Annotated in this window: 51 protein-coding genes; 32 read left to right on the top strand and 19 right to left on the bottom strand. The window is 65.4% G+C overall.

Annotated elements, in window-relative coordinates:
- Positions 1-97: 97 nt before the first annotated feature.
- Together ubiM and B7449_RS08655 are read right to left on the bottom strand one after the other, a co-directional pair.
- Positions 98-1,279 (bottom strand): 5-demethoxyubiquinol-8 5-hydroxylase UbiM, encoded by a 1,182-nt coding sequence (ubiM, locus tag B7449_RS08650; RefSeq protein WP_039732353.1) that lies wholly within the window; start codon positions 1,277-1,279, stop codon positions 98-100.
- Between the two features lie 40 nt (positions 1,280-1,319).
- Complete coding sequence (locus B7449_RS08655) at positions 1,320-1,907, bottom strand: nitroreductase family protein (protein ID WP_039732354.1); 588 nt, start codon at positions 1,905-1,907, stop codon at positions 1,320-1,322.
- Between the two features lie 176 nt (positions 1,908-2,083).
- Here B7449_RS08655 and hisB point away from each other — a divergent pair, with 176 nt between their 5' ends.
- The 7 genes from hisB to B7449_RS08690 are packed head-to-tail and all read left to right on the top strand — an operon-like array spanning position 2,084 to position 6,699.
- Positions 2,084-2,680 (top strand): imidazoleglycerol-phosphate dehydratase HisB, encoded by a 597-nt coding sequence (hisB, locus tag B7449_RS08660; protein WP_010514858.1) that lies wholly within the window; start codon positions 2,084-2,086, stop codon positions 2,678-2,680.
- Positions 2,677-3,057, top strand: a complete 381-nt coding sequence (locus tag B7449_RS08665) for a hypothetical protein (RefSeq protein WP_039732356.1) — start codon at positions 2,677-2,679, stop codon at positions 3,055-3,057. The genes hisB and B7449_RS08665 overlap by 4 nt, the downstream gene beginning before the upstream one ends.
- Before the next feature lie 8 nt (positions 3,058-3,065).
- Positions 3,066-3,740 (top strand): imidazole glycerol phosphate synthase subunit HisH, encoded by a 675-nt coding sequence (gene hisH, locus B7449_RS08670; protein ID WP_039732357.1) that lies wholly within the window; start codon positions 3,066-3,068, stop codon positions 3,738-3,740.
- Complete coding sequence (gene hisA / locus B7449_RS08675; RefSeq protein WP_039732358.1) at positions 3,737-5,089, top strand: 1-(5-phosphoribosyl)-5-[(5-phosphoribosylamino)methylideneamino]imidazole-4-carboxamide isomerase; 1,353 nt, start codon at positions 3,737-3,739, stop codon at positions 5,087-5,089. The genes hisH and hisA overlap by 4 nt, the downstream gene beginning before the upstream one ends.
- Positions 5,089-5,850, top strand: a complete 762-nt coding sequence (gene hisF / locus B7449_RS08680) for an imidazole glycerol phosphate synthase subunit HisF (protein ID WP_010508180.1) — start codon at positions 5,089-5,091, stop codon at positions 5,848-5,850. Before hisA ends, hisF begins: the two co-directional genes overlap by 1 nt.
- A gap of 33 nt (positions 5,851-5,883) precedes the next feature.
- Positions 5,884-6,294 (top strand): phosphoribosyl-ATP diphosphatase, encoded by a 411-nt coding sequence (locus B7449_RS08685; protein WP_039732359.1) that lies wholly within the window; start codon positions 5,884-5,886, stop codon positions 6,292-6,294.
- A gap of 27 nt (positions 6,295-6,321) precedes the next feature.
- A complete protein-coding gene (locus tag B7449_RS08690) occupies positions 6,322-6,699 on the top strand; it encodes a histidine triad nucleotide-binding protein (RefSeq protein ID WP_039732360.1) in 378 nt (125 codons plus the stop codon).
- 3 nt (positions 6,700-6,702) lie between these two features.
- Here the strand turns inward: B7449_RS08690 and B7449_RS08695 are convergent, their stop codons facing one another.
- On the bottom strand, positions 6,703-8,487 hold the full coding sequence (locus B7449_RS08695) for an ABC transporter ATP-binding protein (protein WP_039732361.1): 1,785 nt from the start codon (positions 8,485-8,487) through the stop codon (positions 6,703-6,705).
- Positions 8,488-8,678: 191 nt separating this feature from the next.
- On the opposite strand from B7449_RS08695, the gene nth reads away from it, so the two are divergent.
- Positions 8,679-9,398 carry an endonuclease III gene (gene nth / locus B7449_RS08700; protein WP_039732363.1) on the top strand — a complete coding sequence of 240 codons (720 nt, stop codon included), beginning with the start codon at positions 8,679-8,681 and terminating at the stop codon, positions 9,396-9,398.
- A gap of 40 nt (positions 9,399-9,438) precedes the next feature.
- On the opposite strand, the gene B7449_RS08705 is transcribed toward nth, so the two are convergent.
- Entirely contained in the window at positions 9,439-11,625 is a 2,187-nt protein-coding gene (locus B7449_RS08705; protein ID WP_039732409.1) for a ComEC/Rec2 family competence protein, read from the bottom strand.
- A 113-nt stretch (positions 11,626-11,738) separates the two neighbouring features.
- Here B7449_RS08705 and gltX point away from each other — a divergent pair, with 113 nt between their 5' ends.
- The 10 genes from gltX (at position 11,739) to B7449_RS08755 (ending at position 25,723) form a co-directional block, all read left to right on the top strand.
- Positions 11,739-13,145, top strand: a complete 1,407-nt coding sequence (gene gltX / locus B7449_RS08710; RefSeq protein ID WP_039732364.1) for a glutamate--tRNA ligase — start codon at positions 11,739-11,741, stop codon at positions 13,143-13,145.
- The gene (locus B7449_RS08715; RefSeq protein WP_039732410.1) at positions 13,138-14,103 is read left to right on the top strand and encodes an aspartate carbamoyltransferase catalytic subunit; all 966 of its coding nucleotides are present in this window, start codon (positions 13,138-13,140) and stop codon (positions 14,101-14,103) included. Before gltX ends, B7449_RS08715 begins: the two co-directional genes overlap by 8 nt.
- A complete protein-coding gene (locus tag B7449_RS08720) occupies positions 14,100-15,395 on the top strand; it encodes a dihydroorotase (protein WP_039732365.1) in 1,296 nt (431 codons plus the stop codon). Before B7449_RS08715 ends, B7449_RS08720 begins: the two co-directional genes overlap by 4 nt.
- Positions 15,392-16,030 carry a glycerol-3-phosphate 1-O-acyltransferase PlsY gene (plsY, locus tag B7449_RS08725; protein ID WP_039732411.1) on the top strand — a complete coding sequence of 213 codons (639 nt, stop codon included), beginning with the start codon at positions 15,392-15,394 and terminating at the stop codon, positions 16,028-16,030. Before B7449_RS08720 ends, plsY begins: the two co-directional genes overlap by 4 nt.
- Complete coding sequence (dprA, locus tag B7449_RS08730) at positions 16,027-17,214, top strand: DNA-processing protein DprA (RefSeq protein WP_039732366.1); 1,188 nt, start codon at positions 16,027-16,029, stop codon at positions 17,212-17,214. Before plsY ends, dprA begins: the two co-directional genes overlap by 4 nt.
- A 20-nt stretch (positions 17,215-17,234) precedes the next feature.
- A complete protein-coding gene (topA, locus tag B7449_RS08735; protein WP_039732367.1) occupies positions 17,235-19,961 on the top strand; it encodes a type I DNA topoisomerase in 2,727 nt (908 codons plus the stop codon).
- A gap of 32 nt (positions 19,962-19,993) precedes the next feature.
- Positions 19,994-22,210, top strand: a complete 2,217-nt coding sequence (locus B7449_RS08740) for a ribonuclease R family protein (protein ID WP_039732368.1) — start codon at positions 19,994-19,996, stop codon at positions 22,208-22,210.
- Positions 22,207-23,913, top strand: coding sequence for a S41 family peptidase (locus B7449_RS08745; RefSeq protein ID WP_039732369.1), 1,707 nt, complete (start codon positions 22,207-22,209; stop codon positions 23,911-23,913). The genes B7449_RS08740 and B7449_RS08745 overlap by 4 nt, the downstream gene beginning before the upstream one ends.
- 78 nt (positions 23,914-23,991) lie before the next feature.
- A complete protein-coding gene (locus tag B7449_RS08750) occupies positions 23,992-24,330 on the top strand; it encodes a DUF1491 family protein (RefSeq protein WP_039732370.1) in 339 nt (112 codons plus the stop codon).
- Positions 24,331-24,577: 247 nt separating this feature from the next.
- Positions 24,578-25,723, top strand: a complete 1,146-nt coding sequence (locus B7449_RS08755) for an OmpA family protein (protein WP_029329527.1) — start codon at positions 24,578-24,580, stop codon at positions 25,721-25,723.
- A gap of 101 nt (positions 25,724-25,824) precedes the next feature.
- Here the strand turns inward: B7449_RS08755 and cysK are convergent, their stop codons facing one another.
- Entirely contained in the window at positions 25,825-26,814 is a 990-nt protein-coding gene (gene cysK, locus B7449_RS08760) for a cysteine synthase A (RefSeq protein ID WP_039732371.1), read from the bottom strand.
- A 154-nt stretch (positions 26,815-26,968) separates the two neighbouring features.
- On the opposite strand from cysK, the gene B7449_RS08765 reads away from it, so the two are divergent.
- Positions 26,969-27,415 carry an RrF2 family transcriptional regulator gene (locus B7449_RS08765; RefSeq protein ID WP_026018474.1) on the top strand — a complete coding sequence of 149 codons (447 nt, stop codon included), beginning with the start codon at positions 26,969-26,971 and terminating at the stop codon, positions 27,413-27,415.
- Between the two features lie 63 nt (positions 27,416-27,478).
- Here the strand turns inward: B7449_RS08765 and B7449_RS08770 are convergent, their stop codons facing one another.
- Positions 27,479-27,913: a hypothetical protein gene (locus B7449_RS08770; RefSeq protein ID WP_039732372.1), complete on the bottom strand. Its 435-nt coding sequence runs from the start codon at positions 27,911-27,913 to the stop codon at positions 27,479-27,481.
- A 400-nt stretch (positions 27,914-28,313) separates the two neighbouring features.
- Between B7449_RS08770 and B7449_RS08775 the strand changes: the two genes are divergently transcribed.
- Together B7449_RS08775 and parE are read left to right on the top strand one after the other, a co-directional pair.
- Entirely contained in the window at positions 28,314-28,847 is a 534-nt protein-coding gene (locus B7449_RS08775; protein WP_082084812.1) for a hypothetical protein, read from the top strand.
- A 148-nt stretch (positions 28,848-28,995) separates the two neighbouring features.
- Positions 28,996-31,035, top strand: coding sequence for a DNA topoisomerase IV subunit B (parE, locus tag B7449_RS08780; RefSeq protein ID WP_039732375.1), 2,040 nt, complete (start codon positions 28,996-28,998; stop codon positions 31,033-31,035).
- 137 nt (positions 31,036-31,172) lie between these two features.
- Here parE and B7449_RS08785 read toward each other — a convergent pair whose 3' ends face one another.
- The 12 genes from B7449_RS08785 to B7449_RS08840 form a co-directional block, all read right to left on the bottom strand.
- Complete coding sequence (locus tag B7449_RS08785) at positions 31,173-32,714, bottom strand: NADH-quinone oxidoreductase subunit M (RefSeq protein ID WP_039732376.1); 1,542 nt, start codon at positions 32,712-32,714, stop codon at positions 31,173-31,175.
- A 134-nt stretch (positions 32,715-32,848) separates the two neighbouring features.
- Positions 32,849-34,711 carry a DNA mismatch repair endonuclease MutL gene (mutL, locus tag B7449_RS08790; protein WP_235721326.1) on the bottom strand — a complete coding sequence of 621 codons (1,863 nt, stop codon included), beginning with the start codon at positions 34,709-34,711 and terminating at the stop codon, positions 32,849-32,851.
- Positions 34,712-34,783: 72 nt separating this feature from the next.
- Entirely contained in the window at positions 34,784-35,272 is a 489-nt protein-coding gene (locus tag B7449_RS08795) for a DUF3035 domain-containing protein (protein WP_039732377.1), read from the bottom strand.
- A gap of 94 nt (positions 35,273-35,366) precedes the next feature.
- Positions 35,367-35,840: a signal peptidase II gene (gene lspA, locus B7449_RS08800; RefSeq protein WP_039732378.1), complete on the bottom strand. Its 474-nt coding sequence runs from the start codon at positions 35,838-35,840 to the stop codon at positions 35,367-35,369.
- A 5-nt stretch (positions 35,841-35,845) separates the two neighbouring features.
- Positions 35,846-38,719 carry an isoleucine--tRNA ligase gene (gene ileS / locus B7449_RS08805; protein ID WP_039732379.1) on the bottom strand — a complete coding sequence of 958 codons (2,874 nt, stop codon included), beginning with the start codon at positions 38,717-38,719 and terminating at the stop codon, positions 35,846-35,848.
- Positions 38,720-38,809: 90 nt separating this feature from the next.
- Positions 38,810-39,769: a bifunctional riboflavin kinase/FAD synthetase gene (locus B7449_RS08810; RefSeq protein WP_039732380.1), complete on the bottom strand. Its 960-nt coding sequence runs from the start codon at positions 39,767-39,769 to the stop codon at positions 38,810-38,812.
- Positions 39,766-40,482, bottom strand: coding sequence for an acireductone synthase (mtnC, locus tag B7449_RS08815; protein WP_039732381.1), 717 nt, complete (start codon positions 40,480-40,482; stop codon positions 39,766-39,768). The genes B7449_RS08810 and mtnC overlap by 4 nt, the downstream gene beginning before the upstream one ends.
- Before the next feature lie 23 nt (positions 40,483-40,505).
- Positions 40,506-41,048 carry a 1,2-dihydroxy-3-keto-5-methylthiopentene dioxygenase gene (locus tag B7449_RS08820; protein WP_039732382.1) on the bottom strand — a complete coding sequence of 181 codons (543 nt, stop codon included), beginning with the start codon at positions 41,046-41,048 and terminating at the stop codon, positions 40,506-40,508.
- Positions 41,045-41,668, bottom strand: coding sequence for a methylthioribulose 1-phosphate dehydratase (locus tag B7449_RS08825; RefSeq protein ID WP_199858304.1), 624 nt, complete (start codon positions 41,666-41,668; stop codon positions 41,045-41,047). The genes B7449_RS08820 and B7449_RS08825 overlap by 4 nt, the downstream gene beginning before the upstream one ends.
- A 40-nt stretch (positions 41,669-41,708) precedes the next feature.
- Complete coding sequence (gene tatA / locus B7449_RS08830; protein WP_039732384.1) at positions 41,709-41,954, bottom strand: twin-arginine translocase TatA/TatE family subunit; 246 nt, start codon at positions 41,952-41,954, stop codon at positions 41,709-41,711.
- Positions 41,955-42,088: 134 nt separating this feature from the next.
- Positions 42,089-42,529: a CHAP domain-containing protein gene (locus B7449_RS08835; protein WP_048883573.1), complete on the bottom strand. Its 441-nt coding sequence runs from the start codon at positions 42,527-42,529 to the stop codon at positions 42,089-42,091.
- A 50-nt stretch (positions 42,530-42,579) separates the two neighbouring features.
- Positions 42,580-43,221, bottom strand: a complete 642-nt coding sequence (locus B7449_RS08840; RefSeq protein ID WP_039732385.1) for a regulatory protein RecX — start codon at positions 43,219-43,221, stop codon at positions 42,580-42,582.
- Between the two features lie 297 nt (positions 43,222-43,518).
- Here B7449_RS08840 and B7449_RS08845 point away from each other — a divergent pair, with 297 nt between their 5' ends.
- The 5 genes from B7449_RS08845 to B7449_RS08865 all read left to right on the top strand — a co-directional run bounded on the left by B7449_RS08845 (position 43,519) and on the right by B7449_RS08865 (position 48,065).
- Positions 43,519-44,724, top strand: a complete 1,206-nt coding sequence (locus B7449_RS08845) for an aspartate aminotransferase family protein (protein ID WP_039732386.1) — start codon at positions 43,519-43,521, stop codon at positions 44,722-44,724.
- Positions 44,721-45,707, top strand: a complete 987-nt coding sequence (gene argF, locus B7449_RS08850; protein ID WP_039732387.1) for an ornithine carbamoyltransferase — start codon at positions 44,721-44,723, stop codon at positions 45,705-45,707. Before B7449_RS08845 ends, argF begins: the two co-directional genes overlap by 4 nt.
- Positions 45,704-46,024 (top strand): hypothetical protein, encoded by a 321-nt coding sequence (locus B7449_RS08855; RefSeq protein ID WP_039732388.1) that lies wholly within the window; start codon positions 45,704-45,706, stop codon positions 46,022-46,024. The genes argF and B7449_RS08855 overlap by 4 nt, the downstream gene beginning before the upstream one ends.
- 32 nt (positions 46,025-46,056) lie before the next feature.
- Positions 46,057-47,037 (top strand): Hsp33 family molecular chaperone HslO, encoded by a 981-nt coding sequence (hslO, locus tag B7449_RS08860; protein ID WP_048883571.1) that lies wholly within the window; start codon positions 46,057-46,059, stop codon positions 47,035-47,037.
- Positions 47,038-47,138: 101 nt separating this feature from the next.
- Positions 47,139-48,065: a hypothetical protein gene (locus B7449_RS08865; protein ID WP_039732389.1), complete on the top strand. Its 927-nt coding sequence runs from the start codon at positions 47,139-47,141 to the stop codon at positions 48,063-48,065.
- 117 nt (positions 48,066-48,182) lie between these two features.
- Here the strand turns inward: B7449_RS08865 and B7449_RS08870 are convergent, their stop codons facing one another.
- A complete protein-coding gene (locus B7449_RS08870; RefSeq protein ID WP_039732416.1) occupies positions 48,183-50,297 on the bottom strand; it encodes a protein-disulfide reductase DsbD family protein in 2,115 nt (704 codons plus the stop codon).
- A gap of 91 nt (positions 50,298-50,388) precedes the next feature.
- Here B7449_RS08870 and hrpB point away from each other — a divergent pair, with 91 nt between their 5' ends.
- Genes hrpB through B7449_RS08900 form a run of 6 tightly spaced genes read left to right on the top strand, consistent with a single transcriptional unit; the run spans position 50,389 to position 57,617 of the window.
- Positions 50,389-52,950 (top strand): ATP-dependent helicase HrpB, encoded by a 2,562-nt coding sequence (hrpB, locus tag B7449_RS08875; protein WP_235721327.1) that lies wholly within the window; start codon positions 50,389-50,391, stop codon positions 52,948-52,950.
- Between the two features lie 38 nt (positions 52,951-52,988).
- A complete protein-coding gene (locus B7449_RS08880; RefSeq protein ID WP_039732392.1) occupies positions 52,989-54,212 on the top strand; it encodes a S1C family serine protease in 1,224 nt (407 codons plus the stop codon).
- 30 nt (positions 54,213-54,242) lie between these two features.
- Positions 54,243-54,923, top strand: coding sequence for a response regulator (locus B7449_RS08885; RefSeq protein WP_039732393.1), 681 nt, complete (start codon positions 54,243-54,245; stop codon positions 54,921-54,923).
- Positions 54,924-54,953: 30 nt separating this feature from the next.
- Positions 54,954-56,531: a sensor histidine kinase gene (locus B7449_RS08890; RefSeq protein WP_039732417.1), complete on the top strand. Its 1,578-nt coding sequence runs from the start codon at positions 54,954-54,956 to the stop codon at positions 56,529-56,531.
- A 4-nt stretch (positions 56,532-56,535) separates the two neighbouring features.
- Positions 56,536-56,859 carry a hypothetical protein gene (locus B7449_RS08895; RefSeq protein WP_039732394.1) on the top strand — a complete coding sequence of 108 codons (324 nt, stop codon included), beginning with the start codon at positions 56,536-56,538 and terminating at the stop codon, positions 56,857-56,859.
- On the top strand, positions 56,856-57,617 hold the full coding sequence (locus B7449_RS08900; RefSeq protein ID WP_039732395.1) for an SIMPL domain-containing protein: 762 nt from the start codon (positions 56,856-56,858) through the stop codon (positions 57,615-57,617). The genes B7449_RS08895 and B7449_RS08900 overlap by 4 nt, the downstream gene beginning before the upstream one ends.
- Positions 57,618-57,671: the final 54 nt, after the last annotated feature.

The following is a 57,671-nucleotide window of genomic DNA, read 5'->3' on the forward strand; positions in this document are numbered from 1 at the left end:
GGGATATAGGTCCCACTCACCACACCGTCAATCATAAAAATGCATATGGGCTAAAAAAATCACCGCGCCTTTTCAGCCCAATAGCCAAAAAACCGCACTAGGCCGCGCGATTGCGGTCCATCAGCATATTCGTAACAGCCGATTTGAACGGAGCCAGCGCATCCGCCACACGCAATCCGGCCTGACGCAGAACCCTGAAAGCAGGCTCATCACGGGTATAAAGCGTTGCGATTCCATTGGTGGCGGCAAACAGGGGCGCTGTTGCAAGGCGGTGCCGACGTTCAAACCGCCGTAGCACAGACAGGCTGCCCGGCGATTCACCGCGCGCCAGCCCCGCCTCGACTTCCTGCGCCAGCGCTTCCTGTCCCTTCAGCCCAAGGTTGAAACCATGGGCGGTAATGGGATGCATGCCAACCGCCGCGTCACCGATCAGGGCAAAGCCGGGGGCTGCGAAACGGTGCGCATAGACGCCCCGTAGCGGATAGGCATGCCGGGTGCTGACCAGACGCATGTTCCCCAGCCGTCGCCCCACACGCTGCATGATTTCGGCATTGAAGGCATCGCGTTCCAGCGTGCGCAGGCGGTCGATTTCCTCCACCGGCAGGGTCAGGACAATGGAAGACGCCCCGCCATTGACGGGCAGCAGGGCAATTGTCTGTCCTTCATCGAACCATTGCGTCGCGACATGATGGTGGGGCAGCTCATGCGCCATGCGACAGACCAGCATGGCGCGCCTGAAATCATGCATGACCGCGCCAATGCGCTGCAGGCGGCGGATCTGTGAAAAGCGGCCATCCGCCCCCACGGCCAGGCGGGATGTGATCTCGCCCCCATCATGCACGATCGTCATCTCTTCCCCGATGCGCCGGATATGCCGGGTGGATGTGCCGCCCGGCAGGCGGATGCCGGGACGCTGGCTGGCTGCCAGATACAGCCCGCGCCGGATGCAATGGTTGGACACAAGGTATCCCAGCGCATCCACGCCACGCCCCTGCGTATCAAATGTAAGGGGATGGTTGCTGCGCCCGGTTTCCACCCGCGCTTCACGTAGGGGGGAAATGGCGACCTGCGGGATATGTTCCCACGCGCCCAGTTCCTTCAGCACCGAAACCGAATGATGGGTCAGGGCGATTTCGCGCCCGTCAAACGCAGGTTCGGCCCAGCGCGCCTGCGGCGCACGTTCCAGCACCGCGACGGACAGGCCACGCGCCTCCAGTGACAGGGCCGCGGCCAGCCCAGCCGGACCGCCACCCATTATCGTTACATCATGATATGCCATGGCCTGCCTGCTTCCCTGTCCGTCTGCCGTCTTTTACAGATCATGCATCCGCGCCGAACTGCACCGGCTTCCCGGTCCATTCGGCCACATATCCGTCAACATCGCGGCGCTTCGGCCCCCTGGCGTCCGGCTTTGGCGTGCCGACAAACAGGAAACCCGCCAGCCTGTGTGGAGCACGAAAGCCCAGTTCAGCCGCAAGTTCCGGGTCATAGGCCACGTCACCACTGACCCATACCCCGCCAAAGCCCGTGGCATGCAGGGCGTTGAGAATGTTCATCGCCGCGGCGCCGACCGCCAGTTCCTGTTCGATCAGGGGAATCTTGTGTTCGGGACGCAGGTGCATGCCCAGCACGATGACCAGCGGCATGGTGGAAAAACGGGACTGCCGTTTTTCAATCTTCGCGGGATCAACATCCGGGTCCAGCCGCTTCATGCTGGCCACCACGCGCTGCGCCACTTCGGAACGGGCATCGCCACGCACCAGAACGTAACGCCAGGGGCGCAGCTTGCCATGGTCCGGCGCCCGCATGGCGGTGGACAGGATGGCATGCAGCACGTCGCCCGTGGGCGCGGGTTCCATCAGCGCATCGGTGGAAAAACGGGACAGAAGAAGATCAAGCGATGTCATATGGTCGTTCCCTGATAAACCGGGTGCCCGCTGACAGTCCGTAGCCTGATGGCGGGAGCCGTGACGCGACACCATGCAGCAACTGCCCCGTCCTGCCAATATCCACCCCGCCATGCAGTGCCCGCGTCACGGGATCGGTATGGATTCCGGCCTCGGGCTTCTATAGAAGGGAGTGCATGAATACCCCGCGCACAGCCACGGTCCACCGCGCCACCAGCGAGACCGACATTACCGTCACCATCAACCTTGATGGCACGGGACAGACCCGCATCGACACCGGCATCGGGTTCCTTGACCACATGCTGACCGCCCTCGGCCGCCACAGCATGTGCGATCTGGACATTACCGCCAAGGGTGACCTGCATATCGATTACCACCATACGGTGGAGGATACCGGCATCGCGCTGGGCAAGGCCTTTGCCCGGGCCATAGGCGACAAGCGTGGCATCCGCCGCTATGGCAGCGCCACCGTGCCGCTGGATGAAGCGCTGTGCGAAGCGGTCGTGGATATTTCGGGCCGTCCCTTCCTTGCGTGGTCCGTCACCTTCGGGCGCGACAAGATCGGGGACATGGACACCGAACTGTTTGAGGAATTCTTCCGCGCCTTCGCCATGAGCGCCCTTGTCACGCTGCATGTCATCCAGCGCGCCGGACATAACTGCCACCACATTGCCGAAGCCGCGTTCAAGGCGCTGGCGCGCGCGCTGCGCACCGCAAGCGAGGCCGACCCACGCGCCGGCGGCATCATCCCGTCCACCAAAGGCAGCCTGTGACATTCTATTCCGCCCTGCTGCCCCCTGCCCGCGCTTTGGACCCAGCCCAACGGCCGGTCATGGTGGCGTGGCGCATGTCATGGCTGGTACTGCTGTCGGGATGGGTCGGGCTGGTGCTGCGTGGCTGCTGGATCAGCGGGCTGCTGGCCGGGGGCGCCAGCATCCTGACCAGACAGCTTCTGCCGCTGCCGGTCGCCGTGCCGCTGCTGGGCGGGATGCACCTTCTGCTTGCGCTGAACGCCCCGGACCTGCGGCAGTGGGAACTGCGCCTGCGCGGCTACCGGGCCGCGCGCGGCGTTTACGCGACCAACCCCAAGGCAGCCCTGCTGCGCTGGATGGACCATGACCGGTCCCATCCCCTTTCCCCCGTATCATGAGGCATCCCATGCCCGCGCATCCTTCCGCCCAATCCATCGTGGTGATCGACTATAACGGTGGCAACCTTGCATCCGCCGCCCGCGCGCTGTCCCGCGCGGCGGCTGACAGCGGCATTGACGCCACCGTCACCATTACCGCCGACCCGCAGGCCGTCAGGCAGGCCGACCGGATTGTCCTGCCCGGACAGGGCGCGTTCGCCGACTGTGCTGCGGGCCTTGCGGCGCGGCCCGGCCTGCATGACGCCATACTGGACGCAACCGATAACGGCACGCCCTTCCTTGGCATATGCGTGGGCATGCAGCTTATGGCCGAACGTGGGCGCGAACATGGGGTGACACAGGGGTTTGGCTGGATTGCGGGCGAAATCGCCCTGATGGACGCCCCGGGCCTGCGCCTGCCGCAGATGGGGTGGAACCAGCTTGAATTCACGCCCGGCGCCCACCCGCTGACCGAAGGCCTGCCGGTGGAAGCGCACGGTTATTTCGTTCATTCCTTCGCCCTGCGCGACTATGATGCCGCGGACATGGTGGCGACCACCGATTACGGCGGCACGGTGCCCGCCATTGTCGCGCGCGGCAACCGGGCGGGCACCCAGTTCCATGTAGAAAAAAGCCAGAAGGTCGGCCTGCGCATCCTGTCCAATTTCCTGCGCTGGACACCTGCGCCGGGCAGCACGCCATGACACGGCGGACCGCAACCGCCGGCACCGTCCATGCCGAACGCGTGCAGCAGATGCATGAAGACGACCTGCATGCCCTGTGCGATGCGACCAATGCCGCCATTCTGGACGGCGGCGGCTTCGGCTGGCTGGCCCCGCCCCCGCGTGAGACGCTGGAACGGTATTTCCGTGGCGTCCTGCTGGTGCCCGAACGCCAGATGTTCGTGGCTCGGCTGGATGACATGATCGTGGGGTCGGCACAGCTTGTGCGCCCGCCGCGCAATAACGAAGCGCAGGCCATGAGCGCGACCCTCATGCATTTCTATATCGCCCCCTATGCCCGCGGGCTGGGGCTGGGCCGCCTGCTTCTGACCGAAGTGGAAAGCTGCGCGCGCAGCATGGGATACCAGATCATCAACCTGGACGTGCGCGAAACCCAGACCGATGCCGTCCGCCTGTTCCGCAGCAGCGGCTTCCACCACTGGGGCACCCACCCCAGCTACGCCCGCACGGACGGACGCACCGTGCGCGGCCTGTTTTTCACCAAGCGCCTGCAGGATGACGAGCGGATCGTACCCGCCCACCCGCTGGCGGCTTCAACCCCCATTCCTGCAGCAGGACATGCCCCCGTGACCGGACACAGCCTGACACTCTATCCCGCAATCGACCTCAAGGACGGCACATGCGTGCGCCTGCGCCGGGGGGAAATGGACAACGCCACCGTCTATTCCGATGATCCCGGCGCGCAGGCGCGGGCATGGATCGACGCCGGATGCAGCTGGCTGCACGTGGTGGACCTGAATGGCGCCTTCGCGGGGCGTTCGGCCAATACCGAAGCGATCGAGGCGATCATCGCCAATGCCTCTGTCCCGGTGCAGCTTGGTGGCGGGCTGCGCGATCTGGACAGCATCGGCAAATGGCTCAATGCCGGGATCAGCCGCGTGATCCTGGGGTCCATCGCGGTCAAGAACCCCGAGCTGGTGCGCGAGGCCTGCCGCCTGTTCCCCGGCCGGATCGTGGCCGGGATTGACGCGCGCAGCGGACAGGTCGCAACCGAAGGCTGGGCCGAGACATCAGAAATGAAGGCCGTGGACCTGGGCCAGCGCATGCAGGACGCGGGCGTTGCCGCCGTCATCTTCACCGAAATCAGCCGCGACGGCATGCTGACGGGCATTGATATCGAACAGACCGCCGACATGGCCAACGCCCTGTCCATTCCCGTCATCGCCAGCGGCGGGGTGGGCAATCTTGAACATCTCGAAGCCCTGCGCGCGGCGACCGCGCAGGCGCCGGGCATTGAGGGCGTGATCGTGGGCCGCGCGCTGTATGACGGACGCATCGACCTGGGCGAAGCCCTGCGGGTCCTGTCCTGATGCTGAAACTGCGTGTCATCCCGTGTCTGGATGTCAAGAATGGCCGGGTGGTCAAGGGCGTCAACTTCGTCTCGCTGCGCGACGCGGGCGACCCGGTGGAACAGGCCGCCGTGTACGACGCGGCCGGGGCGGATGAACTGACCTTCCTCGACATCACCGCCAGCAATGAAAACCGCGACACCATCCTTGATGTCGTCAGTCGCACGGCGGAACGCATCTTCCTGCCGCTGACGGTGGGCGGCGGCGTGCGCACCACGGACGACATGCGCCGCCTGCTGCTGGCGGGGGCAGACAAGTGCGCCATGAACTCAGCCGCCGTCTCGCGCCCGGAACTGGTCAGTGAGGCCGCGCAGAAATTCGGCAGCCAGTGCGTGGTCGTCGCCATTGACGCGCGCAGCGATGGCCATGGGTCATGGGAAGTCTATACCCATGGCGGCCGCACCCCCACCGGGCGCAACGTGATCGACTGGTGCCGCGAAGTGGCCGAACGGGGCGCGGGCGAGATCCTGCTGACCAGCATGGACCGCGATGGCACGGGCAAGGGGTTCGACCTTGACCTGCTGCGCGCGGCCAATGCGGCGGTACGCATTCCCATCGTGGCCTCTGGCGGGGTTGGGGAACTGGCGCATTTTGTCGAAGGCGCCCGCGCTGGCGCCACCGGCCTGCTGGCCGCCAGCGTCTTCCATTTCGGCCAGTTCACCATTCCACAGGTCAAGCAGGCGCTGGCGGCAGCGGGCCTGCCGGTCCGCCTGAGTGACTGATCCCCTTAATCCCCTGCCTATCGGAGCACTGTGATGGCCAAGCCAGAAAAATCCCGCAAGAACGCCCCGGCAAAAGCCGCCGCCAGCCTGAAGCTGGAAGCGGTGGGGCCTGCCACCCCTGATGTGCTGGACCGCCTGTTCGATGTTGTGGAATCCCGGCGCGGCACGGACCCGTCCGTCAGCCATTCCGCCCGGCTTCTGGCGCGCGGCCGACGCAAGATCGCGCAGAAATTCGGCGAGGAAGCCGTTGAATGCCTGATCGAGGCCGTGGCGGGCAACCGGGGCGAACTGGTCAGCGAAAGCGCGGATGTGCTGTACCACCTGATCGTGATGTGGGTGGATGCCGGGGTGAAACCGGCTGAAGTCTGGGCGGAACTTCTGCGTCGCGAAGGCACCAGCGGCGTCGCTGAAAAGGCGTCGCGCCCGCGCGACCCGCTGGCCTGATCCCCATTCGCAAACAGGAGATACCTCATGGCCGTCAACGGCACCGGACCCTACGATCCGCAGAACGTATTCGCCCGCATCCTGCGCGGTGAACTGCCATGCAAGAAAGTGTACGAGGACGAATACGCCCTCGCCTTCCATGACATCGCGCCCAAGGCGCCCGTGCATGTGCTGGTCATCCCCAAGGGACCGTTCGTTTCCTTTGCCGATTTCAGCCGCAATGGCACGGAAGCTGAAATAACCGGCTTCACCCGCGCGGTGGGACAGGTCGCGCGCGACCTGAATCTGGAAACGCCCGGCTACCGCCTGCTGTCCAATGTTGGCGTGGAAGGCGGACAGGAAGTGCCGCATTTCCATGTTCACCTGTTTGGCGGCAGGGCGCTGGGCGCCATGCTGCCTGGCTGATGCCTACAGGGACTGGAGTTCAAACAGTCCGCGATAGATTCCCCCCTCGCGCGCCATGAGGGCCGCGTGGGGGCCATCCTCGCACACCTGTCCGTGACGGAACACGATGATGCGGTCCAGCCCCATCACGGTGGACAGCCGGTGGGCGATGACCAGAACCGTGCGTCCGGCCATCAGCCGTTCCATCGCCTGCTGGACCAGCATTTCCGAACGGGAATCAAGGCTGGATGTCGCCTCGTCCATGATGACAATGGGCGCGTGGCTCAGAAACGCGCGGGCGATGGCGATGCGCTGGCGTTCCCCACCCGACAGCTTGACGCCGCGTTCGCCCACCATGGTGGCATAACCACGCGGCAGGCGGGCAATGAAGTCCGCCGCATTGGCCTGCCGGGCCGCATGTGCGATCTCCGCATCCGTGGCGTCCGGACGGCCATAGGCAATGTTTTCCGCCAGCGAACGATGGAACAGCAGCGGCTCCTGCGGCACGATGGCAATCTGCCCGCGCAGGCTGGCCTGCGTGACGGTGGCGATATCCGTCCCGTCAACCGTGATCCGTCCCCCCTGCACGTCATACAGCCGCTGCACCAGCCGTGTCAGCGTGGTCTTGCCCGAACCCGACGGACCGACAAGGGCCACCCTGCTGCCCGGCGCGATATCAAGGCTCAGGTCATCGAACAGCAGCCTGCCATGCTGGCGTTCATAGCCAAAGCGCACATGCTCGAAACGGATATGACCATGCGTCACCCGCAGGGGCACGGCACCGGGGCGATCAGCCACCGCAGGCTGCATATGGAACAGGGTGACCAGTTCCTCCATTTCATTGACCGAACGCTGCACGACCGAAATCTGCTGGCCGATATCGCGCAGATAGCCCTGGATCACGAACATCATGGTCAGCACATAGGCCACATCCCCCGGCCCCGCGCGACCATGCACCCATAGCAGCGCCACTCCCGCGATCAGCACCATGCGCATGACAAGGGCGGCCAGGTTCTGCAGGTTTGCGCTGTCGGTCCCACGCAGCCACGACCGCACCGTGCGCTGCCGCCAGCGGCCCGCCACCCGTGCCAGCCGCGCGTCCTCCCGCGCTTCCGCGCCGCATGCCTTCACCACCGCATTGCATGTCACCGCATCGGACAGGGTTGCCCCCATGCGCGTATCCCATGCATTGGCAAGACGCGCGGATGGCGCGACATACCGCAGCGTCAGCATGACCGACAGCGCCACCAGTGCCGCGGCCCCCACCGCCAGCACCAGTCCCATCAGGGGCCAGTGAAAGGCCAGCACGGCTGTCGTGGCGCACAGCACGATCCCCTCCGGCACCAGCATGAGCAGCAGCGTATCCCCCAGCGTGTCCACCGCCCCCATTCCGCGCGTGATGCGCCGTACGGTTGACCCGGCGAAGTTGGAGGCATGCCATTCGCTGGAAAACCGCTGCACGCGGGCGAACACCTCCGTCACGATGCCGGTCATGACATGCGATGTCAGGTGGGAAATGCCGATATAGGCCGTACGCCGCGCAATGATGCCACCCAGCCCCAGCACGGTCAGGCCGACCACATCCCATATGGCGCGATGGACCGCAGCGTGCCGGGCGGGACCGGACACGTCATTGACCAGCCAGCCCGCCAGCAGCGGCATCATCACATCCGCCACGGTGGCCGATGCGATCCCCGCCAGCGTCCATGCCAGAAAACCGGGATACGCGCGCCACCTGCGCCAGACAAAGCCCAGCACGGCGGAAAATTCATGTCGTCCCGATGCAGGACGGGAAAGAAAGGATACCATTGCCAACACGCCATGATGCAGGAAACCGCACGGCCATGTGCTCAGGCATCCATGCGCCGCCGGGGCCGGAACGACTAGCCCCCACCGCGGCCATGCGCAAGGCCGATGGCCGCCGCCGGATGGCAGGGTGATTTACACCGCCCCCCGCAACGCCGCACAATGGCGTGCGATCCACCGCCTGCGAGTACCAGATGACAACAGCCAGATCCCCGAAGAAACCCGCGCGCCGCGCCATGACACTGGCGGAAGTACGGTCCTTCATCACCCAGTTGGCCGCCGCCAACCCGAATGCCGAAAGCGAACTGGATTTCGTGGACGACTACACCCTGCTGGTTGCCGTGGTACTGTCGGCGCAGGCGACCGATGCCTCGGTCAACAGGGCGACAAAGGCACTGTTCCGTGACGCGCCCACCCCACGGGCCATGGTGGAACTTGGGGAGGAAAAGGTCGGCGCGCATATCCGCACCATCGGGCTGTGGCGGACCAAGGCGCGCAATGTCGTCGCCCTGTCACGGCAGTTGCTGGAACGCTTTGACGGCAAGGTGCCCTATGACCGCGCGGCCCTTGAATCGCTGCCCGGCGTGGGGCGCAAGACCGCGAACGTGGTCATGAACGTGGCCTTTGGCGACAGCACCATGGCGGTCGATACCCATATCTTCCGTATCGGCAACCGCACCGGCCTGGCGCCCGGGGCGACCCCGCGCGCGGTGGAGGACCAGCTTGTCCGCCGCATTCCCGCTGACATGCTGCGCCCCGCACACCACTGGCTGATCCTGCACGGACGCTATGTCTGCAAGGCCCGCAGGCCCGAATGCTGGCGCTGCCCCGCCTTTGACCCGTGCCAGTACCGCATGAAGAACGACCTGCGCGCAGTGGGGGCGCCAGCCACATCTCCATCTTCAAAAGAATAGAAGTTTGCGGGTGCCGCCTTTTTTCATCAAGGGCAGTGCCCTATTCCGTCCTGGCCATAGGCAGGTCAGGCATGCCCGCCCCTCCGGACCGCATGACCCAGGGCCGTGCACCGCGTACCTGCCGGTCAGCCCGGACCATGACACCCCCCGCGCGATCGGGGAACAGGGCATAGGCCCCGTTGCGCCAGATATCGAACCGCCCGATCAGCGCAACGCCCGGACACCCGGCCTGCCCCGACAGGTTCACCACCAGCCGGGCATCACGACAGGACACCCATCCCGGTTGCCGTGGGGAAAGCACGACCACCACATCTCCATCCGGTTCGCGCACGCGGCACACCCTGTCCTGACAGGACAGCACGCCCTGTCTGCCATTATCGGGCAACATGCCCGCACCCAGCCCCGTCACCCGTTGCCATTCGCGCAAAACGAACGGGTCGGGATGCGCACCGGGACCGGTCAGGATCGTATGGCCCACCGTAACGCCCACCATCCGCGCATCGGGCGATATCATGACCCCCGGGCGCGCCGCCCACCATGGCGACAGCAGCGCCAGCGCAACCGGTACGAACCCCAGCAGGCGCACCCGCCCGCCCCACAGGCACAGCCAGCACAACCCGGCAAAAAACAGCGCCAGCCCCCCATTGCCAATGGCGGGCACCCCGATATGCGCCACCGGCAGCCATGCAACCTGCCGCGCGAGCCAGTCCACCACGGCAATGCCCCACCCCATGGGCACCAGCGCCAGCTTTTCCCAACCTGGCAGCATCAGCATGAAGGACAGCAGCCCCCACGGCATGATCCACACCGACATGAGCGGCACGGCCAGCAGGTTGGCCAGCACGAACCACGGCTGCACCGTTCCGAAATGCGCCATGCCCACAGGGATACACGCGCTACCCGCCAGAACACTCGCCAGCAGCGGATGCGCGCACCGAGCGCCGAGCCTGCGCCACCATGTCATGTCATGTTCCCATGCCGTCAGGCCGGGACGCAGCGCGTCGAAACCGGCGATCAGCGCCATCACCGCCGCAGCCGACATCTGCAACGGCAGTTCGGCCACGTTTTCCGCATCAAGGCACAGCAGGATGACCACTGCCACCGCCAGCGCCCGCATCGACACCACCCGCCTGCCCGCCACCAGCGCCACGACCGCAAGCATCGCCATGAACAGGCTGCGCAGTGCCGGCAGGTGCGCACCGGTGACAAGGACATATCCCCCACCCGCCAGCAGCGCGCAGACCGCCGCGATCTGCCGGCACGGCCAGAACAGCGCCGCGCGTTCGGACAGCGCCAGCCCCATGCGCACCCCGCCCATGACCAGCCCCATGACAATGGCAAGATGCAGCCCGGCCACCGCCAGCAGGTGCGCCAGTCCGGCATCGGCAAAGGCGTCACGCACGCGCGCCGGAATCGCGCCATCGGCCCCCACCAGGACAGTGGCGGCTATATCGCCGCGCGTATCGGGCAGGGCGGCACGAATCCGCTGCGCCAATGCCTGCCGCATGCTGGCGATGCGGGCGGATGGGGAATGCCCATGCACGCATGTCACCTTGTCCAGCGCACGCGCAGTCCCCGCACGCCCATCAAACCATGCGCGACGCTGGGCATCATAGCCGCCCGGCAGGGCGGGAAAGGCGGGTGGCGACAGTATTACGCGCGCCAGCACGGTATCACCCGGCACGGGAACGCACGCATCATCGGGCAACAGGCGCAGCACAAGGACGCGGCGCAGCGGCGGCATGCCGGTATTGATACCGTCAAGGAAGCGCACATCCGCCAGCCGCACCCGCCATGCCCGCGCGCCATCGCGCAGGGCCTGTCCGTCGGCATCCAACACCCGGCCCGACAGGTGCACCGCCCGGCGCGGCAGGTCGGGAAACGGGGGCATGCGGTGCGCCTGCCCCCATGCCAGCAGGGCACCTGCCGCACACGCCCCCGCCACCCCGCAGCCCAGACGCACCAGCAGGCCATTCCCCCAGACAAGCCGCGCTGCGACACACCCCACGACCACCATGCCCGTCCCCCATGCCCATGCGGCGGACGGTTCCCATGACAGCGTGAAATACATGGCCATCCCGGCTGCCAGCAGGGCGGGAAGCCACAGCACGAAACGGGTATGCTGCCCCCACAGCCATGCGCTGGCTCCCATGGTCATGCGCGACAGCGTGGCGCGGGCGCGGTCAATATGCTGGCGCGGCAGGACAACCCCCGTAATGATCTGCACCATGTCACGGCCATGCCCATGCGTGGCCGGAATGCACACCCTACCGGCGGAGATGGCACACACGCCAGACTGCCCCCTGTCAGCAGGCGGAAAACATGCTAAGGAACCGGCTCATGACAGTCCGTACGCGTTTTGCACCCAGCCCCACCGGCCTGCTGCATATCGGCAACGCCCGTGCCGCCCTTTTCAATTTCCTCTATGCCCGCCACCATGGTGGCCAGTTCCTGCTCAGGATCGAGGATACCGACCGAGAACGCTCGACCCAGAAGGCGGTCGATGTCCTGTTCGACGGGCTGGCGTGGATGGATATCCACTCAGACGAAAAACCGGTGTTCCAGTCCACCCGGCAGGCACGCCATACCGAAGTGGCGCATGAACTGCTGGAAAAGGGGCTGGCCTACCGCTGCTACTGCACGGCGGATGAACTGAAGGAAATGCGCGAAAAGGCGATGGCCGAGGGCCGTCCCCCCCGTTACAATGGCATGTGGCGCGACCGCGACCCCTCGGAAGCCCCCGCCAACACCCCCTACACCATCCGCATCAAGGCCCCGCGTGAGGGCGAGACGACCATTCACGACCTGGTGCAGGGCGACGTGCGCGTAGCCAATTCGGAACTGGATGACATGATCATCCTGCGCGCCGATGGCACCCCGGTCTACCAGCTTGCCGTGGTGGTGGATGACCATGACATGGACATCACCCACGTCATCCGTGGCGATGACCACCTGACCAACACCTTCCGCCAGGCCATGATCTACCGCGCCATGGGCTGGGACCTGCCGCATTTCGCGCACCTGCCGCTGATCCACGGCCCCGATGGCGCCAAGCTGTCCAAGCGGCACGGGGCGCAGTCGGTCGTCGAATTCCGCGAAATGGGCTACCTGCCCGAAGCACTGAACAATTACCTGCTGCGTCTTGGCTGGGGCCATGGCGATGCCGAGATCCTGTCGCGGGAGGAACAGATCAGGCTGTTCGACCTCGACGGCGTCGGTCGCTCGCCGTCGCGCATGGATTACGCCAAGCTGCTGCACATCAACGGCGTGTGGCTGCGTCAGGCCGATGACACGCGGCTGACCAATGACGTGATGGAACGTCTGGGCAAGATGGAAGGGGTCGATACCTCCGACGCCATCCGGACAAAGGTGCTGGCGCTTATGCCGGGGCTGAAGGAACGCGCGAAGACGCTGGTGGAACTGGCGGACAATGCCGCCTTCCTTGGCCGTTCGCTGCCGCTTGAATTCACGCCCAAGGCCGAAAAGCAGCTGACGCCGGAAAACCGCGTCATGCTGGGCAGGCTGGCCGAGGCGCTGAAGACGACCGAGCCATTTACGAAGGACGGCATTGACGCGACCCTGCGCCAGTTTGCCGAAACACATGACATGAAACTGGGCAAGGTGGCGCAGCCGCTGCGCGCCGCCGTGACCGGCAGCACCATGTCGCCCGGCATTGACGACACGCTGGCCGCCCTTGGCCGTGACGGGGTACTGGCGCGCATCAATGCGGTTGCCGCCCATGAATGATCGCGGCAGCCAGGGCAGCAATGTCTTCCTGACCCGCCCGGCCCGGCACCTGCTGGGCGTGCAGGGCATGCACCCCAGCCGGATCACGCCCTTCCTTGACCTGGCGGAACATTACGCCCTGCTCAACCGGTCGCGCAAAACGCCGCGCGACCTGCTGCGCGGGCGTACGCTGATCAACCTGTTTTTTGAGGACAGCACCCGCACGCGCACCTCGTTCGAACTGGCGGGCAAGCGGCTGGGCGCGGATGTGGTGAACATGACGGTCGCCAGTTCCTCGGTCAACAAGGGAGAGACGCTGCTGGATACGGCCGCGACCCTGAACGCGATGCATACCGACCTGCTGGTGGTACGCCATTCGCAATCCGGCGCGCCCGCCCTGCTGGCGCAGAAAGTGCAGGCCAGCGTGGTCAATGCCGGTGACGGCACGCATGAACACCCGACACAGGCGCTGCTGGACGCGCTGACCATCCGCCGCCACTTCGGCACGTTCGAAGGGCTGACCGTCGCCATATGTGGCGATGTCAGCCACAGCCGCGTGGCGCGCTCCAACATTCACCTGCTGACCGCCATGGGCTGCCAGGTGCGCGTGGTGGGACCGCCGACACTGGTGCCCGGGGCGATCGGGGCGCTGGGGGTCAGCATTCACCATACAATGGAAGACGGCCTGCGCGGGGTGGATGTGGTCATGATGCTGCGTGTGCAGCGTGAACGCATGAAGGGCACGCAGGTGCCCAGCGCGCGTGAATATTTCCGTTTCTACGGACTGGATAACAAACGCCTTGCACTGGCGAAGCCACATGCGCTGGTCATGCATCCCGGCCCGATGAACCGGGGCGTGGAAATTGACAGCCGCGTTGCCGATTCTGATCAGAGCGTGATCCGTGAACAGGTGGAAATGGGGGTTGCCGTGCGCATGGCGGTTCTGGACATCCTCGCACGCGGGGGAGATGGCGCATGAAGCCGGTCCTGTTTGAAAATGTCCGCCTGATCGATCCCGCAAGTTCCCTTGACCGTCCCGGCCGCCTGCTGGTGAAGGACGGCGTGATCGCGGGCACTGACCTGCCACAGGCAGAAGGCGCGCCGGAAGGCGCGGACATCGTGGATGGCGGCGGCCACCTCGTCCTGTGCCCCGGGCTGGTGGACATGCGGGTCACGATTGGCGAACCCGGCTATGAATACCGCGAAACGGTGCTGTCCGCGGCAAAGGCGGCGGTTGCCGGTGGCATCACCACCATCGCCGTGCTGCCCAATACCAGCCCGACCATAGACAACCCCGCCCTCGCCCGCCTGCTGCGCGCACGGGGCGAGGAAACGGGCATGATCGGCATCCTGCCCTATGGCGCGCTGACACGCGAATGCGCGGGGAAGGAAATGGCGGAAATCGGCCTGCTGGCCGAAGCGGGCGCGATTGCCTTCACCGACGGTCCCCATGCCATTGCCGACAGCCGCACCATGCGGCAGATGCTGACCTATGCCAGGGGCTTCGATGCGCTGATTGTCCAGCACCCCGAAGACCCGTCACTGGCACGTGGCGGGTGCGCGACCGATGGCGAACTGGCGACCCGCCTGGGCCTGCCGGGCATCCCGGCGGCGGCCGAGGCCATCCTGATCGCGCGTGACCTGCGCCTTGCGCGCATGACAGGCGGACGGCTGCATTTCGGCCACGTATCCACCGCCGAGGGGCTGGACCTGATCCGGGCCGCCAAGGCCGATGGCGTGAGGGTGACGTGCGATACGGCACCGCCGTATTTCGACCTGAATGAAACCGTGATCGGTGATTTCCGCACCTATGCCAAGCTGTCGCCGCCACTGCGCGCGGAAGCGGACCGCCGCGCCGTATGCGCCGCGCTGGCGGATGGCACGATTGACGCCATCGCATCCGATCACATGCCGTGCGACGCGGATGACAAGCGCCAGCCCTTTGCCGTGGCCTCCGCCGGGGGGACGGGACTGTGCACGCTGCTGGCGGTAACGCTGGCGCAGGTGCATGCGGGCAACCTTGGCATGATGGATGCCCTTGGCCTGCTGACCCATCGCCCCGCCGGCGTACTGCGCAGCGGGGCCGGGACGCTGGCGGCAGGCAGTGCCGCCGACCTGTGCCTGTTCAACCCCGAGACGGGCTGGGTCGTGCGCGCGGGCGAGCTGCCGGGCAAGGCGCAGAATACCCCGTTTGACGGCCGCGCGCTGGAAGGCCGCGTACTGGGCACATGGAAAAACGGGCGGCGTGTATTCGGGACCGCCGCCGCATGATCTACGGCATTCCCACCTATGACCTGCCGCTTATGGCCGCGGTCGCGTTCCTGTCCTACCTGATTGGCAGCATTCCCTTCGGGCTGGTGCTGACGGCCCTGTCGGGCAATGGGGATATCCGCAAGATCGGGTCAGGCAATATCGGGGCCACCAACGTACTGCGCACCGGGCGCAAGGGACTGGCGGCCGGTACGCTGGCGCTGGATGGCACGAAGGGAGCTTTTGCCGTTTTCTGCGCCTTCGTGCTGTGTCCGTTCCATACGCTGGCTGCCGAATCCCTTGCCGCCGTCTTTGCCGTGGCGGGGCATTGCTTTCCCGTGTGGCTGAAATTCCGTGGCGGCAAGGGGGTAGCGACCGGTCTGGGCTGCGTGCTGGCGCTCATGCCCGGGGTCGGGCTGTGCTGCTGTGCGCTGTGGCTGATATTCGCCAAGGTCACGCGCATTTCATCAGCGGGCGCGATCATTGCCTTCGCGGCGCTGCCGCTGCTCATGATCCGGCCGGGCCGGATCGACTTTTCTTCCCCCGCCTATGTTGCGGGCTGCCTGATCGCGCTGATGATCCTGATCCGCCATCACGCCAATATCAGCCGCCTGCTGAAGGGCACGGAACCAAGGATCGGCCAGAAAAGCGCATGACCGTCCCCGATGCCGAAACGGTGCTGGCCTGCCTGCGGCTGGCCCGGACGGACGGCATCGGGCCGGTTGCCTACCGCCGCCTTGTCCGCACGCATGGCAGCGTGCACTCCGCGCTCGACATGCTTGAACGGGGCGCAACCCGCATAAGTCGCAGCGTGGGTACGGTGTGCCCGCGTGATGCAGCATTACGTGAAATTGACCGGCTGCAGGCCATGGGCGCGCACCTGCTGGTGCACGGGCAGCCAGGGTATCCGCCCCTTCTGGCCCGCCTGCATGATGCCCCGCCGGTACTGTGCGTGCTGGGGGATGTCACACTGCTGACGAATCGGATGGTAGGCATCGTAGGCGGGCGCAATGCCTCATCCGGCGGGGTCCGCATGGCGGAAAGCCTTGCCGCCCTGCTGGCGGCCCACGGCGTGGACACCGTATCGGGACTGGCGCGCGGGATCGATGCCGCCGCCCATCGTGGCGCCATGACGGCAGGCCGCACGGTGGCGGCCATTGCGGGCGGTCTGGACTGTCCCTATCCGCCCGAACATGGCGACCTGCAGGACCTGATCGCGCGCACTGGCGCGGTTGTGACCGAAGCCCCGCCGGGCACGGTGCCGCAGGCACGGCATTTCCCGCGCCGCAACCGGCTGATTGCCGGACTGGGGCTGGGTTGCGTGGTGATCGAGGCCGCGCTGCGTTCAGGCAGCCTGATTACGGCGCGCATGGCACTGGAATATGACCGCACCGTATTTGCCGTGCCCGGATCACCGCTGGACCCCCGTTGCCATGGCAGCAATGATCTGTTGCGGCAGGGGGCGGTTCTGACGGAAAATGAACGCGATATTTTACGTGAACTTCCTGAATTCATGGAAGAAAATACGCTATTTTCCCAGCAGGCGCCGCGACCGGCTGCCCCGGTGCGCACGCCCGTCCCGCGCCACGGATCGCAGCCCGCGCCACCGCCCGCCCCCCCGCCAGCGGGGACGGGTGACCTTCATGAAATGATAGAGGGTTTTCTATCTTTCACACCATCACCTGTTGACGATCTTGTACGGCGCTGCCAGTTCTCGACAGCAGCAGTCCTGACCGTCCTGTCGGAAATGGAGATTGCGGGCACGATCGAATTCCTTGCGGGGGATATGGTCGTGCGGCGTCCACCCCCGCCTGACAGCCGGGATTATACAAGGTTTTAGAATCGTGATCCGGAGACAGAATGACTGACGTCGTGGTGGTCGAATCGCCAGCCAAGGCGAAAACGATCAATAAGTATCTGGGTGATGACTACACGGTTCTTGCCTCGTTCGGGCATGTGCGCGACCTGCCGCCCAAGGATGGCAGCGTCAAGCCCGACGAAGGCTTTGCCATGGTGTGGGAAACCGACGAGCGCGGCAGCCGCCAGATCGCGGCCATTGCCAAGGCGCTGCGTGGGGCAAAGCATCTGTACCTCGCCACTGACCCCGACCGTGAGGGCGAGGCCATTTCGTGGCACGTACGCGCGATCCTGGAGGAGAAGAACCTCCTCAAAGGGATCGACGTGCAGCGCGTCACATTCAACGAAATCACCAAAAGCGCCATCAAGACCGCGATGGCCCATCCACGCGGGCTGGATTTCCCGCTGATCGAGGCGTATCTCGCCCGACGCGCGCTGGACTACCTTGTGGGCTTCACGCTGTCGCCCGTGCTGTGGCGCAAGCTGCCCGGATCGCGCAGCGCGGGCCGCGTGCAGTCGGTCGCCCTGCGCCTGATCTGTGAGCGCGAGGCGGAGATCGAGGTCTTCAAGCCGCGCGAATACTGGTCGGTCATCGCGCGCATGACCACGCCGGCGGGTGCTGCGTTCTCCGCACGGCTGACCCATCTGGACGGGCACAAGCTGGACCAGTTCGACCTGAACACCGAAGCCCGCGCCATGGACGCCAAGGCCGCGGTGGAAGCTGGCGACTTCAGTGTTGAAAAGGTCGAACGCCGCAAGGTCCGCCGCAACCCGCCGCCGCCCTTCACCACATCGACCATGCAGCAGGAAGCATCGCGCAAGCTGGGCATGGGCGCGCAGGTGGCCATGCGCACCGCGCAGCAGCTGTATGAAGGCATTGATATCGGTGGCGAGACGGTCGGCCTGATCACCTACATGCGAACCGACGGCGTGCAGATGGCGGGCGAGGCGATCAGCGCCATCCGCGGCCATATCGGCCACAGCTTCGGACCGGAATACGTGCCGGAGAAGGCGCGCATGTATTCCACCAAGGCCAAGAACGCGCAGGAAGCGCACGAAGCCATCCGCCCGACCGACGTGCGGCGCACGCCCGCCGACATGGCGCGCTACCTCTCGCCCGAACAGAAGAAGCTGTATGACCTGGTGTGGAAACGCTCGGTCGCCAGCCAGATGCAGTCAGCCGAACTCGATCAGGTCGCGGTCGACATCGTGGACCGCCAGCAGCGCGTGACCCTGCGCGCCACCGGGTCCATGATCGCGTTTGACGGTTTCCTGCGCCTGTACAGCGAAGGCCGCGACGATTCCCCTGCCAAGGCCGACGACGATCAGGACCGCATGCTGCCCGCCATGACGGAACGCGACGCCATTGGCCGTGGCGAGGTCGCAGCGGAACAGCACTTCACCCAGCCGCCGCCACGCTATTCGGAAGCGTCGCTGGTGAAGAAGATGGAGGAAATCGGCATTGGCCGTCCCTCCACCTATGCCTCCATCCTGACCGTGCTGCGCGACCGGAATTACGTCCAGCTGGAAAACCGGCGCTTCGTGCCCGAAGATCGCGGGCGGCTGGTCACGGCCTTCCTGACCTCCTTCTTTGAACGGTATGTCGATACGCAGTTCACGGCGGGGCTGGAGGAACAGCTTGATGACATCTCCGGCGGGCGCGCCAACTGGCGGGATGTCATGTCCGCGTTCTGGTCCGATTTCTCCCACGCGGTGGACCAGACCAAGGACCTGAAGATTTCCGACGTCATAACGGCGCTGGATGCGGACCTTGCCCCCTATTTCTTCCCGCAGCGCGAGGACGGGCAGGACCCGCGCGTCTGCACCGCCTGCCATACCGGGCGGCTGGGACTGAAACTGGGGCGGTATGGCGCATTCATCGGGTGCTCCAACTATCCCACGTGCCAGTACACCCGCAAGCTGGTGGTCGATCCCACCAAGGAGGGCGAGGACGCAGCCGCGCTGAAGGATGGCATGCGCGTGCTGGGCACCGGACCGACGGGCGAGGACATCACCGTACGCCGTGGTCCGTGGGGCCTGTATGTGCAGCAGGGCGAGCCCGACCCCGAGGACAAGAAGGCCAAGCCGAAACGCGCCACCATTCCGCGCGGGCTGGATGGGGACAAGATCACGCTGGAACAGGCCGTGGGGCTGCTGTCCCTGCCGCGCATCGTGGGCATCCATCCCGAACTGGGCGAACCGATCGAGGCAGGTCTGGGCCGTTTCGGGCCGTATGTGAAGATGGGCGCGGTGTACGGGTCGCTGGACAAGGATGATGATGTCCTGACCGTGGGCCTGAACCGCGCGGTGGATGCGCTGGCCAAGAAGCTGGCGTCCATCCGTACCATTGGTCCCCACCCCAGGGATGGTGAACCGGTCATGGTGCGCAAGGGCCGCTTTGGTCCCTATGTGCAGCATGGGTCCATCGTGGCTACCGTGCCGCGTGGTCAGGACATGAACGATGTGACCATGGACGAGGCGCTGACGCTGCTGACCGAAAAGGGCAAGCCGCTGAAGGCCAAGGGCAAGAAGGCGACCACCACCCGCAAGCCCGCGGCCCGCAAGACCAGGGCCAAGACGGCTGAGGGGGAGGAAGACGCGACGCCCGCACCAAAGAAGAAGGCGGCCCCCCGCAAGACCGCGACCAAAACGGCAGCCAGGACGACCACGCGCAAGACCACGACCCGCAAGAAGGCCACCCCGGCCAAGACCGAAAGCGAGAGCGACTGATCATGAAACGGCAGCGTCCAGCAACTTCCGAGATGCCGGACACCCTGCCCACGGGCATGCCACAGGCCCGTGCGGGCGGCCTGCCGGATCGTGAACAGCTTCGCGCGTTTATCGAAAACGCAACCGGGCGGATCGGCAAGCGCGAGATCAGCCGGGAATTCGGTCTGGGTCCGGAACATAAACAGGCCCTGCGCCAGATGCTGCGTGAAATGGCGCTGGATGGCACGCTGGCCCCTGCCGGGGCGCGGCGGTTCCGTGTTTCGGACCGGCTGCCCGAATCCATGGTCGTGCAGGTCACCGGCACGGATTCGGATGGCGACCCCATTGCCCGCCCCGTGCAGTGGGATGGCGACGGCAGCGCACCCGTCGTCTTCATGCATCCCGAACTGCGTGGCCGCGCCGCCCTTGCACCGGGTGAACGCGTGGTCGCCCGCCTGCGCCGCATCGGGCCGGGCCGGTACGAAGGCCGCACGCTGCGCCGCCTGACCGATGCGCCCATGCAGGTCGTGGGCCTGTTCCGCACCCTTGATGAAACCGATCCCGTGGCCTCCGCGCCTGCGCGCTACCGCCCTGCAGGCACGCTGATCCCCGCCGACCGACGGGCGAAGGCGCAATGGGTCATTCCCATGGGCGAGGACGCGGACACTCCCGATAACGAGATCGTCATCGCCACCCCCCTGCCCCAGTCCGGACCGGGGCTGCATCCCGCGCGGATCATCGAACGCCTTGGCCCGCAGGGGGATGCCCGGACCATAAGCATGATCGCGGTGGCCATGCTGGGAATCCCCCATGTCTTCCCGGCTGAAGCACTGGCGCAGGCAAGTGCTGCCCGCGGGGTGACGGCACAGGGGCGCACCGACCTGCGCGACATGCCACTGGTCACCATTGATGGCGCGGACGCCCGTGATTTTGATGATGCGGTCTATGCCGAACCCGCTGGCGACGGATTCCGCATGACCGTCGCCATTGCCGATGTTGCGTGGTACGTGCGGCCGGGCAGCGCACTGGACCGTGAAGCCCGCCTGCGGGGCAATTCGGTCTACTTCCCCGACCGGGTAATCCCCATGCTGCCCGAAGACCTGTCCAACGGGTGGTGTTCGCTCCGCCCCGGGGAAGACCGGGGCTGCATTTTCGTCAACATGGATGTGGCCGCTGACGGCGCCATCAGCAACGCCCGATTCGGGCGCGGCATCATGCGCAGCGCCGCCCGCCTGACCTATGAACAGGTGCAGGCCGCGCGTGATGGTGCGCCGGATGCCACCATTGCCGCCCTGCCCGACGGACTGCTGGACAGCCTGTTCGGGGCATGGCGGTGCCTGTCCACGGCGCGGGCGCAGCGCGGCACGCTGGACCTTGACCTGCCCGAACGGCAGGTGCGGCTGAATGACCATGGACAGATCGCGGCCATCCAGCCACGCATCCGCCTCGACAGCCACCGCCTGGTCGAGGAATTCATGATCGCGGCCAATGTCGCCGCCGCACGCTGCCTGGAGGGGCGGCACCTGCCCTGCCTGTACCGGATCCACGCGCCGCCGACGCCCGAACGGCTGGAAAGCCTGCGCCGCACGCTGGACACCATGGGCCTGAAACTGCCGCCGGTGGGCAGCCTGCGCGCCGCCGACCTTGACCGTATCCTGCAGCAGGTCCGTGATACGGATCAGGCCGGACTGGTGAACGAACTGATCCTGCGCGCGCAGAACCAGGCGGAATACAGCCCCGAACCGGTCGGGCACTTTGGCCTGTCCCTGGCCGCCTATGCCCACTTCACCAGCCCGATCCGCCGTTATGCCGACCTGCTGACCCACCGCGCCCTGCTGGTCGCCACCGGGCTGGAACCCGGCCCGGCCCCCGGCCATGAGGAACTGGAGGAAGCGGGACTCGCCATTACCCGCACCGAGCGCCGCGCGGCACAGGCCGAACGCGAAACGCTGGAACGCTACGCCGCCACATGGCTGCAGGCCCGCGTGGGCATGGTCATGGACGCGCACATATCCAGCCTGTCGCGATTCGGTATCTTCACCGTGCTGGATGCAACCGGCACGTCCGCACTGCTGCCCATGTCTGCCCTGCCGGAAGATCAGTGGCATCATGACGAAAAAACGCAGACATTGCATGCACGCGACACGACCATGGTATTCCGCCCCGGTCAGGCCCTGCGCGTACGGATAGAAGAAGCATGCGCCATCCGGGGGACAGTCCTGCTGGCACTGCCCGACACACCACCCAGCCACCGCAGGCGGCGGACATGAAACGCAGCCGGTTCCCGGTCATTGTCCTGCGTCCGCAGTCCCGGGGGGGCGAACACGCCGGGATATGGCGGCGGCGCATCTCCACGCTCGGGCATATTCCGCGTGACACGATCGTGCTGCTGCTTGTCATCGTCCGGCTGACCACGGCGGCCTGCGCCGATGACATCCCCACGACCCCGCGCGCGCCAACGCCCCAGCCCCCCATGCATGAAGACAGCATGGAGGCGACCGATGGCGCCAGCATGGACCTTGGGGTCATCTCCTCGGTCATTCAGGCGAGTCTGTCATTCCTGCAGCCCCGTACGCTGGAAAGCCACGACATCCATGATTTCGCGCTGTGGGGCCTGAACGGGCTGAGCGCGCTGGACCCCTCGCTGAGCATCGAGGAACAGCACGGCTTCCTCCAGCTTGCCGCAACACAGAAAACCGTCCTTGCCCTGCCGGTGCCCGCGCCGGACGACATCGCGGGGTGGAGCACGGCAATCACCCGCATACTGGATGTGGCATGGCACCATTCCCCCGCCATGCGCAGCACGGGACAGGATGGCGTGCTGCAGGGTTTCTTTGACGAACTGTTCAACCACCTTGACCCGTATTCGCGCTATGTCCCGCCGGGGGCGGCCGTATCGGACCGCAGCATCCGCACCGGGGGCGAGGCCACGGCGGGCCTGACGCTGGGGCAGGATCACCATGCGATCATCATCACCGCCGTCAACGCGAATGGCCCCGCATGGCCCACCACCCTGGCGGCGGGACAGATCGTACGGGCCATAAACGGACGCGCCACCGCGTCCCGCAGTCTGGAAACCGTAGCGTCATGGCTGAACGGTCCCGCTGGCAGCCTCGTACGCATTACCGTCGAGTCGAAAGGACGGCAGAGCACGGTCACGCTGCATCGCGCCTCCACCCCCCCCGAAACCGTGTTCGCCTATACCAGCGGCAAGCACGTGGTGCTGCACATCACCGCCTTTTCCGCCAACACGGCGGAGGAAATGAGCCAGTACCTGGACGAAGCCATGAACGTGCCCGGCATTTCGGGCCTGATCATCGACCTGCGTGGCAACCGGGGCGGCGTGCTGCAGCAGGCTGTCACCACTTCGGCGCTGATGCTTGATCACGGTGTTGCAGCCATAACACAGGGCCGTGACCCGCAGGCCAACCATGTCTGGGCCGTGCAGGGTGGCGACATGACCAACGGCCTGCCCATTATCGTGCTGGTGGACGGACGGACCGCCAGTGCTGCCGAAATACTGGCCGCAGCCCTGGCGGACCAGAAACGCGGCGTAGTCATAGGCAGCGCCACGCTGGGCAAGGGCCTGGTGCAGACCATTGGCCAGATGCCCAACGGGGCCGAACTGTTCGTCACATGGAGTCGCGTGCTGGCGCCGCTGGGCTGGCCGCTGCAGGGGCTGGGTGTCATGCCGCAGGTCTGCACCAGCCTCGGGGAAAGTGAACTCGAACGCCAGCTCCAGAACCTGGCGGAAGGCAGCGCGGACAGCCGGGAATGGGTCGCGGCAGCCCGCCAGATCCGCTATCCCGTTGACCTGTCGCGAATCCTGACCATCCGCAAGGCGTGTCCCGCCGCCATTGGCACGGACAGCGACCTTGATGCCGCCCATTCCCTGCTGGACAACCCTGTCGAGTACCACGCCGCCCTGTCCACCATACCCGAGGAAGGGGCCGCGCCCGCGAATGGCGGGTAAGTCACAACCATGCGGGAAACCGTGCTATTCCTGCATACCTCCCGCTGTTTTTCTGCATTACCGGAGAAGTCAGCCCCAATGGAAAAAGCGCGTCTGAAAACCGGCATCTGGGTCAGGGCTATGCTGCGCCAGGCTGGACAAAAGGGAAATCCGGGCATGGTCCTGCACCATGGCGATGATGACGCGGGCGGCGTGCTGATCGTGCTGCTGGGGCGGGCAGGACACATGTCTGTGCTGGCCCAGACACGCACCCACGATGGACGCCGGGCATGGTTCCGCGCTACAGGAGAGGCGGCTGTAGATCAGGCCGGTGTTGATGCCTATGTTACAAGGCAGATGGAACGGGACCCGGATTTATGGGTTCTTGAATTCGAGACGCCGGACCTGATGCCACCGTTTGAAGCAAAGTTGATATGAAAGACGTGATTCCTCAGGAGTGAACAACACGGAAACCGGGCCGGACAGGGGTGTGGCATCTCGCACACACTCCGGTGTGACTGTTGGCGCAGCCGTCCAAAGCGGTCGATAAGGTGGCGTCAATGGATTGTCAGGGCTGGTTTATTTCAGCAAAAGAAAGCTGATGCTGATCATTTCAGGGAATAGGGCACGTGCACCCGACCGGGCCGATATGCCGGAAGAGGCCCGTCGAAGGGAGAAGAAGAGTATGAATCTGCGGTACGGATTGCTTGCAGGGTCTTTATTGGCTGCCTCGGTTACCCTGGGCTCCGTACTGGTCTCCGCCCCTGTATTCGCCCAGCCTGTCCAGGGCCTGTATATCACCGGTGAAGGCGGCGCCAGCTTCAACCAGGGGCAGGTCATACGCCATTCTTCCGCGCGTGATGAATTCAAGACAGGAGCCACCGGCATCGGCAGCCTTGGCTGGGGACTGGGCAACGGTTTCCGCGTCGAACTTGAAGGCTTCTACCGCAACAACGACATGAAAACGGTGGGCGGCAATGCCGCGTACCATGCCCATGCCGATGGCCGGCAGCAGGAATCGGGCCTTATGGCCAATGCCCTGTTCGACCTGGATATTGGCAAGAGCTGGCTGTTCCCGTATTTCGGCGCGGGTATCGGCTATGGCTGGCAGAACATGAACAGCACCATTACCGGCAACGTGAATGGCCAGAACTACAGCCAGCACGTGGGCGGTACGTATGGCAACTTCGCCTATCAGGGCATTTTCGGCCTGTCCTTCCCCATGCCGTGGGTCGTGGGCCTGTCCGCCACGGCGGAATACCGGTTCTGGACCATGCTGGGCCCGCAGTCGCACCATTCCATTGTCAGTGGCAGCGCCACGGCCCTGTCGGCCATGAACAGCGATTATGGCTTCCGTAACGGCAACCGTGACAGCCGGACCGATTTCAACCATTCGCTCATGCTCGGGCTGCGGTACGAGTTCAATCCCGCCCCGCCGCCACCGCCGCCGCCTGCGACCGTCGCAGCACCTGCACCGGCGGAAAACCGCACGTATCTCGTATTCTTTGACTGGGACCGCAGCGACCTGACCGACCGTGCCCGGTCCATCGTGGCCGTGGCGGCACAGGCTTCGACCAATACCCAGACCACCCGGATCGAGGTGAACGGGTATACCGACAACTCCGCTGCCCATCCCGGTCCGCAGGGTGAGAAATACAATCAGGCCCTGTCCATCAAGCGGGCGCAGGTGATCAAGGCCGAACTGGTCCGCGATGGCGTACCCGGCCCATCCATTGACATTCATGGCTATGGCGATGCCAACCCGCTGGTCCAGACTGCGGCCAACACGCGTGAAGCCCAGAACCGTCGCGTCGAGATCATCCTGCACTGATCCCGCGCTCCATCTGATTATGGAAAAGAAAAAAGCGGCGCCCGATGGGGCAGCCGCTTTTTCCATATGCGCGGCCCGTCAGGCCGCGCGCAGGTAATGAATCAGACCAGTCCGGTAAAGAGCGAAGTGGATAGGTAGCGTTCGGCAAAGGACGGCGCAATGGTCACGATGGTCTTGCCGGCGTTTTCCGGCTGTCCCGCCAGCTGTACCGCCGCATGCAGCGCAGCCCCGGAAGAAATGCCCACCGGTACCCCATCCAGCCGTGCACAGCGCCGTGCCGCCGCGATGGCTTCACGTTCCGATACGGGGATCACCCCATCCAACGCTGCAAGGTCAAGCGTGCGGGGACAGAAACCCGGACCGATGCCCTGAATGCCGTGCGGTCCCGGTTCGTCACCATTCAGGATGGCGCTTTCCATCGGCTCGACACCATAAATCTGAAGGCTCGGCTTGCGGGGCTTCAGGCCGTGCGCGATGCCACTGGCCGTCCCGCCCGTGCCCAGTCCGGCAACCACGATATCGACTTCCCCCGCCGTATCGACCCAGATCTCCTCGGCCGTGGTGGCGGCGTGGATGGCCGGATTGGCCGGATTGTCAAACTGCCGGGGCATCCAGGCGTTCGGGGTCTTTTTCAGGATTTCCTCGGCGCGCGCGATTGCCCCCGCCATACCCAGCCGTGACGGCGTCAGCTCCAGCTGCGCATCCAGCAGGCGCAGCATCTTGCGCCGTTCGATGGATGCCCCCTCGGGCATGGTGACAATCAGGCGGTATCCACGCGCGGCCGCGACGAACGCCAGCGAAATGCCTGTATTGCCCGATGTCGGTTCGACCAGGGTGGTCCTGCCCGGATGAATTTCGCCACGGCTTTCCGCATCCTCGATCATGGCCGCGCCGATACGGTCCTTGACCGAACCCAGGGGATTGAAAAACTCCAGCTTCATCAATACCCGGCTCTGCAACCCGTCCTCACGGGTCAGATGCGGCAGCGCCACCAGTGGCGTTCCCCCCACGGTATCGACAATGGAGTCGTAGACCTTGCCACGAGGTGCTGCAAAACCATACGTGCGATCTGGTGGGGTGGTCTTTTTCATTCGTTATCACTCCTTGTTGCGGAAATGGCCTATTCACGCATACAATCTGTACATAATCCACCATCCTCCTGAACAGAAGCGTGGATAAATCGGGGGATTGCTGGTAAATGAAGCGGGCTGGTTTCCAAATCCATTCAAAGCGAGGCTGAACGATATGCTGCTCCGGCGGGACAGGACCATGATCGCAATCCTGATCATGCTTGATGTAGCCTTTCACGCGGGGCGCAACGGCACCATAAGCGCTGCTGACATCGCCGAGCGCGCGGGACTGGCCCGACGCGGGATCGAACCGCTGCTGCAGACCCTGTCGCGTTCCGGGCTGCTGGAAAGCGTGCGCGGACCACGCGGGGGCTACCGTCTGGGCCGCCCGCGGCGCGATATCCTGCTGTCGGATATCCTGTCCGTCATCACGGCAGAGGACAACACGGATGACGGGCCGATCGGCGGCCTGTTCCAGAAGGTGGTGGAACCCTGCTGGCAGGAATTCGACACCATGCTGGATGAGGAATGTCGCAAGATCAGCCTGGACGACCTGGTGCGCCGGGCCGAACATGCCGGCATGCGCCGCCCCCTGCCCGAACCCATTACCTTTTCCATCTGATACGGGTCGGCAGACGCCGCGGCACGCATCCCGGCCCCATTGACCGGAGCCGGGATGCGGATGTTATTTCGCGCCGACGGCCGGTGCAGTGACGTTGGCCGTCACATCTATGTATTCGCGCGGCTGCTTTTCACCCGTAATCAGCACCACACGGAATTTGTCCTCGCCGGAATAGGCGGTGTTGGGCGTGTACGTCACGTAAGTGTGATCGTTATAATTATAGATGAACGCCTTGCCATGTTCAGGCGCCGGGGACACGCCGAACGACGCATAGGGGTGACCCGCGGAGGCACGCGTCTCGATCGCGCAGTACCCATCATCGCTGCGCACCTGCATGCTGGCAGCCCTGGTGTCCTTGCCAGCCGCGGTGGGGCCGGTCACCTGGCACTGTCCGGACGCCTTCATGTAATTGTAGGGGTTGGGGGTTCCGCCGATACCACCAAGGTTTACGGCCGATTTGTTGTCACATCCGGCGAGCAGAATGCCCGTCGTCATCATGATTGCAGACAGTCGCAGTCGCACTCGTCAGCTCCGCTGTATTTGATACATACCCGTTATCAGGACAGTTTCGCCCGCGCCGTCCCGTAACGGTCTGGATCGGCACAACGGCTAACCGGTTTTGCATATGCTCTAGAGCAACGCACCCCCATGGGAAAGACCTGTTGGTCCTTTTACGCAAGCGGACAGGTCCTGCCTGTGTGGCATACCCTGCGCCGGGGGCGCTGTCATCCCACGTGGCGGGCCTGACGCATCTTTTTGAACAGGGAAGGATATCCCTCCCTTTTGGCGCGTGCCGGTTTGCGCTATAGACCTGATCCGGATTTCATTCCTGCCGGAATATGCGGGGTCCGTGCATTCCCCGTTGGCAACTGCCCCAATATCTGGAGAACCCGTCCTGATGTCCATGTCGATCTGGCGCGCTGGCGCTGCTGCCCTTGCCCTCATGGGGCTGGTTAATGGTGGGCAGGCACTGGCTGCCGGCCCCTGCTCCCCCTCCCCCGCGCATGAAGCCTTTGACGTGCAGGGCCTGAAAAGCGAGCTGATGGTCACGGCCCTGTCATGCGGCGCGCAGGACAAGTACAACAGCTTCGTCACGAAATTCCGCCCCAAGCTGGCGGCGGAGGAGCATGTTCTCAACAGCTATTTCAACAGCACCTACGGCCGCAATTCACAGCGCCAGCATGACGACTACATCACGCAGCTTGCCAATGTGCAGTCCGAACGCGGGCTGAAGTCCGGCACCGCCTTCTGCCAGCAGCGCATGTCCATGTTCGATGAAGTACAGGTGCTTGAAAGCACCGCCGACCTGTCCAGTTATGCCCAGGCCAAGGATATCCTTCAGCCGGCATCCTACCTGACCTGCACCGCGCCCAACCGCCCGGCCACCAGCACACGCAGCCGCACCCCGGCCCGCCGCACGGTCCGCAGCTAGACCAGTCCCCGATGCGGACATGAAGAAAAAATATGGCCGGACCCGTGTCCGGCCTTTTTCATGCGCACAAGTGCAGGCATAGTCCGTGCGGCGTGCAGGGCCTTATGGCTTGACAGGACGCGATCCGACAGAACAAAAAGAACGCTTCATGAACGACGATCTTTTTTCCGCACCTGCTGGCCCCGCAAAGCCCACCCGACGCAAGGTTTCCCCTGCCCCCATGCCAGATAACGCCAAAACCGGACCCGATGCCTATGACGCCAGCGCCATCGAGGTACTGGAAGGCCTGGAACCCGTACGCCGCCGTCCGGGCATGTATATCGGCGGCACGGATGAAACGGCATATCACCACCTCGCCTCTGAAATCCTTGATAACGCGATGGACGAAGCCGTGGCCGGACACGCCACTACCATCGACGTATCGCTGGAAGCCGGTGACTGCCTGACCATACGCGACAATGGCCGCGGCATACCGGTGGACCCGCACCCGCGTTTTCCCGACCGTTCGGCGCTGGAGGTCATCCTGACCACACTGCATGCGGGCGGCAAGTTTTCGGGGAAGGCGTACGCCACATCGGGCGGCCTGCATGGCGTGGGGTCATCGGTGGTCAACGCGCTGGCATCCCGCATGGAAGTCGAGATCGCGCGTGACCGCGAACTGTGGCGGCAGGTCTATGAACGCGGCCACCCGCTGAGCGGCGTGGAAAAGATTGGCCCGGTCAACAACCGGCGCGGCACGCAGATCCGCTTTACCCCGGACCCGCAGATTTTCGGGCGACTGCATTTCTCGCCCCTGCGGCTGTACCGGCTGTGTCGGTCCAAGGCATTCCTGTTCCGTGGCGTCACCATCCGCTGGTCATGCGATCCATCCCTTATCCGCAATGATGAGGTCCCGGCAGAAGCCGTCCTGCACTTCCCCGGTGGTCTGGCCGACAGCCTGCGTGACGAACTGGGGGACAAGGCCGCCCTGCTGACCGACCTGTGGGCGGGGGATGCCGACCTGCCGACCGGTCCCGACGGGGCGGATACCGGCCGCATGGAATGGGCCATAGCCTTTCTGGAACAGGGCACGGCGGCCCTTGCCTCGTACTGCAACACCATTCCCACGCCCAATGGCGGCACGCACGAGACGGGCTTTCGCAACGCGCTGCTCAAGGGCCTGCGCAACTGGGGCGAACAGCGCGCCAACAAACGCGCGGCCAGCATCAGCGCCGATGATATCCTTGGCTGTATCGCCGCCAAGCTGTCCGTCTTCATCCGTGACCCGCAGTTCCAGGGCCAGACCAAGGAAAAGCTGACCAGCAGCGAGGCCAGCAAGCTGGTTGAAACTGCGCTGCGCGACCGTTTCGACCACTGGCTGGCGGGCAACCCGCCACAGGCGGACAACCTGCTGGCCTTCGTGGTGGAACGGGCCGAGGAACGCCTGCGCCGCAAGGAACAGAAGGACACGCCCCGCAAGAGCGCCACCCGCCGCCTGCGCCTGCCGGGCAAGCTGACGGACTGCACGCGCGAAAACGCGGCCGAGACCGAAATCTTCCTTGTCGAGGGAGATTCGGCAGGAGGCTCCGCCAAACAGGCCCGCAATCGCGAAACACAGGCTGTCCTGCCGCTTCGGGGCAAGATCCTGAACGTTGCCAGCGCCTCGACCGAAAAGCTGCGTGGCAATCAGGAACTCCGCGACCTGGTGGAAGCACTGGGCTGCGGCATGGGCGAACGCTTTGACGCGACCAAGCTGCGTTATGGACGCATCATCATCATGACCGATGCGGATGTGGACGGGGCGCATATCGCCTCGCTGCTCATGACGTTCTTCTATCGTGAACTGCCAGGCCTGATCCGGGGCGGGCACCTGTATCTGGCCCAGCCACCGCTGTACCGACTGACACAGGGCGGCAAGAGCGTTTACGCCATGGACGATGCCGACCGTGAGCGGAAGATGAAGAAGGATTTCAGGCCCAACAGCAAGGTTGAGGTTTCCCGCTTCAAGGGCCTTGGTGAAATGCCGCCCGGCGACCTGAAACAGACCACCATGGACCCAAAGCACCGCACCCTGCTGAAGGTCATCACCCCACCCGAGGACAGGGCGCTGACGCTGGAACGCGTGGAACACCTGATGGGACGCAAGGCGGAGCTGCGCTTCCGTTTCATTCAGGAACATGCCCGTCAGGTCGATAACCTCGACGTCTGAACCATTTGGAATGACAAAGGCCCGGTTACCTGTCCCAAGGTAACCGGGCCTTTTTTATACAATCCCGAAGACGCTTCATGGGATGCCGCCTTTCTGCAGAACGGCGGCATCCGAAACCTGCTATTCTCTTTTCAGTTTCAACCTGCACCCGTCATCGGCACGACCTGGTGCGGATCAACCGTGGCGACGGTGGTCACCGGGTGCAGCAGGCCGGTCACGGCCGGGTCGAACACCCGCAGGAACGACCCCGGATGCACACCCATCCAGATCGTCACGACCGCCAGCGGCACCAGCACCGCCAGTTCCTGTCCCGTCAGGTCACGCAACAGGGCGACAACCCCGCCACGGTCCGCCCCGAACAGCACCCGGCGATACAGCACCAGCATATAGACCGCCCCGAGGATCATGCTTGTCCCCCCGAGGAAAGCCAGCCAGAACGACACATGCAGCGCGCCGACCATGACCAGGAACTCACCCACGAATGCCCCCGTGCCCGGCAGGCCGATATTGGCCATGACAAACAGCATGGCCAGCGTGGCCAGCACCGGCATCTTGTGTGCAACCCCTGAAAATGCACTGATTTCACGGGTTTCTGCCCGCCACGACACGGCGGAAACACAGAAGAACAGCGCTGCGATCACGATGCCATGCGACAGCATCTGGAAAATCGCGCCATCGATTCCCTCTGGCGTCATGGTGAACAGCCCGATGGCGATCACCCCCATATGCGAGAACGAGGAATAGGCGATCACCCGCTTCATGTCCGTCTGCGCCAGCGCGATCATCGCGGCATAGATCACCGCAATCACCCCCAGCGTCAGCACCACTGGCGCGAACAGGCGCGCGGCATCGGGGAACATCATCACGCCAAAGCGCAGCAGGCCATACGCCCCCGCCTTGGACAGCACGCCCGACAGCATGACGGATGCCGGGGTCGGGGCTTCGGTATAGGCATCGGGCAGCCACGCATGCAGCGGGAACAGCGGCAGCTTGACGCCAAAGGCGATGATGAAGCCCGCCAGCAGCCAGCATTGCATGGCATGACCAAAGCCGTGATGCTGCAGGGCCACGATATCGGTCGTGCCCGCCGCGTTCCACATGGCCAGCAACGCCAGCAGCATGAACAGTGACCCGCCAAAGGTGAACAGGAAGAACTGTAGCGATGCCCATACCCGCTTCGGGCCACCCCATACGCCAATCATAAGGCTGGCGGGCAGCAGCGTCGCTTCGTAGAACAGGTAGAACAGCACCAGATCAAGGGCGGAAAACAGCCCGATCAGCGTTGTTTCCAGCACCAGCATAGCGATCATGTAATCCCGCACGCGCCCCGTCACCTGGCGCCAGCCGCCGATAATGGACAGCGGGGTCAGGAACGCGGACAGCAGCACGAACATGAGGCTGATGCCATCCAGCCCGGCATGGTAGGAAATGCCAGCGCCGCTGGCCCAGCCCACCTGCTGTTCAAACTGGATGCCCGGTCGGGCAGGATCGAATTCGGCCCACATGATCACGGCCAGCGCGAAGACAATGCCACTGGTCCACAACGCCACCCACCGGGCGGCGGTCTCGACCGTCTGGGTCGTTCCACGCGTCAGCAATATGGCCAGTGCCCCGGCAAGGGGCAGATACGTAACTAGGGAGAGCAGGATCGGATGCACATTCGGTCTCACATCATCCATGGATAATGGCTGACCCTAGTGGCGTTGCTGCCGGAGAATCCAGTAAGCCCCCGCTCACATTATGCAGAGGGCCCGCCCATTCCCCACCCCGCCATGCCCTTGCGTGGCCATGCGGACAGATGGCCGGTGCCGCGTCACCTGCGGCCGAACATGCGCTCCAGATCAGCCTTTTCCAGCTTCAGCCACGTGGGCCGACCGTGTGAACAGGTGCCCGAACGGGGGGTGCGTTCCATGTCCCGCAGCAGGGCGTTCATTTCCTCGTGTGTCAGCTTCCGGCCCGCCCTTACGCTGCCGTGACAGGCCATGCGCGCGATGATCGCATCCATACGTGCATCCAGCGCATCGGCCTGCGCAGGCGTGGCCAGATCGTCCGCTTCCAGTTCCTCGGCCAGGTCGCGCAGCATGCCGACCGGGTTTTCCTTGCCCAGAAGGGCGGGCATGGTCCGGACCAGAACGGCCGTGCCGCCAAAGGGTTCGATCTCGATTCCCAGCCGGGCCAGTCCGGGGCCAAAGGACAGCAGTACCTCCACCTGCCGCGCGGGCAGGTCCACCACCTCGGGCAGGAGCAGGCGCTGCGCACGGATTTCCCCGCCCAGATACTGTTCACGCAGGATCTCATGCGTCAGGCGCTCATGGGCGGCATGCTGGTCCACCAGCACAAGCGCGCCATCCGCCGTCTGGGATACGATATAGGTGCCCAGAACCTGCGCCACCGCCGCCCCAAGCGGGTGGTCGATGGCGGGCGCCGCATCCGCCACCACAGTCTCCGGCCCATCGGGGACGGCCTTGCGCGCGGCAGGCAGGGCGGACAGGGGCAATGTCGATTCGGCAAAGCCGGGGGGCAGGGCCGCACCCTGCGGCGCGGATGCGGGTGACGGGGCAGCCAGGCGGGTCGAAATCCCTGCGGCATCGGCACTGCGTTCCGGCGGATACCATATCCGCGCGGATGAAGCCCCGCGCGATTGCAGCAGGTCGGGCCTGACCCCGGCAACACCCGCCCCGGTGCCCAGTGCGCGCCCTAGCGAACCGATCACCAGCGCCCGCACGGCTGCCGAGTCAGCATAGCGCAGTTCCGTCTTGGCGGGATGTACGTTCACATCCACCTGTTCGGGCGGGATGTCCAGCGACAGGGCCACAACCGCGTGCCGTCCATGTTCCATCACGTTGCGATAGGCCACCCGCACCGCCGTGCGCAGCACCGGGTCCACCACCGGCCGCCCATTGACCAGCAGCATCTGACCGTTGGCCGTGGCGCGGTGCACGGACGGGGCACAGATGAAACCGCTCAGCTTCAGGTCTCCGCGCTGCCCTTCCACCGGCAGCAGGCCATCGGCATGTCCCGACTCCAGAATCGCGGCGACACGCGCCGCCATGTCCTGCGCCGGCAGGTCCAGGATCAGGCGCTGATCGAATTCCAGCCGAAAGGCGATATGCGGGACAGACAGGGCCAGCCGACGCACCACGTTTTCGGCATGGCTGGATTCGACACGTGGGCTTTTGAGGAATTTCCGCCGTGCTGGCGTTGCGAAAAACATATCCTCCACCAGCACGCGCGTGCCGGGCGGCCCCGCGCAGGGTTCCACATCCCCCACCACGCCGCCTTCCACACGGATCGACCAGGCCGAATCACTGTCGTGCAGCCGGGACATGACCGTAAGACGGGCCGCGGCACCGATGGAGGGCAGGGCCTCACCACGGAAGCCAAGGGTGGAAATGCGCACCAGTGTCTCGTCACGCAGCTTGGACGTACAGTGCCGCTCCACCGCAAGCCGCAGGTCTTCGGGCGACATGCCGCAGCCATCATCCGTGACATCGATCCGGTCAATGCCACCCCGATCCAGGCGGATATGAATCCGACGCGCACCGGAATCGATGGCGTTTTCCACCAGTTCCTTCAGCGCCGCAGCGGGGCGTTCGATCACCTCGCCCGCGGCAATGCGGTTGACGACCTGTTCCGACAGGCGACGGATAACCGGCTGGCCATTACCAGAAGACATATTCACACCATGGACCGGATTGCACGCATCAGGCCACATGCCGCGCATCGGTCAGATGCGCGGTCGGACCATTTATTTGCTGGGACCGCTGACGGTCGGGGTCGCACCCTGCGTCAGGTTGCGGCCAAGGGCTGAATCCTCGCGCAGGCGGGCATTCTCGGCCTTGCCGTTGACAAGGTTGCCGGCCCCACCACCGTGCCAGAACATCAGCTTGTCAACAAAACTGGTATCGGCGCGGCCCATTTCGCCCTTGTCCTCATCGTTGGAGGCCTGCTGCGCTTCACCCACCAGGGCGGTCTGGCCCTCGCTGCCCGGACCATCAGCCCCCTGCAGCGCCACATTGGGGGAAAGCGTTTCCAGCGCCTGCATGCGCGGGTTGGTGTCCTGCGCGCGCTGGACGGCGTTGCTGTTCGGGGCACCCAGCTCATCGGACGGCGGCATGGACAGCGGCGCGCGCGTCGTGACCGTGTATTCGTCCGGCAGGCTCCGCTCCAGCCCGAAGGCGCGCGAAACATCGGCACCGGTGCAGCCTGATAGCATGAAGCCGCCCGATACAAGCATTGCACAGGAAAGGGGTCTGAGAGCAGAAATCGCCATATCTCGCCTATTACCGTTAGTGGAACGGTTCGGCAAGCATGTGCAGGCCGCTCCTAACCTAGTTTGCATCGCGATGACGCATGTTGTCGATAATCAGGATCGCAACACCGCAGTCAATCATGGCATCGGCAATGTTGAACACCGGCCATGACCAGCCAAAGGCATGGGCGTCAATGAAATCGACCACCGCGCCAAAGCGCAACCGGTCAATGACATTGCCGATGGCACCGCCCATGATCATGCCCAGCGCCACCGCCACCCACCGACGCGGAGTGCGCGCAAGCCATACCGCAAGCCCCGCCACGATCACCAGCGCCGCGACCGAGAAGATGATCCGCCCCGCAGCGCCCGCGCCACCCAGCATGCCAAATGTAATGGCGTGGTTCCACACCATGGTCAGGTTCAGCACCGGCAGCAGCGGCACGCTTACGCGCGCCGGCAGGTCATAGACATTCAGTATCCAGAACTTGCTGGCCTGGTCGGCCGCCAGCGCACCCAGCAGGCAGGCACCGCCCAGAACACGGTTGTTCATGAAGGTTACGCCCCGTCCTGCACCACATCGACACAGCGCAGGCACAGTTCGGGATGGGCGCTGTCCCGTCCCACTTCCTCCAGCACCTTCCAGCAGCGCGCGCATTTATGGCCCGCCGCAACACTGATGGTGGGAATGCCGTGCGGCACGCCTTCCTGCGCCCCATCCTCGCCAAGGTAGATCGACCCGGCGCCCGCGATGATGGTGACATCCGCCTGCGAGACAATGGTCAGTTCCGCCCAGTCCACGCCTTCAAACCGGGCCGCTTCCGCTTCCGACAGTGGCAGGTCGAGTGCGGCCTGCAGCGATGACTTGACCAGCCCGTCGCGACGCGCGGTTTCGATTTCGGTCGTGATGACACGGCGCACCGCACGCAGCATGGCCCAGCGTTCACCCAGCGCGTCATCGTGCCACTGCGTCGGCAGTTCGGGGAACGGCTGCAGGTGGATGCTTTCGGAATTGCCGGGACGGGCCAGCCATGCCTCTTCCGCCGTGAAGACCAGCACGGGGGCAAGCCATGCGCACAGGCAGCGATGCAACTGGTCCAGCACGGTGCGCGCCGCGCGCCGCTTCAGGCTGGATGCGCCATCACAGTAGATGGTGTCCTTGCGCACATCGAAATAGAAGGCCGACAGGTCAGCGGCGCAGAAACCGTGCAGCGCGGGATAGACGCCCACCCATTCATGCGTTTCCACCGCGCGGGCCACAAGGCTGCCCAGTTCGGACATGCGGTGCAGGACCCAGCGTTCAAGTTCGGGCAGCTGTTCGTAAGGTACACGCTCGGCTTCGGTGAAGCCGTCCAGCGCACCCAGCAACCAGCGCAGCGTATTGCGCAGGCGACGGTAGAGTTCGCCCTGCTGCTTGAGGATTTCCTTGCCGATGCGCAGGTCCTCGTTGGTGTCCGAGTTCATGACCCACAGGCGCAGGATGTCGGCGCCAAGGCTGTCATTCACGTCCTGCGGCGCGATAACATTGCCCAGCGACTTGGACATCTTGCGACCCTGCTCGTCCAGCACGAAGCCATTGGTGACCAGCGCCTTGTACGGGGCCACGCCACGGGTGCCGACACTTTCCAGCAGCGAGGACTGGAACCAGCCACGATGCTGGTCGGAACCTTCCAGATACAGGTCGGCCGGGAACGGCATGTCGCCATGGCCCAGCACGAAGGCATGGGTCGAACCGCTTTCAAACCATACATCGACAATATCGAACACCTGCTCGTAATCGTCGGGATTGCGGCCATCGCCAAGAAAGCGCGAGGCGGGGGAACTGTACCACGCATCCGCCCCTTCGGCGCGGAAGGCTTCGACAATGCGCTCCATCACCGCAGCGTCGCGCAGGACCTCGCCCGTGCGCTTTTCCACGAATACGGCAATCGGCACGCCCCACGCGCGCTGGCGGCTGATGCACCAGTCTGGGCGGCCCGCCACCATGGAGGTCAGGCGGTTACGCGCCTGGGCCGGCACGAATGTCACCTTTTCCAGCGCCGTCAGTGCGCGGTCACGCAGGTGCCCGTCGCCATCCATGCGGATGAACCACTGCGGGGTGGCGCGATAGATGATCGGCGCGCGTGACCGCCACGAATGCGGGTAGGAATGCACCAGCGTGGCCCGGGCCACCAGCCCGCTTGGCGCGGTGCCTGCCGCAACAGCACGCTGCATGGCCTCCAGCAGCGCCTGGCAGACCGGCTCGGCCGCCTTGAACACATGGCCACCGGCGAACAGCGGCACCCAGTCGGCATAGCGGCCATCGTCCATCACCAGTTCGGTGATCTCGAGGCCATGGGCACGGCCGAGGTTGAAGTCGTCTTCGCCATGGGCCGGGGCAGTGTGCACCAGACCGGTGCCCGCCTCGGTCGTGACATGCGCGCCGGGCAGCAGCGGAACGTCGAAATCATATCCCTGCCCACGCAGCGGATGGGCGCAGATGGCACCTTCCAGCGCGCTGCCGGGCAGTGTGTACAGCACATGGTGGGCCGTAACATTCGCCGCCTCGCAGAACGGGGCGATCAGGTCCTCGGCCACCAGCACGCGGGCTTCGGGTTCCAGCGTCGCGTTGTCGCCCACGCCATCGACGCGCACCACGGCATAGGTGATGTCGGGGCCATAGGCGATGGCGCGGTTGGCGGGGATGGTCCACGGGGTGGTGGTCCAGATCACCGCCGCCACGTCCTGCAGCGCTTTGGCGGGCGTGGGGTCGGTCACGATGGGAAACGCCACGTGAATGGCGGTGGATTCGTGGTCGCGGTATTCGATTTCGGCTTCGGCCAGCGCGGTTTTTTCAACCGGACTCCACATGACCGGGCGCAGGCCACGGTACAGCAGGCCATTGAGCAGGAATTTGCCGATTTCCCCAGCGATCGCCGCCTCGGATGAAAAATCCATGGTGGCGTAACGGTTCGCCCATTCCGCCTGCACGCCCAGCCTGCGGAACTCACTGGCCTGGATGTCCAGCCATTTCTGGGCGTAGGCGCGGCATTCGGCACGGAACTGCAGCACCGGCACGCTGTCCTTGTCCTGCCCGCGCTTGCGGTATTCTTCCTCGATCTTCCATTCGATCGGCAGGCCGTGGCAGTCCCAGCCCGGCACGTAATGGATGCCATAGCCCGACATGCGGTGGGCGCGATTGATCACGTCCTTGAGGATCTTGTTCAGCGCGTGCCCGATATGCAGGTGCCCGTTGGCATAGGGCGGGCCGTCATGCAGCATGAACACGTCACGGCCGCGCGCCTGCGCGAACAGGCGGTCATCGAGCTTCTCGCTCTCCCATCCCGCCAGAATCTCCGGCTCCCGCCTGGGCAGATTGCCCCGCATGGGAAAGGAAGTGGTCGGCAGGAAGACCGTCTCCCGATAGAGATCCTGTGGTTTTGACTCGGACATGGCCTGTTCTGTTCTTCTGGCAAGGGGAAGTGCATGCGCGGCCACCGGCCCGCGTGCAGGAAACCTTATGGAGACCACGGTGGTGCGTGGTCAAGTTCTGGCGGATATGGGTGCGAATTCGTGGGTGGACAGGTATGCCATCGCCTGCGTGCAGTCGCGCGCGATCTGCTCCTTCAGCGCGTCCAGCCCGTCAAAGCGACGTTCGGCCCGCAGCAGGGTATGCAGCGCCACCGACAGGGTCTGGCCATACAGGTCGCCCGAGAAGCCCAGCAGGTGAACCTCCAGCCGGCTTTCCTGTCCATCATTGATGGTGGGCCTGCGCCCGATATTGGCCACGCCGGGACAGACCTGGCCATCCGCCATGCGCACGCTGACGGCATAAACCCCCCGCGCGGGTTCCAGATGACGGCCCAGCGCGATATTGGCAGTGGGGAAACCCAGCAGGCGGCCGCGCTTGTCCCCATGCTGGACCACGCCGCGAATCGACCATGGACGGCCCAGTTCCTCCGCCGCGCGTTCGGGATAGCCATCCTGCAGCAGCCTGCGGATGCGGCTTGATGAATATGGTCCCAGCGCATCCGACAGCGGGGGCACGACACTCAGGCCGATGCCCAGTTCGGCGGTCCGTTCGGTCAGGAAGGCGACATTGCCCCGCCTGCGGTGGCCAAAGGCGAAATCCATGCCGCAGGCGACATGGTGCAGGCCCAGCCCTTCATGCAGCACACGGGTGACGAATTCCTCGGCGCTCATGGCGCTGAATTCACGATCGAACCCGATCTGGAACACGTGCCGGACCCCAAGCGCGGACAGCGCGGCAAAGCGTTCCTGTGGCAGTGTCAGGCGAAAGGGCGGGTCCTGCGGGCGGAACAGCTCGCGCGGGTGCGGCTCGAACGTCACGACCGCCAGTTCACGCTCGGGCCGGGCTGCATGCAGGGCATGAACCAGATGGGCATGCCCCAGGTGCACGCCATCAAAATTACCCAGCGCCGCAACCATGCCCCGCGCGCTGTCGGGAATGTTGCGCCAGTCAGTATGCAGGTGCGCCTTCATGCCTGCCCCGCGCGGGGCAGGCCAAAGCGTTCGGCCACTTCATCCAGCGTCGCGGCCACGGGATGGGTCGTGCCCGGCTGCGTGCCGTCCTGCGGGCGCACGATCTGGCACGTGCGCAGGCCCGCCTGCGCTGCCGCATCCAGTTCGGCCACCACATCGGACAGGAACAGGACGTCGCCCGCCTGCCACTGCGCGTCCTGCAGGATGTTGACGTAGCTGCGCGCGTCCCGCTTGCCGCCCATCTGCAGGTCATAGAAGCCGACGAACACGCTGCTCAGATCACCTTCGGTCGTATGGCCATAGATCAGCTTCTGTGCTGTGACCGAACCCGATGAATATACCGCCAGCGCCAGCCCTGCCGCCGCCCAGCAGCGCAGCGCGGGCGTCACGTCGGGATACAGCGCGGCCTTCAGCACGCCATCGGCATAGCCCTGCGCCCAGACCATGCCCTGCAATGCCTTGAGCGGGGCGACCTTGGCATCGGCATCCATCCATGCCTCAAGCTGGCGCAGCGGCGGCACACCGGGGGCAAGGCGGGCGATTTCCGCCACCTGCGTGCGCACATCCGGGTCGTCCGCATGCGTGCGCAGCAGGCCCGGCAGCGCCTTGCGGGCATAGGGGAACAATGTGTCATGGACGAAGGAAACCGGTATGGTCGTTCCCTCAATATCCAGCAGCACCGCGCGTACTGGCGGCTGCGTGGCCTGGGTCACGTTCTCATCTCCCTCAGTGCGGCTCAGGCTTCAACGGGGAAGCGGACCGCGATGTCACTTCCGGTATACTGCGCGATCCACCCATCGGGGTTGGTGAATACGCGCAGGGTCACGAAATCCGGGGTCTCGCCCCCATCAAACCAGTGGGGAATACCGGCAGGCACCGAAATCAGGTCCCCCGCCGTGCAGCGCACGTCATATACGCGCCCGCCCACATGCATGATGAAATCCCCCTGTCCATGCACGAAAAACCGGACCTCATCCTCGCTATGGACATGTTCGGACAGGTATTTGCTGCGCGCCTGCGCCCAGCCCTGCGTGTCGGGCCCGACACGCAGCACATCGGCCGACCCCGCCCCCGTCTCCCCCATCAGCTGGTCAAGATAGGGGCGGTAGGCATCGAGTACCTCGGCTTCGGATGCGGTGCGCGGGGGCACGACGGGACTGTCCCAGCGTTCGAAGCGCACGTTGATCGCCGCGAGTTCGGATGCGATCCGTTTGGGATCGGTCAGGTGGATGATGGGCGTGCCGGGATTGTTATCGGCATAGACGTTCAGGCTGCTCATCGGATCTTCCTTTTTTCCAGTTCGCAGGCCAGCAGGAATTCCAGCCCCTCCAGCCGGGCCAGCGCGGTGTCCATGTCCTTCCCCCACACGTACACCCCATGCCCGCGGATGATGTAGCCCGCGCGCATGCCATCCAGATGCGGGGCCACGACATCGGACAGGCGGGCAATGTCCTGGTCATTGTCGAATACGGGCACATGCACCCGTGCCGCATGCGTGATCTGCCCTGCGAAGACCTTCTGCACTTCGTAGTCTTCCAGCACCAGCGCATCCCCACCCAGCCGCGACAGCACGGTGGAGGCGACGGAATGACCATGCAGCACCGCGCCCGCATCGGGGTCATGGGCATAGATCTGGCAATGCAGCAGGGTTTCGGCGCTGGGCCGGTCGCCTGCGGTCAGGGCCCTGCCCGCCGCATCGACGCATATCACCCCGTCCGGCCCCAGCAGCCCCTTGTGCCCGCCCGAACGCGTGATGGCGAGGTTGCCGTCAGGCAGGCGGATGCTGATATTGCCGGCCGTGGCGGGCACCCAGCCGAAACGGTCCATGCGCCGGCCCGCCGCGATGATCCGGTCCACCGCCCGGCAGTACGCCCCCGCCGGGAACACTGCGTTATCCATTACGCCGCCCATCCGCGCGGCACAGGCGCGCAATCCATCATCATTTTACGTTATTGGCCGAATGCTGCGGCGCTTCGGAAAAGGAGGCGTCCTTGTCCTTGCCCGGTCCCTGGATATGGCCGGTCGGCACCGGGTCTTCCGGGGCATCATCGGCCATGTTCTTCTTGAACGACTTGATCCCGCGCGCCATGTCCCCCATGAGCGAACTGATCTTGCCACCGCCGCCAAACAGTACCAGCACCACCGCCAGCACGATCAGCCAATGTCCCCAGCTCAAGCTACCCATCGCATCCCTCGATCCGCGTCCATGACGCAAAATACCGTATTGTCCATCCGCCATCCAATATGGCGGCGGCCTGCCCTACCCCGCCTATGTGAGGGGAGGCGCCACGATATGCAAGCACCCCCCAGTCTTACCGGTCAGCCTGCCGGCAGGATAAACCCGTAAGCAGGATAGACGGTTTTGCCCATGTCGTGAATGGGGGACCACCAGACCTTCACCCGCGACCAGTCATTGCGGGCCGAGACATCGACCACCGGCTCGCCCCGACCAATGCGCCCGGGCACCCAGTTGGCCTGGTCCACCAGGACCTCACGCGGGCTGCGTACCGCGCGCACGACGGACACATGCCCGTCGGGCAGGCGGCCCGTGGCGCGGAACACCAGCACCGCCCCCGTCCTGGGCGCATGGCTGCGCGGATACCGGCCCTGCGCCTGCCCCCACCATGACGCGGCGGCGCCACTGAGCTGCACATGCGTGACCTGCCGTGCATAGGGCGCGCACTGCACCGCCCCGTGCCAGCCATGCCCGCTGCCGCCGCCCGCACATGCCGCAAGCGACAGCAGGCCGCCCGCCGCCATGATCCGTGCCAGTACTGTCCGCGCCAGTGCGGCCCGTGCCCATCCGCGCCTCATGCCATCCTCATGCGCATGATCCTGTCCTCCGCCTCTTCCAGTTCCATGTCCAGCGCCCTGCGGGCCGTATCATGCGTGAAACCCGCGCGCGCCATGGCATCCATCGCGCGGCGGTAGCGCCTGTCCACCTCGTCCCCGTTCGCATCGGGGCGCACGAAAGGGCCGGCGCGACGTTTGCGGGCGAAGACAAGGGCCGCGGCCAGCTCGGTTTCCTGCCCTTCCCCGTCACGCGGGCCGAGGGCTTCCTCCACCGCGCGGTCCACCGTGGCCTCATCCACGCCACGCACGCCCAGATGGGCGGCGACCATGCGGCGCGAGCGGCCCGCGCGGACAAGGGACCGGGCGCGGAATTCGGAAAAGCGGGCGTCATCCACCGCGCCCAGCCCCTCCATGTCGGCCACGACTGCGGCAATGGCGCCGCGCGCGGGCAGCACGGCCTGGACAGCTTCATGTTCATCCATGCCGCTGCTGACCGCGCGCCGCACCCAGCGGTCGACATGACGCGACAGCATCCGTTCCACGCCCGCGCGGGTTGCGGAAAAACGGGCAAGATAGGCAAGAGCCACCTCACGCAGCCTGACGGCATCGGGCGCGGGGGCAAGCGGTCGGGGTGCGGAGCGGGAAGGACGGGCCACCATGGTCCCTACTGTGCCACAGCCATGCGCCCGCGCCCATGATTATGCGCGGATGTATGGCTGCCATGGCCCCAGCGGGGGCGGAAATGGCGCGAAGGTTGCATTTCGCACAGGCGGGCCATATTCTCTCTCCTTTCCGGATCTGCATGCGCAGACAGGACGGCGCGACGGGTCGCGTCGCCCTGATGCAGTAGCCGGAGAAATCGGAAAACGGCATATGCCCACCCCGATGGCGGTGGGCCGTTTTCGTTTCTGAACCCTGATCCTTTTTTCTTTGACCTGAAATCACAAGGCTGTTCCATGATTTCCGCCCTGATGCCGAATTACAATCGCGCCGACCTCGCTTTCGAGCGCGGCGAAGGTGCCTGGCTGTACACGGTGGACGGGCGACGATTCCTGGATTTCGGGTCCGGCATCGCCACGTCCTCGGTCGGCCACAACAACCCCCACCTGGTCGGCGCCATCACGCAGCAGGCGCAGCGCGTGATGCACGTATCCAATCTGTACCGCGTGCCGCAGGCCGAACGGCTGGCGGAACGGCTGGTGGCCAACACCTTTGCCGACAGCGCCTTTTTCTGCAATTCGGGCGCTGAAGCCAATGAAGGCCTGATCAAGATGATCCGCCGCGCGCAGGCCAGGTCCGGCCACCCCGAACGCACGCGCATCATCTGCTTCAACGGCGCCTTCCACGGGCGCACGCTGGCGACGCTGTCGGCCACGGGCAACCCCAAATATCTCGACGGGTTCGGCCCGCGGGTGGAAGGGTTCGACCATGTGCCGCTCAACAACATAAGCGCGGTGCGCGACGCCATCGGGGCCGGGACGGCGGGCATCATGATCGAGCCTGTGCAGGGCGAAAGCGGCATCCATGTCGCCACCCCGCGCTTCATGCAGGACCTGCGCGCGGTGTGTGATGAATACGGCCTGTTCCTTGGCGTGGATGAAGTCCAGTGCGGCATGGGCCGCACGGGGCGCCTGTTTGCGTATGAATGGTCGGACATAACGCCCGATATCCTGTCCACCGCCAAGGGCATTGCCGGAGGCTTCCCCATGGGCGCGGTGCTGACCACCGAAACCATCGCGAAGCACATGACGCCGGGCAGCCATGGCACGACATTTGGCGGCAGCCCGCTGGCATGTGCTGCGGCGAATGCGGTGCTCGACATCCTGCTGGCGCCCGGTTTCCTCGAAGGGGTGCGCGCCCGCGCGGCACAGCTGGATGCGGGGCTGGACCGGCTGTGCGCGACCTATCCGGATGTCTTTGCCAGCCGCCGGGGACTGGGGCTGCTGATCGGCCTGAAATGCAGCGCGGATGTGGCGCTGGTGCAGACCGCCGCCATCCATGAAGGCATGCTGAGTGTCACGGCAGGCGACAACGTGCTGCGCATGCTGCCGCCACTGACGGTAACCGAGGCCGACTGCGCCGACGCGCTGTCCATGCTGGACCGCGCGGCACAGCGGGTACGCACCCATGTCGCCGCCGCCAAGACGGAGAATGTGGCATGAACGCGCTTCAGACCCCCACCCACGTGACCCCGCGCCACTTCCTTGACCTGCGTGACCTGGACGGTGCGACGCTGCGCACGATCCTGGATGTCGCGGCCGGGATCAAGCGCATGCAGCGCCATCGCGCCCGCCCGCTGCACCCGGCGCTGCCGCTGCGTGGCCGCGCACTTGGCCTCATGCTGTCCAAGCCGTCCACACGTACCCGTGTCTCGTTTGAAGTGGGGATGCAGCAGCTGGGCGGAAACGTGATCCTGCTCTCTCCGGGTGACATGCAGCTGGGCCGGGGGGAAAGCATTGCCGATACCGCGCGCGTGCTGTCACGCTTTGTTGACGCCATCGTGCTGCGTACCGGCAAGACGGAAAACCTGCGCCAGCTTGCACGCTGGAGCAGCGTTCCGGTCATCAACGGCCTGACGCCGGATTCGCATCCGGTGCAGATCATGGCCGATATCATGACGTTCGAGGAACATCGTGGCCCGATCACGGGACGCACGCTGGCATGGGTGGGGGATGGCAACAATGTCGCCACCTCCTTCATCGAGGCGGCGGCCCTGTTCGGCTTCCACCTGCGTCTGGCCACGCCCGCGACGCATGCGCCATCGGTCGCCGCCGTGGCGTGGGCGCGCGAACATGGCGCGCAGATCACGGTCACGACCGACCCCGTGGCCGCCGTGGCCGGGGCGGACGCGGTGATTACCGACACATGGGTCAGCATGTCGGACAAGGAATCTGCGCAGCGCATCAGCGCGTTCGAACCATACCGCGTCAATGCGGCCCTGATGGCGCATGCGGCACCTGATGCCCTTTTCCTGCACTGCCTGCCTGCCCATATCGGGGAGGAAGTGACGGAAGACGTGTTTGAAGGCCCGCATTCCGTCGTGTTCGACGAGGCCGAAAATCGCCTGCATGCGCAAAAGGGCATCCTGATCTGGGCGCTGTGCGGCGAGGACTGGCAGCAATATGGAAAGGAACCCACGGCATGACCGGACCGGCCGAACAGCCCGCCCTGCCCTCCGCCACCGAAGATACGCCGGAAATCCCGGGCTGGGCGGAAAAGAGCGTGCGCGACATCTTTGCCGCCCTGCCCACCCGTGACACCCGCATTGACGCGGTGCGTGACGCCTATCTGGACTGCATTGCCGGGGCGGGCCGCACGGAAGACCTGGATATGGAACATGACCGCTGCCGCCTGCGCGCCATGACCGTGCTGGACACGGACGGCCTGCTGCCAGCGGACCAGCTGAAAGACCTCGACCAGCGCCTCGCCGCGCTGGAGGCGGATATTACCGCCAATCTGTAATGACGCACGGCCCCCGGTAACGGGGGCACGTGATGCTGCGGGTTTCTGCCATGACTGCCAATAATCCCTCCCCCGCCTTTCTGGACGCCAGCCGCCCCGACACGCCCGATCTGGTCGTGCCGCAGGGTGTCGTGCCGTTCTATCTGGACCATAGGCCGGTACGCGGCCGCCTTGTGCGTCCCGGCGTGCTGACCGATACGCTGCTGACCCGCCATGACAATCCCGATGCCGTGCTGCGGCTGGCGGGGGAAGCGCTGGCGCTGGTGGCGGCCCTTGCCTCGTCACTGAAGTTCAGGGGATCGTTCTCCCTGCAGGCCAAGGGGGATGGCCCGGTCAGCCTGCTGCTGGCGGACTGCACCGATTCCGGCGCGCTGCGCTTCCATGCCCGTTCGGACGACGAACAGGTGGCGGAACTGCTGAAGGCCACGCCCGCCCCGACCGCCAGCCAGCTGCTGGGCAAGGGGTATATCGCCTTCAGCGTCGATCAGGGGCCCGATACCGACATCCATCAGGGCATTGTCGAGATGAATGGCGAAAGCCTGTCGGAAATGGCCGCGCATTATTTCGCCACCAGCGAACAGCATGCCTGCTGGGTCAAGCTGTTCTGTGAAAAAACGCCCGTGGGCTGGCGCTCTGGCGCGCTGGTGATGGAAAAGATCGCCATGGATGGCGGCATTGATGCCGACATGACGTCCGAAGAAGGCGATGATGCGTGGGAAACCGCCGTCACCCTGGCCACGACGCTGACAGCGCGCGAAGTGCTGGATGACACCCTTTCCTCCACGGACCTGCTGTACCGCCTGTTCCATGCCGAAGGACTGGTCGCCGGGCAGCCGCGCGCACTGGCGTTTGGCTGCCGCTGTTCACGCGCGCGCCTGTCGGGCATTCTGGAAACCTTCCCGCTGGATGACCTGGACCATATGGCGCAGGACGGCACGATCACCATGAACTGCTCGTTCTGCAACCACAGCTTCCACTTCCAGCGTGACGAGATCGGCGGCAAGGCGGCCTGACGCTGCCCTGCCCCTGTTCCACCGGCGCGGAACATGGCACGGTCGCCGGACTGACCTGACCTACCGCGCCGCACGCGCCTGCCGTTACCGGGATATGATCCATGCGACCGAACCGTTCGCCGCTTTCCGCCTCCACCCTGCGCCGCAGCCTGCGCGCAGCATTTGTGGCCAGCCTGCCGTTGCTGACACTGCCGCTGTGCGATCCCGCCTACAGCCGCAGCCACCGTAACGACACCCCCACCACGTTCGAGGGGCCGCAATATGGTGACGCCCAGCCACTGAACCTGAATGTCGCGTCCATTTCGGTGGTGGACCGGGGGCAGCCGGGGCTGGTGCCGGGCGACCTGTCCGGACGTGCGCCCAACCCGCCGGACCAGCTTCTCAAGCAGATGGCGCATGACCGGCTGATTGCCGCAGGCAGCGGGGGGGAAGGCGTCTTCACCATCGACCGGGCCTCGATCCTGCATGAACCCGGTGGTATACTGGACGGACAGCTGAACGTACATCTGGACGTGACATCGGCCGATGGCCGTCGCACGGGATATGCCGTCGCCCAGGTTACCCGGTCCTATGACCCGAAAAGAAAACATGGCAACAGCGATACGCCGGAAAACCTGAACACCCTCACCAACATGATGCTGGTGGACATGAGCAAGGAACTGGAATCCCAGATCCGCAACAACCTGGGCAACTGGCTGGTTACCGGGCAGGCACAGGTGCCCGGTGGCATTGTCGCACAGCCACTGGACGGCACCGAAGAGCAGCAGCCAGCCACCACGCAGGCCACCACCCCGGCCCCGGACACCAGCACCATGACCATTGGCGGTGGGCCGACCGACCTTCCGTCTGCGACCCCTTCGGCACCTGCCGCGACGCAGGCAACACCCAGGCCCGCGAATGACGGGCCGGACGCCATCTTCCCCACCGGGTATCCATCCGATGACGGGGACAGCGCGACACCGGCGGCCAAACCGCAACTGCGCTCCCCCCCGCCGGGGAACCTGACGCTGCCGGGCAGCACCAACTGATCTTTCCCATGCAGGGGGCGGCATCATCCGTCCCCTGTTTTTTTGACTATGGAAAGCCGTTTCTGGTGACGCTCTCTTTTTAAAACGCCATCATAAACTGACTTTTCAAACAGTCTCTTACTCTCCTGCCGGTGCGGTCATGCGCAGGACAAGGCCGGGCGTCAGGATTTCAGGCAGGATCACCTCCGCCCCGTGGGCGGGATAATAGGCGTAGAATGGCACGCCGTCGCGGCCATGGTCATGCAGGAAAGCGGTAATCGCCGCATCCCGCAGGGTCCAGTCCCCCTTCATGTAAACGATTCCACGCCGTGCAAAGGCGTCCTGCACCGCATGGGTGGACAGGGCCACGCGCTCATTGACCAGACATGAAATGCACCATGCCGCCGTCATGTCCACGAAGACCGGACGCCCCTGCCTGCGCAGTTCCGCCAGCCGGGTGGGGGAAAAGACGGAACTGCCATCCATCACCCGGCCGGTTCCCCGACCCCGGTCATGCACGGCGGCAGGCGGCAGCACACCACCGCCCACGAATGCCACCAGCAGGGTCAGGACCGCAACGGCGCGATACAGCCCCGCGCGGCCTTCCATGGCATCACGCAGATCCATCATGCTGGCCCGGCGCAGGCACCAGCATCCCGCCAGCACCAGCACCGCGCCTGCCGCCAGCAGGCCCAGCGCGTCCATGCCGCCTTCCAGCTTCGCCACCCATGCCAGCCACACGCATGTTCCCAGCACCGGCAGGGCCAGCAGGTTGCGCACGGTTTCCATCCACCGGCCCGGCTGCGGCAACCAGCCCAGCAGGCCGGGCATGCACGCCAGCAGCAGATAGGGCGCAGCAAGCCCACACCCAAGTGCCGCGAAAACCAGCAGCCCCACTACCGGGGACGCGGCCAGCGCCCCGGCCACCGCCGCCCCCATGAATGGCGCGGTACATGGCGAGGCAAGGACAACCGCCAGCACGCCGGTCAGGAAATCCCCCGCATGCGCGGGCAGGCCGTCCCCCAACCCCATCAACCGCAGGCCGATGGTAAAGAAACCCAGCAGGTTCAGCGCCACGGCAAGCAGCAGCAGACAGATCACGATGACAAAGCCGGTGGACTGGAACTGAAACCCCCAGCCCGCCTGCTGGCCCGCCACACGCAGCGCGGCAATCGTCCCGCCCAGCACCACGAACGACCCCACCACGCCCGCGGCATAGGCCCCTGCCCCCGCCAGCGCCGCCTTGCGCGCGCCCCGCGCCATGCGTTCCAGCGCCAGCACCTTCATCGCCAGCACCGGGAACACGCAGGGCATGAGGTTCAGAATCACCCCCCCCACAAATGCCATGCCCACCAGCCAGCCGACATGCCTGATCCCGCCGGGGGCCACCACCACGGGCGATGGGGATGCAAGCACGCGCACATCCCCCACCACTGGCTGCACCGACAGCCCGCGCTCACGCCCCATGGGGTCACGCAGGACCACGATACCCGACATGCCCGCCCCGTCATGGAATACCGGCCCCGGTTTCAGCGCCAGTTGCACGACACCATCGCGCACCGTCACGGCCTGCGGCGCGTCCTGATCGATCGCGCCCGCCACTTCGGGCATGAACCACGCATCCTTTACCGCATCCGGCGACAGTCCGCGCCCGATCAGCTGCAGGACCCCGGCGGGTGAGACACGGGCGGCAAAGGGCGAGGCCACCGGCCTGCTGGCGGCGGCACTGGCGAAAGCGGCCGCCTGCGACGAAGGCATCGCGTCCCCCCGTGGCAGGGTCAGGCTGAAACTGCCATGCTCCGGCACGCAGACATCGGCACAGACCAGCCACTCCGCCGTGGCATCCAGCGTAACCGGCCCATTCCCCTCCCCCGCCACGGGGGTCAGCGCGACCGGCAGCAGCACATCGCCGGTATAGGCATAGGATGTCAGCGGCCCGTCATGCAGCACGCGTGGCGTGGGCCATTCGATGGTGCCGGCCTGCCCCGTCGCCCCGCCCGTTGCCCGCACGTCCAGCGTCGGCGCATCGCCCGCATCACCGGGGTTGAGCCAGTAGGTGTGCCACCCCGGCGCCAGTTGCAGCCGCAACCCCACATGCAGGGGCCTGCCGGGCATGTAGGTATCGTCATCCGTGACCAGGGTCGCGGTGGCGCGGGGGGACACCACGCCGTCGCTCTGCGCGGCGCGGGCCGGATGCAGGACTGTCACCAGCATGCACAGGATGGACACAAGCCACAGGAAGGGCACGGACAGTACTCCGCCAGAACAGGATGAATGAAAAACGCGCCCGTGTACCATGCCAAGGATTGCCCCACCACCATGCCGGACGCCATAAGATCAGGATATGGCCTTAGACCCGACCTTGCAAAACCGCCTTGATGCCCTCCTGTCCGAAGACGATGGCAACGCGCTGCCCGTCGCCGCGGCCCTGCCGCTGCTGCGGGATGCACTGGCACGCACGTCCAATGCCGTTCTGGTCGCCCCACCGGGCGCAGGCAAGACCACGCTGGTGCCGCTGGCGCTGCTGGATGCGCCATGGCGGGGCGACGGGCGGATCGTGATGCTGGAACCACGCAGGCTGGCCACCCGCGCGGCCGCCACGCGCATGTCGGCGCTTATGGGTGAACAGCCGGGCGGGCTGGTTGGCTACCGCACCCGGCTGGATGGCGCGACATCGGCGCATACGCGCATCGAGGTGATTACCGAAGGCCTGCTGGTGCGCCGCCTGCTGTCCGATCCCACGCTGGATGGGGTGGCATGCGTCATTTTTGATGAAATCCACGAACGATCCGTCGATGCGGATGCCGCCCTTGCCTTCTGCCTTGACCTGCAACGCAGCCTGAGGCCCGAGCTGAAGCTGGTCGCCATGTCCGCCACCATGGACGGGGCGGCACTGGCACGGCGCATGAACGCCGAGCTGGTGGAAAGCGAAGGCCGGATGTTCCCCGTGGAGATCCGCCATGCCACCCGCGACCTTGTCCATCGCCGCGACCTGCCCGACGCCATGGCCGCCGCCATCCGCGCCGCCATCGCGCAGGACCCGGGCGATGTGCTGGCCTTCCTGCCCGGCGTTGCCGAAATCCACCGTACGCGCGCCCTGCTGGACGGGATCGCGGCGGATGTCCTGCCGTTGTATGGCGAACTGCCCCCCGCCGAGCAGGATCGCGCCCTGACCCCCCATCCTGATGGGCGCAGGCGGGTGATCCTGTCCACCTCCATTGCCGAAACATCCCTGACCGTGCCGGGGGTGCGTATTGTGGTGGACGGGGGCTTCCGCCGCGTACCCCGGCTGGATGTGGGCACGGGTCTTACGCGACTCGATACGGTGCGGATTTCGCGTGCCGCGGCCAACCAGCGCGCGGGCCGCGCGGGCCGTGTCGCCCCCGGACACGCCATACGGCTGTGGACGGAAATGACCACCCGCGCCATGCCGCCCCACGACCAGCCCGAAATGATGGAGGCCGAACTGACCGGCCTGCGGCTGGACGCGGCGGCATGGCAGGACGCGATGGGCACGGCGCCCGCCGACCTGCCCTTTCCCGATCCCCCGCCAAATGGCGCGTTCGAGGCCGGGCGCAGCCTGCTGCAGGCGCTCGGCGCGCTGGATGACGAAGCCCGCATCACGCGCGACGGCGCGCGCATGGCCGCCCTTGGCGCGCATCCGCGTCTGGCCGCCATGATGCTGGCCGCACGCACGCCAGCCGAACGCGCCATGGCCGCCGACATCGCCGCCCTGCTGGAAGAACGCGACCCGCTGCGCCCCCGTCGCCCCGCCGGTGGTGGCCGGGGCGCGCCACCCACGGCCCCGGCCGATATCCGCCTGCGCCTGGACCTGCTGGCCGGTGGCGACCACCCCGATGCCGACCGCGCGGCGCTGTCACGCATCCGCCATGCCGCCCGGCAGTACCGCAGGCGGCTGGGGCTGGGCCGCGACATTCCCGCCAGTGGCGATCCCGCCGCCCTGATTGCCGCAGCCTTCCCCGACCGGGTGGCGCAGTCACGCGGGGACGCGGGATCGTTCCGCATGGCCGGTGGCGGCAGCGCGCGCCTGTCCAGGACGGATGAACTGGCGCGCTGCGCCCTGCTGGCGGTGGCGGGCATGCATGTGCGCAAGGCTGCCGAGATCTGCCTTGCCGCCCCGCTGGACCGCGATGCGCTGCCTGACAGCCTGCTGGCGCGGACGCGCGAACAGGTTGAAACCACGCTGGATACCACAACGGGCAACGTGCTGGCGCGGCGCAGGCTGCGGCTGGGCAACCTTGTGCTGCGCGACCGTACCGTAAGCGCCAGTGCCGATGAAGTCTGCGCCCTGATGTGCGCGCAGGCGGCGCAGAACCCTGCCGCGACCTTCACATGGAGCGACGCCTGCCGCCAGTTGCAGGCCCGCGTGGAACTGGCGCGTACCCGTCTGGACCGCCCGGACCTGCCTGACCTGTCGGATGAGGCCTTGTCCCGGAGCACCGAAAGCTGGCTTGCCCCGTGGCTTGCGGGGGTCAACCGCCTGTCCGCGCTGGCGGAAATGGACCTGCTGGCCATGCTGCGCGCGACGATGGACCACGCCACGCTGAAATGGCTGGACCGCATGCTGCCCACCCACCTGGACATGCCGGGGGGGCGGGCCGCGATCGACTACCTGCAACCCGTGCCGGTGGCATCCGCACGGGCGCAGACCTTCTATGGTGTGACACAGACCCCCCGCATTGCCGACGGGCGGGTGGAGCTGCGTATCGCCCTGCTGTCGCCTGCGGGCAGGCCGCAGGCCATTACCGCCGACCTTGCGGGCTTCTGGGCCGGGTCATGGGCGGATATGCGCCGTGACATGCGGGGGCGCTATCCCCGTCATGACTGGCCCGAAAACCCCGCCACGGCTACTCCCCCACCGCCCCGGCCGCGTCGTGCGCCATAAAAAACCGCATGCATTTGCGTCCATGATGTCATGCAGCCATGGCATTGCCGCTTTTTTCAGATAACATGAATGATCATGAACGTTTCCTTCCACCGCCATACATGACACGGATCGCCATGGCCCGCCGTCCGGTTTCCCGGTTGTTGCCAATGCTGCTGCTGGGCATGCCTGGCCTGGCCGGACTGGCAACGGGGGCATGCGCGCAGGACGTTGCGGCATCATCCGCCGTGCCGCCCAATCCCTCCCTGTTCGCCCCGCCGGTGCCGCCGGTGGTGGCGACGGGACCACTGACCTTCGCCCCGCTGGTACGCCAGGTGGGACCGGCGGTGGTGAATATCGCGGTTTCACAGGATAACCGGAGCGCCACCAGCCACCAGCCCCTGCCGCCCAGCGTGAAGGGCACGCCGTTTGAACACAGGTTTCGTGAACGCATGCGCGCGCATGGGGAGGAAATGCTGGGTGCGGGCTCGGGCTTCCTGATCGACCCCAGCGGCGTGATCGTGACCAATGCGCATGTGGTGGGGGGCGCCGACCTGATTACCGTGTCCCTGGCTGATGGCACGGAATTCCCTGCCCATCTGGTCGGCAGCGATGACCTGACGGATATTGCGGTCATCCAGATCCATGCCCCGCACCCCATGCCCTTCGTGCCATGGGGGGACAGCAGGCTGGTCAATATCGGGGACTGGATCATGGCGGCGGGCAACCCGTTCGGGCTGGGATCATCCGTTACCGCGGGCATCGTGTCGGCGCGCGGGCGCGATATCGGCACCAGCCCGTTCGATGACTTCCTGCAGATCGACGCCCCGATCAATCCCGGCAATTCCGGTGGTCCGTCATTCAATCTGGGCGGGCAGGTGGTGGCGGTGAACACGGCCATTGTCTCGCCCACCGGGGGGTCGGTTGGCATCGGGTTTGGCCTTCCGTCCGAAATCGTGGCACCTATTGTGGAAGAACTGCGCCACAATGGCCATATCGACCGGGGATGGCTGGGTGTTACACTGGCGGACGGCCCGGGACATGACGGCGTGCAGATTGTCGGCATCGACCGCAACGGGCCGGCCATGAAGGCGCACCTGCATATAGGGGATGTCATTACCGCCGTGAATGATGAACCGATCGATACATCGCGCATGCTGATCCGCTCGATCGCGGCGAAACGGCCCCGGTCAACCGTGGTGCTGCATATCCGCCGCCGCCATGACACGCTCAGCCTGCCAGCCTGCGTCGGCCACCGCCCCGACGAGGACATGGAAGACTGACTGACCCCGCCCCAAACGACGTGAGGCAACGTGCATATTCTTGTTGTTGAAGATGATCCCACCGTCCGCAATTTCGTGGCCAAGGGCCTGAAGGAAGCCGGGCATCTGGTCGAACTGACCGATAACGGCAAGGACGGCCTGTTCATGGCCGTAAGCGAGAAGTTCGACCTGATCATACTTGACCGCATGCTGCCCGGCGGCATTGACGGCGTGCGCCTGCTGGAAACCATCCGCGCGCAGAACAACACGACCCCCGTGCTGCTGCTGTCGGCGCTGGCGGATGTGGATGACCGCGTGCAGGGACTGAAGGCGGGCGGCGACGATTACGTCACCAAACCCTTCGCCTTCAGCGAACTGCTGGCCCGCGTCGAAGCCCTTGGCCGCCGTGGCCGGACGGAAGCCGCCCCCCAGACCAAGCTGGAAGTGGCCGACCTTGAAATCGACCTGCTGTCGCGCACCGTCCGCCGTGCGGGCCAGAAGATCGACCTGCAGCCGCGTGAATTCCGCCTGCTGGAATACCTGACCCGGCACGCGGGGCAGGTCGTGACCCGCACCATGCTGCTGGAAGGCGTGTGGGACTACCACTTCGACCCGCAGACAAACGTGATTGACGTGCATGTGTCGCGCCTGCGCCAGAAGGTGGACAAGCCGTTCGGCACGCCGCTGATCCATACCATCCGCAATGCGGGATACATGCTGCGTGCCGAATAGGCGGCATCCCTGCCCGTGGGCGGGATTGTGATGCCCACCGGTTTCCCCCGCGCCATGCCGCGCCCGTCACGCTGGCGGGCGTGGCGGTCAGCCAGCCTGCGGTTTTCGCTGGCGTATGGCATGATGTTCGCCCTGTCCTCCATCCTGTTCATGTCCTTCATGTGGTGGGGCACGATCGGGTTTCTGGAGCGCCAGGTGGAAACCGCCATCAATGCCGATGCCCATGCCCTGGCCGAACGGTGGATGATGGGCGGCCTGCCCACGCTGGCCCTGACTATCGAGGACAGGCTGGAGCAGAATCTGGATGACGACGCGATCTACCTCGTCATTGATCCGCAGGGCAATTACCTGACCGGCAACGTGTCGGGATGGCCCGCCAAGGTGCAGTACACGGACCGCTGGTATTCCCTGCCCGATACGAGGGCGGGCCTGCGCGGCATGGCCGAACTGCATGCCTACCGCCTGCCCGGCACGGCGCAGAGCCATACGGCAGGCCAGCTGGACAGCGGCTATCGCCTGCTGGTGGGGCGTGACGTGCGCGCGCGTGGCATCCTGCGCCACCTGCTGACCGATTCGCTGTTATGGGCATGGGTCATGGTGACGCTGCTGGCGGTCAGTGGCGCGGTGCTGGTGCACGGCATTTTCCGCCGCATGGTCAAGACCGTGGCCCGCACGACATCCGCCATTGCCCATGGCGACCTGAGCCGCCGCATGCCGCTGGTCGGCAATGGCGATGAAATGGATCAGGTGGCTGAAGCCATCAATGAAATGCTGGACCGGATCGTGCGGCTGATGGATGGCGTGCGGCAGGTCTCCAATTCCATTGCCCATGACCTGCGCACCCCCATCGCCCGCGCACGCACCCAGCTTGAGGATGCAGCGCTGCATGCCACCACGGATGAGGAACTGCGTGAGGCGATCGAACGCGCGGTGGGCAATCTGGACAACGTCACCGCCGTGTTCGAGGCCCTGCTGCGCATTGCCCAGATCGAGGCCGGGGCCCGCCGCTCCGCCTTCATGACGTTCGATCTGGTCCCGGTCCTGCGCGATGTGGCCGACCTGTACGAAGCCGTGGCGGAAGACCATGACATCGCGCTGGCGCTGGACCTGCCTGAAAGCCTGATCTTCCATGGGGACCGTTCCCTGATCCAGCAGGCGGTGGCCAACATGCTGGACAACGCCATCAAGTTCTCGCCGCCCGGCGGCACCGTCCACCTGCGCGCGCAGGTGCGCGAACTGGCCCCCGGCCGCATTGTCGGCCCGTCGGGGGAGGGCATGCTGGACCTGTGTGTCAGCGACGAGGGAATCGGCATGAGCGAGGCCGACATGGAACGGGCCACAGAACGCTTCTTCCGTGCGGAAAAAGCGCGCAATACCCCCGGGTCGGGGCTGGGCCTGTCCATGGTGCGGGCCATCGTGCAACTGCATGGGGGACGGATGCACCTGTCGGCGCACAACCCGGGGCTGACGGTTTCACTGGCGCTGCCAATCGCGGCCTGCGCGATTTCAGGCATGGAAGAAGATTTTCCATCTCCGCTGCACATATCAGGCATGACGGAAAGGTCACCTTTCTCCCATCAGCATGACATGAACAGTAGCGTAAAGTAACATCATGAACATGCACCCCGCCATGGCGCCTGCCATCGTTGTGATGAGTTTCTGCCTGTGTGGCGCAGCCCCGGTCGAGGCAGGCGCCGGGGCGGATGTCATCGCCACACGGGATGGCGCGGACAAGCCCGTGATCATTACCAGCGACACCAAGGCTTACTGTAACCGGCTGCTGAACATCATCGACGCCTATGGCCCCGCCCTGCCGCAGGATGTGGATAGCCTGCGCACGCAGGGAGAAGACATGTGCCGCGAGGGGCGAATCCGTTCAGGGATCGTGCGCCTGCGTCGTGCGTTGGTTGAACTGAAGGAGACCACGCATTCATGACTTTTTCCCCTTTGACGCTTTTTGCCCGCCACAGCCTGCGCATCGTGCTGCCCGGCATGCTGGTGGCGGCAACGCTGCATCCGGCAGGTGGCATGGCCCAGACCCAGTCCGTAAATACCATTCCCCCCAATGCAACCGAACTGGACCTGTCCGCGTCCGGCACGGTGCAGGCCCAGCCTGATGAACTGACGGCCACGTTCATGGCCGAAGCCCGGGCCGACACGGCCGCCAGCGCACAGGCGCAGGTCAATGCACTGGTGGGCAAGGTCACGGCAGCCAGCGCCCATGCATCGGGACTGACCCTGAATGCCGAGTCGTATTTCGTGCACCATGATGATGGCGACAGGCAGCAGAACCGAAAGCCGCAATGGGTCGCACGCCAGAGCATCCGCCTGACCGCCACCGACGGCAAGGTGCTGCTGCCGCTGGTGGGCCAGTTACAGGCTGATAACCTGGCCCTGACCCGGCTGGACTGGTCGCTTTCGCGCGAACGGCGGGCGGACCTGACCCGCAAGGCCGAAACGCTGGCCCTGCAGGACATGCAGCAGCGCGCGCAGGCGGCTGCCAGCACGCTGAAGCTGACCGTTGCCTCCATCCGTACCGTGACGCTGGAAGACCAGAACATGCCGCGCCCGATGCCCATGATGATGATGGCGCGCGCCGCCAGCGTTGACATGCCCGGCCCCGAAGCCCCAACCGGCATGCAGGATGTTACGGCAACCGTCCGCGCCACACTGATCCTGAAGCCCGCCGGATAAGAAAAATGAGCGAACGTTTCTGGTGAGGCTTTTTTCAGAATGCTTCAGAAAACG

Source organism: Komagataeibacter intermedius TF2 (genome assembly GCF_000964425.1).
GTDB classification, from domain to species: domain Bacteria; phylum Pseudomonadota; class Alphaproteobacteria; order Acetobacterales; family Acetobacteraceae; genus Komagataeibacter; species Komagataeibacter intermedius.

Excerpts from the sequence above, each read along its gene's own strand:
- B7449_RS08835 (WP_048883573.1), bottom strand. The coding sequence starts at position 42,529 with ATGGCGGCGGGCGGCCTGCTGTCGCTTGCGGCATGTGCGGGCGGCGGC.
- hisH (WP_039732357.1), top strand. The coding sequence starts at position 3,066 with ATGCCCGCGCATCCTTCCGCCCAATCCATCGTGGTGATCGACTATAAC.
- tatA (WP_039732384.1), bottom strand. The coding sequence starts at position 41,954 with ATGGGTAGCTTGAGCTGGGGACATTGGCTGATCGTGCTGGCGGTGGTG.
- plsY (WP_039732411.1), top strand. The coding sequence starts at position 15,392 with ATGATCTACGGCATTCCCACCTATGACCTGCCGCTTATGGCCGCGGTC.
- ubiM (WP_039732353.1), bottom strand. The coding sequence starts at position 1,279 with ATGGCATATCATGATGTAACGATAATGGGTGGCGGTCCGGCTGGGCTG.
- B7449_RS08695 (WP_039732361.1), bottom strand. The coding sequence starts at position 8,487 with ATGGTATCCTTTCTTTCCCGTCCTGCATCGGGACGACATGAATTTTCC.
- argF (WP_039732387.1), top strand. The coding sequence starts at position 44,721 with ATGAACGCGCTTCAGACCCCCACCCACGTGACCCCGCGCCACTTCCTT.
- mutL (WP_235721326.1), bottom strand. The coding sequence starts at position 34,711 with ATGTCTTCTGGTAATGGCCAGCCGGTTATCCGTCGCCTGTCGGAACAG.
- B7449_RS08765 (WP_026018474.1), top strand. The coding sequence starts at position 26,969 with ATGCTGCTCCGGCGGGACAGGACCATGATCGCAATCCTGATCATGCTT.
- B7449_RS08750 (WP_039732370.1), top strand. The coding sequence starts at position 23,992 with ATGGAAAAAGCGCGTCTGAAAACCGGCATCTGGGTCAGGGCTATGCTG.
- B7449_RS08685 (WP_039732359.1), top strand. The coding sequence starts at position 5,884 with ATGGCCAAGCCAGAAAAATCCCGCAAGAACGCCCCGGCAAAAGCCGCC.
- B7449_RS08690 (WP_039732360.1), top strand. The coding sequence starts at position 6,322 with ATGGCCGTCAACGGCACCGGACCCTACGATCCGCAGAACGTATTCGCC.
- parE (WP_039732375.1), top strand. The coding sequence starts at position 28,996 with ATGAACGACGATCTTTTTTCCGCACCTGCTGGCCCCGCAAAGCCCACC.
- B7449_RS08825 (WP_199858304.1), bottom strand. The coding sequence starts at position 41,668 with ATGGATAACGCAGTGTTCCCGGCGGGGGCGTACTGCCGGGCGGTGGAC.
- B7449_RS08855 (WP_039732388.1), top strand. The coding sequence starts at position 45,704 with ATGACCGGACCGGCCGAACAGCCCGCCCTGCCCTCCGCCACCGAAGAT.
- B7449_RS08755 (WP_029329527.1), top strand. The coding sequence starts at position 24,578 with ATGAATCTGCGGTACGGATTGCTTGCAGGGTCTTTATTGGCTGCCTCG.
- hrpB (WP_235721327.1), top strand. The coding sequence starts at position 50,389 with ATGGCCTTAGACCCGACCTTGCAAAACCGCCTTGATGCCCTCCTGTCC.
- hisB (WP_010514858.1), top strand. The coding sequence starts at position 2,084 with ATGAATACCCCGCGCACAGCCACGGTCCACCGCGCCACCAGCGAGACC.
- B7449_RS08845 (WP_039732386.1), top strand. The coding sequence starts at position 43,519 with ATGATTTCCGCCCTGATGCCGAATTACAATCGCGCCGACCTCGCTTTC.
- B7449_RS08900 (WP_039732395.1), top strand. The coding sequence starts at position 56,856 with ATGACTTTTTCCCCTTTGACGCTTTTTGCCCGCCACAGCCTGCGCATC.
- hslO (WP_048883571.1), top strand. The coding sequence starts at position 46,057 with ATGCTGCGGGTTTCTGCCATGACTGCCAATAATCCCTCCCCCGCCTTT.
- cysK (WP_039732371.1), bottom strand. The coding sequence starts at position 26,814 with ATGAAAAAGACCACCCCACCAGATCGCACGTATGGTTTTGCAGCACCT.
- B7449_RS08795 (WP_039732377.1), bottom strand. The coding sequence starts at position 35,272 with ATGCTTGTATCGGGCGGCTTCATGCTATCAGGCTGCACCGGTGCCGAT.
- topA (WP_039732367.1), top strand. The coding sequence starts at position 17,235 with ATGACTGACGTCGTGGTGGTCGAATCGCCAGCCAAGGCGAAAACGATC.
- B7449_RS08810 (WP_039732380.1), bottom strand. The coding sequence starts at position 39,769 with ATGAAGGCGCACCTGCATACTGACTGGCGCAACATTCCCGACAGCGCG.
- hisA (WP_039732358.1), top strand. The coding sequence starts at position 3,737 with ATGACACGGCGGACCGCAACCGCCGGCACCGTCCATGCCGAACGCGTG.
- B7449_RS08715 (WP_039732410.1), top strand. The coding sequence starts at position 13,138 with ATGAATGATCGCGGCAGCCAGGGCAGCAATGTCTTCCTGACCCGCCCG.
- B7449_RS08895 (WP_039732394.1), top strand. The coding sequence starts at position 56,536 with ATGAACATGCACCCCGCCATGGCGCCTGCCATCGTTGTGATGAGTTTC.
- B7449_RS08865 (WP_039732389.1), top strand. The coding sequence starts at position 47,139 with ATGCGACCGAACCGTTCGCCGCTTTCCGCCTCCACCCTGCGCCGCAGC.
- B7449_RS08775 (WP_082084812.1), top strand. The coding sequence starts at position 28,314 with ATGTCCATGTCGATCTGGCGCGCTGGCGCTGCTGCCCTTGCCCTCATG.
- B7449_RS08655 (WP_039732354.1), bottom strand. The coding sequence starts at position 1,907 with ATGACATCGCTTGATCTTCTTCTGTCCCGTTTTTCCACCGATGCGCTG.
- B7449_RS08880 (WP_039732392.1), top strand. The coding sequence starts at position 52,989 with ATGGCATTGCCGCTTTTTTCAGATAACATGAATGATCATGAACGTTTC.
- hisF (WP_010508180.1), top strand. The coding sequence starts at position 5,089 with ATGCTGAAACTGCGTGTCATCCCGTGTCTGGATGTCAAGAATGGCCGG.
- B7449_RS08840 (WP_039732385.1), bottom strand. The coding sequence starts at position 43,221 with ATGGTGGCCCGTCCTTCCCGCTCCGCACCCCGACCGCTTGCCCCCGCG.
- ileS (WP_039732379.1), bottom strand. The coding sequence starts at position 38,719 with ATGTCCGAGTCAAAACCACAGGATCTCTATCGGGAGACGGTCTTCCTG.
- lspA (WP_039732378.1), bottom strand. The coding sequence starts at position 35,840 with ATGAACAACCGTGTTCTGGGCGGTGCCTGCCTGCTGGGTGCGCTGGCG.
- B7449_RS08890 (WP_039732417.1), top strand. The coding sequence starts at position 54,954 with ATGCCCACCGGTTTCCCCCGCGCCATGCCGCGCCCGTCACGCTGGCGG.
- B7449_RS08740 (WP_039732368.1), top strand. The coding sequence starts at position 19,994 with ATGCCGGACACCCTGCCCACGGGCATGCCACAGGCCCGTGCGGGCGGC.
- B7449_RS08770 (WP_039732372.1), bottom strand. The coding sequence starts at position 27,913 with ATGATGACGACGGGCATTCTGCTCGCCGGATGTGACAACAAATCGGCC.
- nth (WP_039732363.1), top strand. The coding sequence starts at position 8,679 with ATGACAACAGCCAGATCCCCGAAGAAACCCGCGCGCCGCGCCATGACA.
- B7449_RS08745 (WP_039732369.1), top strand. The coding sequence starts at position 22,207 with ATGAAACGCAGCCGGTTCCCGGTCATTGTCCTGCGTCCGCAGTCCCGG.
- B7449_RS08720 (WP_039732365.1), top strand. The coding sequence starts at position 14,100 with ATGAAGCCGGTCCTGTTTGAAAATGTCCGCCTGATCGATCCCGCAAGT.
- gltX (WP_039732364.1), top strand. The coding sequence starts at position 11,739 with ATGACAGTCCGTACGCGTTTTGCACCCAGCCCCACCGGCCTGCTGCAT.
- B7449_RS08785 (WP_039732376.1), bottom strand. The coding sequence starts at position 32,714 with ATGGATGATGTGAGACCGAATGTGCATCCGATCCTGCTCTCCCTAGTT.
- dprA (WP_039732366.1), top strand. The coding sequence starts at position 16,027 with ATGACCGTCCCCGATGCCGAAACGGTGCTGGCCTGCCTGCGGCTGGCC.
- B7449_RS08820 (WP_039732382.1), bottom strand. The coding sequence starts at position 41,048 with ATGAGCAGCCTGAACGTCTATGCCGATAACAATCCCGGCACGCCCATC.